The organism is Noviherbaspirillum autotrophicum, from assembly GCF_000818395.1.
Lineage (GTDB): Bacteria > Pseudomonadota > Gammaproteobacteria > Burkholderiales > Burkholderiaceae_D > Noviherbaspirillum > Noviherbaspirillum autotrophicum.
Map to the genome: position 1 here is coordinate 822,514 of NZ_JWJG01000028.1, position 54,684 is coordinate 877,197.

62 protein-coding genes, 2 tRNA genes and 1 rRNA gene (2 of these 65 cut by a window edge) are annotated in these 54,684 nt (G+C 58.9%); 46 read left to right on the forward strand and 19 right to left on the reverse strand.

Translation table 11 applies throughout. The features are described 5' to 3' along the window. The 24 genes from TSA66_RS05070 to tatC all read left to right on the forward strand — a co-directional run. On the forward strand, window positions 1-598 hold the 3' portion of the coding sequence (locus TSA66_RS05070; RefSeq protein ID WP_084199294.1) for an ABC transporter ATP-binding protein. Its footprint begins 206 nt before the window's first position; only the last 598 of its 804 coding nucleotides appear in the window; the start codon falls outside the window, past its left edge; the stop codon is at window positions 596-598. Continuing rightward, entirely contained in the window at window positions 598-1,374 is a 777-nt protein-coding gene (gene mlaE / locus TSA66_RS05075; RefSeq protein ID WP_408639500.1) for a lipid asymmetry maintenance ABC transporter permease subunit MlaE, read from the forward strand. Before TSA66_RS05070 ends, mlaE begins: the two co-directional genes overlap by 1 nt. A 104-nt stretch (window positions 1,375-1,478) precedes the next feature. Next, window positions 1,479-1,955, forward strand: coding sequence for an outer membrane lipid asymmetry maintenance protein MlaD (gene mlaD, locus TSA66_RS05080; protein ID WP_040039245.1), 477 nt, complete (start codon window positions 1,479-1,481; stop codon window positions 1,953-1,955). Next, entirely contained in the window at window positions 1,952-2,773 is an 822-nt protein-coding gene (locus TSA66_RS05085) for an MlaA family lipoprotein (protein ID WP_084199296.1), read from the forward strand. The genes mlaD and TSA66_RS05085 overlap by 4 nt, the downstream gene beginning before the upstream one ends. A 117-nt stretch (window positions 2,774-2,890) precedes the next feature. Then, a complete protein-coding gene (locus tag TSA66_RS05090) occupies window positions 2,891-3,541 on the forward strand; it encodes an MlaC/ttg2D family ABC transporter substrate-binding protein (protein WP_040039246.1) in 651 nt (216 codons plus the stop codon). 6 nt (window positions 3,542-3,547) lie between these two features. Continuing rightward, the gene (locus TSA66_RS05095) at window positions 3,548-3,829 is read left to right on the forward strand and encodes an STAS domain-containing protein (RefSeq protein WP_040039247.1); all 282 of its coding nucleotides are present in this window, start codon (window positions 3,548-3,550) and stop codon (window positions 3,827-3,829) included. Between the two features lie 122 nt (window positions 3,830-3,951). Next, entirely contained in the window at window positions 3,952-4,863 is a 912-nt protein-coding gene (locus TSA66_RS05100; RefSeq protein WP_040039248.1) for an ABC transporter ATP-binding protein, read from the forward strand. Next, window positions 4,860-5,615 (forward strand): ABC transporter permease, encoded by a 756-nt coding sequence (locus tag TSA66_RS05105; protein WP_040039249.1) that lies wholly within the window; start codon window positions 4,860-4,862, stop codon window positions 5,613-5,615. The genes TSA66_RS05100 and TSA66_RS05105 overlap by 4 nt, the downstream gene beginning before the upstream one ends. 37 nt (window positions 5,616-5,652) lie before the next feature. Next, window positions 5,653-5,889, forward strand: a complete 237-nt coding sequence (locus TSA66_RS05110) for a BolA family protein (protein ID WP_040039250.1) — start codon at window positions 5,653-5,655, stop codon at window positions 5,887-5,889. After that, a complete protein-coding gene (murA, locus tag TSA66_RS05115) occupies window positions 5,889-7,139 on the forward strand; it encodes a UDP-N-acetylglucosamine 1-carboxyvinyltransferase (protein WP_040039251.1) in 1,251 nt (416 codons plus the stop codon). Before TSA66_RS05110 ends, murA begins: the two co-directional genes overlap by 1 nt. After that, window positions 7,139-7,789: an ATP phosphoribosyltransferase gene (gene hisG / locus TSA66_RS05120; RefSeq protein ID WP_040039252.1), complete on the forward strand. Its 651-nt coding sequence runs from the start codon at window positions 7,139-7,141 to the stop codon at window positions 7,787-7,789. Before murA ends, hisG begins: the two co-directional genes overlap by 1 nt. A gap of 6 nt (window positions 7,790-7,795) precedes the next feature. Further along, window positions 7,796-9,106: a histidinol dehydrogenase gene (hisD, locus tag TSA66_RS05125; RefSeq protein WP_040039253.1), complete on the forward strand. Its 1,311-nt coding sequence runs from the start codon at window positions 7,796-7,798 to the stop codon at window positions 9,104-9,106. A 16-nt stretch (window positions 9,107-9,122) separates the two neighbouring features. Then, the gene (locus TSA66_RS05130; protein WP_040039254.1) at window positions 9,123-9,893 is read left to right on the forward strand and encodes a DNA-methyltransferase; all 771 of its coding nucleotides are present in this window, start codon (window positions 9,123-9,125) and stop codon (window positions 9,891-9,893) included. 7 nt (window positions 9,894-9,900) lie between these two features. Then, complete coding sequence (gene hisC, locus TSA66_RS05135) at window positions 9,901-10,989, forward strand: histidinol-phosphate transaminase (protein ID WP_040039255.1); 1,089 nt, start codon at window positions 9,901-9,903, stop codon at window positions 10,987-10,989. A gap of 19 nt (window positions 10,990-11,008) precedes the next feature. Next, entirely contained in the window at window positions 11,009-11,605 is a 597-nt protein-coding gene (hisB, locus tag TSA66_RS05140; RefSeq protein ID WP_040039256.1) for an imidazoleglycerol-phosphate dehydratase HisB, read from the forward strand. Between the two features lie 27 nt (window positions 11,606-11,632). Continuing rightward, window positions 11,633-12,271, forward strand: a complete 639-nt coding sequence (hisH, locus tag TSA66_RS05145; RefSeq protein ID WP_040039257.1) for an imidazole glycerol phosphate synthase subunit HisH — start codon at window positions 11,633-11,635, stop codon at window positions 12,269-12,271. A gap of 61 nt (window positions 12,272-12,332) precedes the next feature. Beyond that, window positions 12,333-13,124: a 1-(5-phosphoribosyl)-5-[(5-phosphoribosylamino)methylideneamino]imidazole-4-carboxamide isomerase gene (gene hisA / locus TSA66_RS05150; RefSeq protein WP_040039258.1), complete on the forward strand. Its 792-nt coding sequence runs from the start codon at window positions 12,333-12,335 to the stop codon at window positions 13,122-13,124. Then, window positions 13,121-13,885 carry an imidazole glycerol phosphate synthase subunit HisF gene (gene hisF / locus TSA66_RS05155; RefSeq protein WP_040039259.1) on the forward strand — a complete coding sequence of 255 codons (765 nt, stop codon included), beginning with the start codon at window positions 13,121-13,123 and terminating at the stop codon, window positions 13,883-13,885. Before hisA ends, hisF begins: the two co-directional genes overlap by 4 nt. After that, window positions 13,882-14,286: a phosphoribosyl-AMP cyclohydrolase gene (gene hisI, locus TSA66_RS05160; RefSeq protein ID WP_040039260.1), complete on the forward strand. Its 405-nt coding sequence runs from the start codon at window positions 13,882-13,884 to the stop codon at window positions 14,284-14,286. Before hisF ends, hisI begins: the two co-directional genes overlap by 4 nt. 7 nt (window positions 14,287-14,293) lie before the next feature. Beyond that, a complete protein-coding gene (locus TSA66_RS05165; RefSeq protein WP_040039261.1) occupies window positions 14,294-14,638 on the forward strand; it encodes a phosphoribosyl-ATP diphosphatase in 345 nt (114 codons plus the stop codon). A 38-nt stretch (window positions 14,639-14,676) separates the two neighbouring features. Then, window positions 14,677-15,048 carry a histidine triad nucleotide-binding protein gene (locus TSA66_RS05170; RefSeq protein WP_040039262.1) on the forward strand — a complete coding sequence of 124 codons (372 nt, stop codon included), beginning with the start codon at window positions 14,677-14,679 and terminating at the stop codon, window positions 15,046-15,048. Window positions 15,049-15,093: 45 nt separating this feature from the next. Then, window positions 15,094-15,294, forward strand: coding sequence for a Sec-independent protein translocase subunit TatA (gene tatA, locus TSA66_RS05175; protein ID WP_040039263.1), 201 nt, complete (start codon window positions 15,094-15,096; stop codon window positions 15,292-15,294). Between the two features lie 69 nt (window positions 15,295-15,363). After that, entirely contained in the window at window positions 15,364-15,849 is a 486-nt protein-coding gene (tatB, locus tag TSA66_RS05180) for a Sec-independent protein translocase protein TatB (protein ID WP_040039264.1), read from the forward strand. 6 nt (window positions 15,850-15,855) lie between these two features. Continuing rightward, a complete protein-coding gene (gene tatC / locus TSA66_RS05185) occupies window positions 15,856-16,629 on the forward strand; it encodes a twin-arginine translocase subunit TatC (protein ID WP_040039265.1) in 774 nt (257 codons plus the stop codon). Window positions 16,630-16,639: 10 nt separating this feature from the next. On the opposite strand, the gene TSA66_RS05190 is transcribed toward tatC, so the two are convergent. Together TSA66_RS05190 and TSA66_RS05195 are read right to left on the reverse strand one after the other, a co-directional pair. After that, a complete protein-coding gene (locus TSA66_RS05190) occupies window positions 16,640-17,311 on the reverse strand; it encodes a DUF2461 domain-containing protein (RefSeq protein WP_040039266.1) in 672 nt (223 codons plus the stop codon). Between the two features lie 16 nt (window positions 17,312-17,327). Then, complete coding sequence (locus TSA66_RS05195; RefSeq protein ID WP_040039267.1) at window positions 17,328-18,509, reverse strand: Do family serine endopeptidase; 1,182 nt, start codon at window positions 18,507-18,509, stop codon at window positions 17,328-17,330. A gap of 13 nt (window positions 18,510-18,522) precedes the next feature. Here TSA66_RS05195 and TSA66_RS05200 point away from each other — a divergent pair, with 13 nt between their 5' ends. From TSA66_RS05200 to TSA66_RS05235, 8 genes are all read left to right on the forward strand, one after another. Continuing rightward, window positions 18,523-19,290, forward strand: coding sequence for a Nif3-like dinuclear metal center hexameric protein (locus TSA66_RS05200; RefSeq protein ID WP_040039268.1), 768 nt, complete (start codon window positions 18,523-18,525; stop codon window positions 19,288-19,290). 72 nt (window positions 19,291-19,362) lie between these two features. Then, complete coding sequence (locus TSA66_RS05205; protein ID WP_040039269.1) at window positions 19,363-20,070, forward strand: response regulator; 708 nt, start codon at window positions 19,363-19,365, stop codon at window positions 20,068-20,070. Window positions 20,071-20,371: 301 nt separating this feature from the next. Next, on the forward strand, window positions 20,372-20,980 hold the full coding sequence (gene petA / locus TSA66_RS05210) for a ubiquinol-cytochrome c reductase iron-sulfur subunit (protein WP_040039270.1): 609 nt from the start codon (window positions 20,372-20,374) through the stop codon (window positions 20,978-20,980). A gap of 2 nt (window positions 20,981-20,982) precedes the next feature. Beyond that, window positions 20,983-22,389: a cytochrome b gene (locus TSA66_RS05215; RefSeq protein WP_040039271.1), complete on the forward strand. Its 1,407-nt coding sequence runs from the start codon at window positions 20,983-20,985 to the stop codon at window positions 22,387-22,389. Between the two features lie 23 nt (window positions 22,390-22,412). Further along, a complete protein-coding gene (locus TSA66_RS05220) occupies window positions 22,413-23,177 on the forward strand; it encodes a cytochrome c1 (protein WP_040039272.1) in 765 nt (254 codons plus the stop codon). A 93-nt stretch (window positions 23,178-23,270) separates the two neighbouring features. Then, window positions 23,271-23,882 (forward strand): glutathione S-transferase N-terminal domain-containing protein, encoded by a 612-nt coding sequence (locus TSA66_RS05225; RefSeq protein WP_040039273.1) that lies wholly within the window; start codon window positions 23,271-23,273, stop codon window positions 23,880-23,882. A gap of 81 nt (window positions 23,883-23,963) precedes the next feature. Next, window positions 23,964-24,446: a ClpXP protease specificity-enhancing factor gene (locus TSA66_RS05230; protein ID WP_040039274.1), complete on the forward strand. Its 483-nt coding sequence runs from the start codon at window positions 23,964-23,966 to the stop codon at window positions 24,444-24,446. A gap of 26 nt (window positions 24,447-24,472) precedes the next feature. After that, a tRNA-Thr gene (locus TSA66_RS05235) sits at window positions 24,473-24,548 on the forward strand. Window positions 24,549-24,631: 83 nt separating this feature from the next. On the opposite strand, the gene TSA66_RS05240 is transcribed toward TSA66_RS05235, so the two are convergent. The 8 genes from TSA66_RS05240 to TSA66_RS05275 form a co-directional block, all read right to left on the reverse strand. Continuing rightward, window positions 24,632-25,216 carry a UbiX family flavin prenyltransferase gene (locus TSA66_RS05240; protein WP_040039275.1) on the reverse strand — a complete coding sequence of 195 codons (585 nt, stop codon included), beginning with the start codon at window positions 25,214-25,216 and terminating at the stop codon, window positions 24,632-24,634. A gap of 35 nt (window positions 25,217-25,251) precedes the next feature. Further along, window positions 25,252-25,563 carry a Grx4 family monothiol glutaredoxin gene (gene grxD / locus TSA66_RS05245; protein WP_040039276.1) on the reverse strand — a complete coding sequence of 104 codons (312 nt, stop codon included), beginning with the start codon at window positions 25,561-25,563 and terminating at the stop codon, window positions 25,252-25,254. Between the two features lie 177 nt (window positions 25,564-25,740). Beyond that, window positions 25,741-28,086: a Tex family protein gene (locus TSA66_RS05250; protein WP_040039277.1), complete on the reverse strand. Its 2,346-nt coding sequence runs from the start codon at window positions 28,084-28,086 to the stop codon at window positions 25,741-25,743. A gap of 95 nt (window positions 28,087-28,181) precedes the next feature. Next, on the reverse strand, window positions 28,182-29,021 hold the full coding sequence (gene prmC, locus TSA66_RS05255) for a peptide chain release factor N(5)-glutamine methyltransferase (RefSeq protein WP_232429408.1): 840 nt from the start codon (window positions 29,019-29,021) through the stop codon (window positions 28,182-28,184). A gap of 26 nt (window positions 29,022-29,047) precedes the next feature. Further along, on the reverse strand, window positions 29,048-29,524 hold the full coding sequence (locus tag TSA66_RS05260; RefSeq protein ID WP_040039278.1) for a disulfide bond formation protein B: 477 nt from the start codon (window positions 29,522-29,524) through the stop codon (window positions 29,048-29,050). A gap of 77 nt (window positions 29,525-29,601) precedes the next feature. Then, the gene (gene prfA / locus TSA66_RS05265; protein WP_040039279.1) at window positions 29,602-30,684 is read right to left on the reverse strand and encodes a peptide chain release factor 1; all 1,083 of its coding nucleotides are present in this window, start codon (window positions 30,682-30,684) and stop codon (window positions 29,602-29,604) included. Between the two features lie 94 nt (window positions 30,685-30,778). Continuing rightward, window positions 30,779-32,068: a glutamyl-tRNA reductase gene (gene hemA / locus TSA66_RS05270; protein WP_040039280.1), complete on the reverse strand. Its 1,290-nt coding sequence runs from the start codon at window positions 32,066-32,068 to the stop codon at window positions 30,779-30,781. Window positions 32,069-32,214: 146 nt separating this feature from the next. Further along, a complete protein-coding gene (locus TSA66_RS05275; protein ID WP_040042216.1) occupies window positions 32,215-32,901 on the reverse strand; it encodes a response regulator transcription factor in 687 nt (228 codons plus the stop codon). A 105-nt stretch (window positions 32,902-33,006) separates the two neighbouring features. On the opposite strand from TSA66_RS05275, the gene TSA66_RS05280 reads away from it, so the two are divergent. After that, window positions 33,007-33,537, forward strand: coding sequence for a hypothetical protein (locus TSA66_RS05280; RefSeq protein WP_052452621.1), 531 nt, complete (start codon window positions 33,007-33,009; stop codon window positions 33,535-33,537). Between the two features lie 40 nt (window positions 33,538-33,577). Here TSA66_RS05280 and TSA66_RS05285 read toward each other — a convergent pair whose 3' ends face one another. Next, window positions 33,578-34,384, reverse strand: coding sequence for a hypothetical protein (locus TSA66_RS05285; protein WP_040039282.1), 807 nt, complete (start codon window positions 34,382-34,384; stop codon window positions 33,578-33,580). A 165-nt stretch (window positions 34,385-34,549) separates the two neighbouring features. Next, window positions 34,550-34,625: transfer RNA gene (locus tag TSA66_RS05290), tRNA-Phe, on the reverse strand. A 115-nt stretch (window positions 34,626-34,740) separates the two neighbouring features. Between TSA66_RS05290 and TSA66_RS05295 the strand changes: the two genes are divergently transcribed. The 9 genes from TSA66_RS05295 to TSA66_RS05335 all read left to right on the forward strand — a co-directional run bounded on the left by TSA66_RS05295 (window position 34,741) and on the right by TSA66_RS05335 (window position 44,821). Further along, window positions 34,741-35,928 carry a UbiH/UbiF family hydroxylase gene (locus TSA66_RS05295; RefSeq protein WP_040039283.1) on the forward strand — a complete coding sequence of 396 codons (1,188 nt, stop codon included), beginning with the start codon at window positions 34,741-34,743 and terminating at the stop codon, window positions 35,926-35,928. A gap of 23 nt (window positions 35,929-35,951) precedes the next feature. Further along, on the forward strand, window positions 35,952-36,674 hold the full coding sequence (locus tag TSA66_RS05300) for a DsbC family protein (RefSeq protein ID WP_040039284.1): 723 nt from the start codon (window positions 35,952-35,954) through the stop codon (window positions 36,672-36,674). A gap of 1,264 nt (window positions 36,675-37,938) precedes the next feature. Further along, a complete protein-coding gene (gene ltrA, locus TSA66_RS05305; protein ID WP_040039285.1) occupies window positions 37,939-39,642 on the forward strand; it encodes a group II intron reverse transcriptase/maturase in 1,704 nt (567 codons plus the stop codon). A gap of 109 nt (window positions 39,643-39,751) precedes the next feature. Continuing rightward, window positions 39,752-40,741, forward strand: a complete 990-nt coding sequence (acuI, locus tag TSA66_RS05310; RefSeq protein ID WP_040039286.1) for an acrylyl-CoA reductase (NADPH) — start codon at window positions 39,752-39,754, stop codon at window positions 40,739-40,741. 59 nt (window positions 40,742-40,800) lie between these two features. Then, window positions 40,801-41,259, forward strand: coding sequence for a (2Fe-2S)-binding protein (locus tag TSA66_RS05315; protein ID WP_040039287.1), 459 nt, complete (start codon window positions 40,801-40,803; stop codon window positions 41,257-41,259). Between the two features lie 26 nt (window positions 41,260-41,285). After that, on the forward strand, window positions 41,286-41,888 hold the full coding sequence (locus TSA66_RS05320) for a nucleotidyltransferase family protein (RefSeq protein ID WP_040039288.1): 603 nt from the start codon (window positions 41,286-41,288) through the stop codon (window positions 41,886-41,888). Between the two features lie 76 nt (window positions 41,889-41,964). Then, on the forward strand, window positions 41,965-42,423 hold the full coding sequence (locus tag TSA66_RS05325) for a DUF3429 domain-containing protein (RefSeq protein ID WP_040039289.1): 459 nt from the start codon (window positions 41,965-41,967) through the stop codon (window positions 42,421-42,423). Between the two features lie 21 nt (window positions 42,424-42,444). After that, a complete protein-coding gene (locus tag TSA66_RS05330) occupies window positions 42,445-44,250 on the forward strand; it encodes a M61 family metallopeptidase (RefSeq protein ID WP_040039290.1) in 1,806 nt (601 codons plus the stop codon). An 88-nt stretch (window positions 44,251-44,338) separates the two neighbouring features. Continuing rightward, window positions 44,339-44,821: a hypothetical protein gene (locus TSA66_RS05335; protein ID WP_232429409.1), complete on the forward strand. Its 483-nt coding sequence runs from the start codon at window positions 44,339-44,341 to the stop codon at window positions 44,819-44,821. Window position 44,822: 1 nt separating this feature from the next. On the opposite strand, the gene trpC is transcribed toward TSA66_RS05335, so the two are convergent. The 6 genes from trpC to rpe all read right to left on the reverse strand — a co-directional run bounded on the left by trpC (window position 44,823) and on the right by rpe (window position 50,293). Continuing rightward, window positions 44,823-45,623, reverse strand: coding sequence for an indole-3-glycerol phosphate synthase TrpC (trpC, locus tag TSA66_RS05340; RefSeq protein WP_040039291.1), 801 nt, complete (start codon window positions 45,621-45,623; stop codon window positions 44,823-44,825). Between the two features lie 6 nt (window positions 45,624-45,629). Then, the gene (trpD, locus tag TSA66_RS05345; RefSeq protein WP_040039292.1) at window positions 45,630-46,664 is read right to left on the reverse strand and encodes an anthranilate phosphoribosyltransferase; all 1,035 of its coding nucleotides are present in this window, start codon (window positions 46,662-46,664) and stop codon (window positions 45,630-45,632) included. A gap of 15 nt (window positions 46,665-46,679) precedes the next feature. Continuing rightward, window positions 46,680-47,243 carry an aminodeoxychorismate/anthranilate synthase component II gene (locus tag TSA66_RS05350; RefSeq protein WP_040039293.1) on the reverse strand — a complete coding sequence of 188 codons (564 nt, stop codon included), beginning with the start codon at window positions 47,241-47,243 and terminating at the stop codon, window positions 46,680-46,682. Window position 47,244: 1 nt separating this feature from the next. Further along, window positions 47,245-48,741 carry an anthranilate synthase component I gene (gene trpE / locus TSA66_RS05355; protein WP_040039294.1) on the reverse strand — a complete coding sequence of 499 codons (1,497 nt, stop codon included), beginning with the start codon at window positions 48,739-48,741 and terminating at the stop codon, window positions 47,245-47,247. A gap of 197 nt (window positions 48,742-48,938) precedes the next feature. Further along, window positions 48,939-49,631: a phosphoglycolate phosphatase gene (locus TSA66_RS05360; RefSeq protein ID WP_040039295.1), complete on the reverse strand. Its 693-nt coding sequence runs from the start codon at window positions 49,629-49,631 to the stop codon at window positions 48,939-48,941. After that, a complete protein-coding gene (gene rpe / locus TSA66_RS05365) occupies window positions 49,628-50,293 on the reverse strand; it encodes a ribulose-phosphate 3-epimerase (protein ID WP_040042218.1) in 666 nt (221 codons plus the stop codon). Before rpe ends, TSA66_RS05360 begins: the two co-directional genes overlap by 4 nt. A gap of 130 nt (window positions 50,294-50,423) precedes the next feature. Between rpe and apaG the strand changes: the two genes are divergently transcribed. Then, window positions 50,424-50,798: a Co2+/Mg2+ efflux protein ApaG gene (gene apaG / locus TSA66_RS05370; RefSeq protein ID WP_040042219.1), complete on the forward strand. Its 375-nt coding sequence runs from the start codon at window positions 50,424-50,426 to the stop codon at window positions 50,796-50,798. 203 nt (window positions 50,799-51,001) lie between these two features. After that, complete coding sequence (gene mltA / locus TSA66_RS05375) at window positions 51,002-52,129, forward strand: murein transglycosylase A (RefSeq protein WP_232429410.1); 1,128 nt, start codon at window positions 51,002-51,004, stop codon at window positions 52,127-52,129. Between the two features lie 6 nt (window positions 52,130-52,135). Here mltA and TSA66_RS05380 read toward each other — a convergent pair whose 3' ends face one another. Further along, the gene (locus TSA66_RS05380; RefSeq protein WP_084199302.1) at window positions 52,136-52,576 is read right to left on the reverse strand and encodes a bacteriohemerythrin; all 441 of its coding nucleotides are present in this window, start codon (window positions 52,574-52,576) and stop codon (window positions 52,136-52,138) included. 243 nt (window positions 52,577-52,819) lie between these two features. Here TSA66_RS05380 and TSA66_RS05385 point away from each other — a divergent pair, with 243 nt between their 5' ends. Next, the gene (locus TSA66_RS05385) at window positions 52,820-53,596 is read left to right on the forward strand and encodes an enoyl-CoA hydratase (RefSeq protein ID WP_040039296.1); all 777 of its coding nucleotides are present in this window, start codon (window positions 52,820-52,822) and stop codon (window positions 53,594-53,596) included. A 490-nt stretch (window positions 53,597-54,086) separates the two neighbouring features. After that, window positions 54,087-54,684, forward strand: a 16S ribosomal RNA gene (locus TSA66_RS05390); it runs 933 nt beyond the window's last position.

The window sequence follows — 54,684 nt, forward strand, 5'->3', positions numbered from 1 at the left end:
TGCCCGCGATATTCCGGCCATGTACGCCATGCGCCGCAAGATGGGGATGCTGTTTCAGCATGGCGCGCTGTTTACCGATTTGACGGTATTCGAGAACGTCGCCTTCCCGCTGCGCGAGCACACCCGGCTGCCGGAGGAATTGATACGCGATCTGGTATTGATGAAGCTGCATGCGGTCGGTTTGCGCAATGCCGCGCAATTGAAGCCTTCCGAAATCTCCGGCGGCATGGCGCGCCGCGTGGCGCTGGCGCGTGCCATTGCGTTGGATCCGCAGCTCATCATGTATGACGAACCCTTTGCCGGGCTCGATCCGATTTCCATGGGCGTGACGGCGAACCTGATCCGGCGCTTGAATGACGCGCTTGGTTCGACCTCCATCCTCGTGTCGCACGATGTGCATGAGTCGTTTGCCATCGCCGATTACGTGTACTTCCTGTCGCAAGGGAAGATCGTCGCGCACGGGACGCCACAGCAAATGCTCGCCTCCGAGGACCCGTACGTGAAGCAATTCGTGCAAGCCGAGCCGGACGGTCCGGTGCCGTTCCATTATCCGGGCCGCTCGCTTGCGCAGGACTTGCATCTGGAGGTGTTACGATGATGCTCGATGCCGTCTCGTCGCTCGGACGCTGGGTGCGCGAATACATTGCCAACGTGGGATTTGCGACGCGCATGTTTTTCGCACTCCTCGGCGCGTCCGGACGCGCGCTGCGTCGGCCGCGGCTGGTGACCGATCAAATTCACTTCATCGGCAATTATTCGCTGGTCATCATTGCGGTATCCGGTCTGTTCGTCGGGTTCGTGCTCGGCCTGCAAGGGTATTACACGCTGAATAAGTACGGTTCGGAGCAGGCGCTCGGCTTGCTGGTGGCGTTGTCTTTGACGCGCGAACTGGGTCCGGTAGTGTCCGCCTTGTTGTTTGCCGGACGTGCCGGTACTTCGCTGACGGCCGAGATCGGCTTGATGAAAGCCGGGGAGCAGTTGTCGGCAATGGAAATGATGGCGGTCAATCCGCTCGAACGCGTGGTGGCACCGCGCTTTTGGGCCGGCGTGATCGCGATGCCGGTTCTGGCGACGATTTTCAGCGCGGTCGGCGTCATCGGAGGCTATATCGTCGGCGTGAAGCTGATTGGCGTCGACGAGGGCGCGTTCTGGTCCCAGATGCAGGATGGTGTCGACGTCTGGAAAGACATCGCCAATGGCGTGCTCAAGAGCGTGGTGTTCGGATTTGCGGTAACGTTTATCGCGCTGTTCCAGGGGTACGAGGCGCAGCCGACGCCCGAAGGCGTGGCGCGGGCCACTACCCGCACCGTCGTGATTGCTTCGCTTACCGTGCTATGGCTGGACTTTTTGCTTACGGCCCTCATGTTCGATTGACACGGGAACGCCTTGTGTGGCGCTCTGTCTCCGCATTACTGAAACAAATTTTTACAAATTGCGCCTGAGAAAGGCCCTGTATCCCATTATTAGGGGATCTGATTATGCAAAGAAAATCATTAGACTTATGGGTTGGCATGTTCGTGCTGCTGGGTGCGGCGGCATTGTTTTTCCTGGCGCTCAAGGCAGGGAACATGAGTTCGCTGTCGTTGCAGGCGACTTATCCCGTTGTCACCAAATTTGACAATATCGGCGGCCTGAAGCCGCGCGCACCGGTAAAAAGTGCCGGCGTGGTCGTCGGTCGGGTCGGCGACATCAAGTTCGACGACAAGACGTTTCAGGCGGTCGTGACGCTTAACCTGGACAGCAGCTATAAGTTCCCGAAAGATTCCTCGGCCAAGATCTTAACGTCAGGACTGCTCGGCGAACAATACATCGGTCTGGAAGCGGGCGGCGATACCAACAACCTGGCCGCTGGCGACCGCATTACCATGACTCAGTCGGCCATCGTATTGGAGAACTTGATTAGTCAATTCCTCTTCAGTAAGGCGGCCGAGGGAAAGGAAGGCAATAAGCAATGAATTCTGCAACACGCATCGTCGTGCTGTCACTGACGTGCGCTCTTGGCGGATGTGCCAGCACGGCCAACCCCAAGGATCCGTTCGAGCGCTTCAATCGCGCCATGTTCAACTTCAACGACGCGCTCGATCAGCATGCAGTCAAACCCGTTGCGGAGAAATATAGCAAGTTCGTGCCAAACTTTGTGCAAATTGGCGTCGGTAATTTCTTTGGCAATCTCGGCGATGTCTGGACGACAGTTAACAACTTTTTGCAAGGCAAGGTCGCGGATGGATTTTCGGACGTGATGCGTGTCGCGGTCAACAGTACGCTGGGTTTAGGTGGCGTGCTGGATATCGGCACGGAAGCAGGCCTGGTCAAGCACAAGGAAGACTTTGGTCAGACGCTCGGCAAGTGGGGGGTGCGCCCCGGGCCATATGTCGTGTTGCCGGTACTTGGTTCGTCCACCTTGCGCGATACGGTGGCAACTCCGCTGGATCTGACGGCAGATTTGTGGCAGCACAAGTATCCGGTCCGCTGGCGTAACACGGGCACTATCGTCCGCCTGGTTGACCAGCGCGCGGCATTGTTGGGTGCCTCCAACCTGCTCGAAGATGCAGCGCTGGACCGCTACGAATTTGTTCGCGATGCATATATGCAGCGACGCGAGAGCAAGGTGCACGATGGTGAAACGCCGCGATCCTTCTACGAAGATGATGTTGGTCCAACAGATTTCACTGAAGAAAATATAGCGGAACCGGAAATGAAGGCCGCCGTCAAACAGGAGCCGAACAACGGGAAGGCTGTTGATTCCTCTCCTATTGTTGAAAAGAAAAAATAATGGGCGCGGCCAAGCCTTGTTTCGGTTCGCTCCGCCGTTGTCATCCAAAGCGGATGCTGGCCAGTTAAATGATTACCTGGTGCCAATATCGGCACTGTTTTGTTGATCCAGGAAAATATGAATATAGTGAAAAAAATCTTTGCAGTTGCTGCTCTGGCCTTGGGCTTGGTTTCTGTCCAAACGGCGTTCGCGCAGGAAGCGCCCGATGTCCTGATCAAACGCATCAGCCAGGAAGTGCTCGATGCTGCTAAAAGCGACAAGGAGATCCAGAGCGGTAACCAAAAGCATATCTTGGACTTGGTGGAAGCCAAGGTATTGCCGCACGTTGATTTCCAGCGCATGACGGCGCTGGCTGCCGGACGCTTCTGGCGGCAGGCGACACCGGAGCAGCAAAAGCAGCTGACCGATGAATTCCGTGCCTTGCTGGTGTATACCTATTCCGGTGCCATTGCGCAGATTCGTGACCAAAAGCTCGAATTCAAGCCGTTTCGCGCCGACCCCAGCGATACCGAAGTGGAGGTGCGTTCCCAGGTATTGCAGCCGCGCGGCGGCGACCCGATCCAGTTGAATTATCGTCTGGAAAAGACGCCGGCGGGCTGGAAGATTTTTGACATGAATGTGCTGGGTGCTTGGCTGGTGGAAACCTATAAGGGAAATTTCGCCTCTGAAATCAGCAAGGGTGGCATCGACGGCTTGATCAAGACTTTGGCCGAACGCAACAAGCGTCTCGCCACCGGCACCGCCAAGGGCGTAAAAAGCGCCTCTTGATTCGCCATGACATTTCGTCCCGCATCGACGCTCACTTTCCATAACGCGCAAACCGTGCTGGATGACGGATTGCGCGCGATTGCCGATGGCCAGGCGCAAATCGATTTGTCGGATTTAACGGCAGTCGATTCGGCTGCCGTGGCAACTCTGCTTGCGTGGCAGCGCGCTGCGCAGCAGGCTGGCAAGCCACTGAGTTTCAAGAATCTTCCTACCAATCTGCAAAGCATCGTCGCGCTGTACGGCGTTGGCGACCTGCTGCACGTGCACGCCGACGCTTCTCATCATTGACCATTCGGTCACTCCTCGCGCGTTGTTCCGGTTTCCCTGCCGGAAATCCAATATAATCAAGGGTTTCGCCAAAGGTTTTGTCCAGCCGGAGGCCATTTCCACGCTAAATTGGTCAAGCCACCATGGCTGCTCTGCAAATCGTCAATGTCGAAAAACGCTACAAGTCGCTGCAGGCGCTTGGCGGCGTGACGCTGTCGGTCGAAGAAGGTGAATTCTTCGGCTTGCTTGGCCCCAATGGCGCTGGCAAGACGACGCTGATTTCCATCATCGCCGGCTTGAATCGCGCCGATTCCGGCAGCGTGGCAATCCTCGGGCATGATGTCGTACGCAATTACCGTGAGGCGCGTCAGCGGCTCGGGGTGGTGCCGCAGGAACTGGTGTTCGATCCGTTCTTTACCGTGCGCGAAACCTTGCGCATGCAGTCCGGCTACTTTGGCCTGAAGAACAATGACAAGTGGATCGACGAGGTGATGGCCAACCTGGACCTCACCAACAAGGCCGACACCAATATGCGCGCGCTGTCTGGCGGCATGAAGCGCCGCGTGCTGGTGGCGCAGGCACTGGTGCACAAGCCGCCGGTGATCGTGCTGGACGAGCCTACCGCTGGCGTCGACGTCGAATTACGCCAGACGCTATGGAAGTTCATCGCCCGTCTTAATCGCGAAGGGCATACGATTGTGCTGACCACGCACTACCTGGAAGAGGCGCAGGCGCTGTGCAACCGCATCGCCATGCTCAAGACTGGCAAGGTAGTCGCCCTCGACTCCACGTCGGCGCTGATCAAGCGTATCTCGGGCTCGCAATTGGTCGTGCGTCTTGCCAACGGCGACTTGCCCGATGCGTTGAAGCCATTGGTGTCGCATCCGGATGAACTGGTTGCCGGCCGCAAGTACACATTGCGCGTGAATGAATACACCGATGTCGAACCGATCCTCGCAACTCTGCGGCAGGCCGGCGCGACGATCGAAGACATGCAGTTGCAGCAGGCCGACCTGGAAGACGTGTTCATCCAGATCATGGAGGGCGAAAAATGACCGGCTTCCAAACCTTGTTTTATAAGGAAATCCTGCGTTTCTGGAAAGTCGCGATGCAAACCATTACCGCGCCGATCCTGACTGCGATGCTGTATCTGCTGATTTTCGGCCATGTGCTGGAAGACCATGTCCATGTCTATCCGCAGGTGCGCTATACCGCGTTCCTGATCCCGGGCCTGGTAATGATGAGCGTGCTGCAAAATGCGTTTGCCAATAGTTCATCCTCGCTGATCCAGTCCAAGATCACCGGCAACCTGGTGTTCGTGCTGTTGCCGCCGCTGTCGCACTGGGATTTATTCGGCGCCTATGTGCTCGCTGCGGTGGTGCGTGGCTTGGCAGTCGGCACCGGCGTTTTTGCGATTACTGCATGGTTCGCCAAGCTGAGCTTTGTTGCCCCCGGGTGGATCGTTGTCTTTGCGCTGCTCGGCGCCGCCATGCTCGGCACCATGGGGGTGATCGCCGGGATCTGGGCGGAAAAGTTCGACCAGCTCGCCGCATTCCAGAATTTCCTGATCATGCCGGCAACCTTTTTGTCCGGTGTGTTTTATTCGATCCACTCATTGCCGCCATTCTGGCAGTCCATATCGCGTTTCAACCCGTTTTTTTATATGATTGATGGCTTCCGCTACGGCTTTTTCGGCCAGTCCGACGTCAATCCATTGACCAGTTTTACTATTGTTTCCGTGTTTTTCCTGGCGCTCGCCGCCTTTGCCGTTCGTCTGTTAAAAGTAGGCTACAAGCTGCGCCACTAAGCGCTGCATCATCACGGATTTTTAAAAGAACTTCATCATGCTACCTACCCCAGAGCTCGTAAAAAGCTATATCGCCGCCGGCCTCGACTGCACCCATCTGGAAGTCGAAGGCGACGGCCAGCACTTCAGCGCAGTCATCGTATCGCCCACCTTTGCCGGCAAGCGCATGGTCCAGCGGCATCAGCTGGTGTATGCCGCCCTCGGCGAGCGCATGCGTCAGGAAATTCACGCGCTGTCGATGAAAACTCTCACCCCGGAAGAATTCCAGAGCTAATGGATAAATTACTCATTACCGGCGGCAGCCGCCTGTCCGGTGACATCACTATTTCCGGCGCCAAGAATGCGGCACTGCCGATCCTGTGCGCCGGCCTCCTGACGGCCGATACGGTCCAATTGTCGAACGTGCCGCATTTGCAGGATGTGTCGACCATGACCAAGCTACTGCGGCAGATGGGATTGCGCATCGAGCAGGACGGCGAGCGCATGTCGCTCAACGGCGCCGCCATCGACAAGTGCGAAGCACCTTACGAGCTGGTGAAAACCATGCGCGCTGCGATCCTGGTGTTGGGGCCCCTAGTTGCACGCTTCGGCGAAGCGAAGGTGTCGCTGCCGGGCGGCTGCGCGATCGGTTCGCGCCCGGTCGACCAGCACATCAAGGGCTTGCAGGCGATGGGCGCCGAGATCACGATCGAAGCCGGTTATATCCATGCCAAGGCCAAGCGCCTCAAGGGCACCCGCATCGTCACCGACATGATCACGGTGACCGGTACCGAAAACCTGCTGATGGCCGCCGCGCTGGCCGAAGGTGAAACAGTGCTGGAGAACGCCGCGCGCGAGCCCGAGGTCACCGACCTGGCCAACCTGCTGGTTGCCATGGGCGCCAACATCAGCGGTATCGGCACCGACCGCCTGGTGGTGCAGGGCGTCGACAAGCTGCATGGCGCGTCGCACACTGTCATCGCCGACCGCATCGAAACCGGCACCTTCCTGTGCGCGGTGGCTGCTGCCGGCGGCGACGTCACGCTCAAGAATACCCGTAGCGATTTCCTCGATGTGGCGCTGGACAAGCTGCGCGAAGCCGGTGCGATCCTGACTTCCGGCGCTGACTGGATCCGGGTGCAGATGGCGGCGCGCCCGAAGGCGGTGAGCTTTCGTACCACCGAATATCCGGGCTTCCCGACCGACATGCAGGCGCAGTTCATGGCCATGAACTGCATCGCCGACGGCAGCAGCCATGTGACGGAAACCATTTTCGAAAACCGCTTCATGCACGTGCAGGAACTGAACCGCCTGGGCGCGTCGATCGATATCGATGGCCACACGGCGATCGTGCGTGGCGTCGAGAAGCTGGTCGGCGCGCCCGTGATGGCAACCGACTTGCGCGCGTCCGCGTCGCTGGTGATCGCCGCACTGGCTGCGCAAGGCGAAACCCTGATCGATCGCATCTACCACCTGGACCGCGGATACGACCGCATGGAAGCCAAACTGTCCGCTGTCGGCGCCAACATCCAGCGAATCAAATAATGAGCCAGCAACTGACCCTCGCGCTGTCCAAGGGACGCATATTCGAAGAAACGATGCCGCTGCTGCAGGCGGCCGGCATCACCGTGTCGGAAGACCCAGAGAAGTCGCGCAAGCTGATCCTGCCGACCAATGACCCGAACGTGCGCGTGATCATCGTGCGCGCCTCAGACGTGCCGACGTATGTCCAATATGGCGCGGCCGACTTCGGCGTGGCCGGCAAGGACGTGCTGCTCGAGCACGGCGGCGAGGGGTTGTACCAGCCGATCGATCTGAATATCGCGAAATGCCGCCTGTCGGTGGCTGTGCCGGCCGGCTTCGACTACGCCAGCGCCGTGCGTCAGGGCGCGCGTCTGCGCGTCGTGACCAAGTACGTGCAATGCGCGCGCGAGCACTTCGCGGCAAAAGGCGTGCACGTCGACTTGATCAAGCTGTACGGCTCGATGGAGCTGGGGCCGCTGGTTGGCCTGTCGGACGCGATCGTCGACCTGGTTTCGACCGGCAGCACCTTGCGCGCCAACAACCTGGTCGAAGTCGAGCACATCATGGATATCTCGTCGCGCCTGGTCGTCAACCAGGCCGCCCTGAAACTGAAGCGCGAACGCTTGCAGCCGATTCTGGAAGCATTCGAAAAAGCGTCGAAAGCCGGATAAGACAACATGATCCAGATTCGCAAACTCGATTCCACCGCAGAAAACTTCAAGGCACAGCTGGCGGCGGTGCTCGCATTCGAAGCGAGCGAAGACGAAGCCATCGACCGTGCCGCAGCGCAGATACTGGCCGACGTGAAGATCCGCGGCGACGCCGCCGTGCTCGACTATACGAACCGCTTCGATAAGCTTGATGCGCAAAGCGTTGCTGGTCTGGAGATTGCACAGGACGAGCTTCGTGCTGCACTGGATAGCCTCGCGCCGGCGCGACGGGCGGCGTTGCAAACGGCGGCCGATCGCGTGCGCGCCTATCACGAGCGGCAAAAGAAGGAATGCGGATCTGACGGTTTTACCTATGCCGAAGCGGACGGTACCGTGCTGGGCCAAAAGGTCACGCCGCTCGATCGTGTCGGCATTTATGTCCCTGGAGGCAAGGCCGCCTACCCGTCGTCGGTGCTGATGAATGCGATTCCGGCCAAGGTCGCCGGCGTGCAGGAAGTCGTCATGGTGGTGCCGACGCCGGCCGGCGTGAAAAATGAACTGGTGCTGGCTGCCGCCGCCATCGCCGGCGTCGACCGCGTGTTCACCATCGGCGGTGCGCAAGCCGTCGGCGCGCTCGCCTTCGGCACGGCCACTATTCCGCAGGTCGACAAGATCGTCGGCCCGGGCAACGCGTACGTGGCCGCTGCCAAGCGCCGAGTGTTCGGCATCGTCGGCATCGACATGATCGCCGGCCCGTCCGAAATTCTGGTCATTTGCGACGGCACGACCGACCCGGACTGGGTGGCGATGGACCTGTTTTCGCAGGCCGAGCATGACGAGCTGGCGCAATCGATTCTGGTGTGTCCGGACGCCGGCTACATCGCCCGCGTCGAAGCAAGCATCAACAAGCAGCTCGATGCGATGCCGCGCAAGGAAGTGATCCGCACCTCGCTCACCAACCGCGGCGCCATGGTCAAGGTGCGCGACATGGACGAGGCCTGCGAGATCGCAAACCTGATCGCCGCCGAACACCTCGAAATTTCGGCCGAAAATCCGCAGCAGTGGGCCGACAAGGTGCGCCACGCCGGCGCCATGTTCCTTGGCCACTTTTCGTCCGAATCGCTGGGCGACTATTGCGCTGGCCCCAATCACGTGCTGCCGACGTCACGCACCGCGCGCTTCTCCTCGCCCCTGGGTGTGTACGATTTCCAGAAGCGCTCCAGCATCATCCATGTCAGCCAAGCGGGTGCGCAAACCCTCGGCAAGGTTGCAGCGGAGCTCGCCTACGGCGAAGGCCTGCAGGCGCATGCCGGATCGGCCGAGTATCGATTGAAATGAAAGCCGGCGCCGCCCAATGACCAGCTGGCTCAATCGCATTTATTGCGAGGATGCGCTGCAGGGATTTGCGCGTATTCCCGACGCCAGCATCGACCTGCTGGTGGCGGATCCGCCCTACGGTTTGGGCAAGGATTACGGCAACAATTCAGACAAGCTCGATACCGACGCCTATCTGCACTGGATGGAGCAGTGGATCGATGCGGCGCTGCCGAAGCTGAAGGCCTGCGGCAGCCTGTACGTTTTCCTGACCTGGCGCTATTCGCCGGAAATCTTCGTGTTGCTGAAAAAGCGCATGACGATGATTAACGAGATCATCTGGGACCGGCGCGTGCCGTCGATGGGCGGCAGCACGCGCAAGTTTTCGTCGGTGCACGACACCATCGGATTTTTCGTCAAGGCGAAGGACTATTATTTCGACCTCGACGCTGTGCGCATCCCGTACGACGCCGAAACCAAGAAGGCCCGCTCGCGCTCGATCTTCGTCGGCGCCAAGTGGCTGGAAATCGGCTACAACCCCAAGGACGTGTGGAGCGTGTCGCGCCTGCACCGCGAGCATCGCGAGCGCGCCGACCATCCGACCCAAAAGCCCCTGGAGATCGTCGAGCGCATGATCAAGGCGTCCTGCCCGCCGGGCGGGATCGTGCTCGATCCATTCATGGGAAGCGGCACGACCGCCGTCGCGGCCAAGCGTTGCGGACGGCATTTCGTTGGATTTGAGTTAAATGCCGATTATTGCGAACTGATTGAAAACCGGCTGGCTGAATTGGAAAAGCCGGCCGCAGCCTGAGAAACCTATGCCCCTGATCGAAAATATCATCCGTCCCGACGTGCGCGCGCTGTCGGCCTATCACGTGCCGGACTCCGCTGGCTTCGTCAAGCTCGATGCCATGGAGAACCCGTACACGTTGCCGGAGCCATTGCGTGCGGAACTCGGACGCAGGCTTGCCGATGTGGCAATGAACCGTTATCCGGTACCGTCATACGCCGCGCTGAAAACAAAGATTTGCGACAAACTGGGTGTGCCGGCGGGATTCGATGTCGTGCTCGGCAACGGCTCGGATGAACTGATTTCGATCATCTCCATTGCCTGCGCCAAGCCGGGCGCCAAAGTGCTGGCGCCGATGCCAGGCTTTGTCATGTACGCCATGTCCGCCCGGTTTGCCGGCCTGGAATTTGTCGGCGTGCCACTCAAGCCGGATTTTTCGCTAGACAAGGAAGCAATGCTGGCGGCGATCGCGCAGCATAAGCCAGTGGTCACTTACCTCGCATACCCGAACAACCCGACCGGCAACCTGTTTAATGCCGACGACATGGTCGAGATCATCCGCGCCGTCGGCGATACCGGCATCGTGGTGATCGACGAAGCCTACCAGCCGTTTGCGCAGTCGAGCTTCATGCCGCGCCTGTCGGAGTTTAGCAACATCGTGGTCATGCGTACCGTGTCCAAGCTGGGCCTGGCCGGCATCCGCCTCGGCTACATGGCAGCGGACGCTGCGCTACTGGCGGAATTCGACAAGGTGCGCCCGCCGTACAACGTCAATGTATTGACTCAGGCGGCAGCAGAATTCGTGCTCGACCATGCCGATGTGCTCGATGCCCAAGCGGAAAACTTGCGTGCGGAACGTGCCAAGCTGGCAACTGCACTACAGGCGCTTCCTGGCATTGAAGTTTTCCCTTCGGCAGCAAATTTTCTGCTGATTCGCCTCGCTGCCGGAAAAAATAATGCAGATTCTGTGTTTTCCGCGTTGTTAGACCGTAAGGTTTTAATCAAAAATGTCGGTAAAATGCATCCATTATTGGAAAATTGCTTACGGGTGACCGTCAGCACTCCGGAAGAAAACCAGTTATTCCTCGATGCCCTGAAGGCGTCGCTCGCATCGTAAATTTTAGTATCCGCTTAACATGCCCACGCCACGCGTTGCAGAGGTCACCCGCAATACCAACGAGACGCAAATCCGCGTCGTGATCAACCTCGACGGTACCGGTCAGCAAAAGCTGAATACCGGCGTGCCGTTCCTCGACCACATGCTCGACCAGATTGCGCGGCATGGCTTGATCGATCTTGAGATCGAAGCACGCGGTGATCTGCACATCGATGCGCACCACACCGTGGAGGATGTCGGCATCACGCTCGGCCAAGCTTTCGCCAAGGCGATCGGCGACAAGAAGGGCATCCGTCGCTACGGGCATGCTTATGTCCCGCTGGATGAAGCGCTGTCGCGCGTGGTTGTCGACTTTTCCGGCCGCCCCGGCCTGGAATTTCATGTGCCGTTCAAGCGTGCCATGATCGGCGCCTTCGATGTCGACTTGACGCACGAATTTTTCCAGGGCTTCGTCAACCATGCGCTGGTGACGCTGCACATCGATAACCTGCGCGGCGAAAACGCGCACCATCAGTGCGAAACCGTGTTCAAGGCATTCGGCCGCGCACTGCGCATGGCCGCCGAACTGGATGCGCGTGCGGCAGGCACGATTCCTTCGACCAAGGGCAGTCTGTAAGCGTAGCCTCGCGACTCATTTTTTGACATGAATAAAATCGTTGTAGTGGATTACGGCATGGGCAACCTGCGCTCGGTGGCGCAGGCGCTGCGCCATGTCGCGCCGGAAGCGGACGTGCGCATTTCCGGTGAACTGTCGGATATCAAGTCGGCCGATCGCCTTGTGCTGCCGGGCCAGGGTGCCATTCCGGACTGTATGCGCTGTCTGCGCGAATCGGGATTGCAGGATGCAGTCATCGAATCGACGCGCAGCAAGCCGCTATTGGGAGTGTGCGTCGGCGAGCAGTTACTGTTCGACTGGAGCGAAGAGGGCGACACCCCCGGGCTCGGTTTGCTGCCCGGGAAGGTGGTGCGCTTTCGCCTCGAGGACAAGCTGCAGGCGGACGGATCACGCTTCAAGGTGCCCCAGATGGGCTGGAACCGCGTGAAACAAACGTTGTCCCATCCGCTGTGGAATGGCATTGCTGACAACAGCTACTTCTATTTTGTGCACAGCTACTACGCGATGCCGGACAAGCCGGAGCATATCGCAGGCGAGACCGATTACGGTGCACCGTTCGCTTGTGCCGTGGCAAAAGACAATATATTCGCGACCCAGTTTCATCCGGAGAAAAGCGCGACAGCCGGTTTGCAGCTGTATAAAAATTTCGTTCACTGGAATCCCTGATTTCGGGTGAGTAGTCGTTGCATATTAACTTTACCAACATCAATCCCTCTCTAATGTAGCCATGCTGCTCATACCTGCCATCGACCTCAAAGACGGTCATTGCGTGCGCCTGAAACAAGGCGATATGGACCAAGCCACCGTGTTTTCCGATGATCCCGCGCAGATGGCGCGACATTGGCTGGCACAAGGCGCGCGCCGATTGCATCTGGTCGATCTGAACGGCGCATTTGCTGGCAAGCCGAAGAATGAAGCTGCGGTCAAGGCGATCATTCAGGCAGTGCGCGACTTCGCCGTTGAAAACGGCGCCGATGAAATTCCGGTGCAGCTGGGTGGTGGCATCCGCGACCTCGACACCATCGAGCGCTATCTGGACGATGGTCTGTCGTACATCATCATCGGCACCGCGGCGGTGAAAAACCCGGGATTCCTGCACGACGCATGTAGCGCATTCCCTGGCCAGATCATCGTTGGCCTCGACGCCAAAGACGGCAAGGTCGCCACGGACGGCTGGAGCAAGCTGTCCGGCCACGAAGTGATCGACTTGGCGAAGAAATTCGAGGACTACGGCTGCGAAGCGATCGTGTATACCGACATCGGGCGCGACGGCATGATGGCCGGCGTGAATATCGACGCGACCGTCAAGCTGGCGCGCAGCATGACGATTCCTGTCATTGCCTCGGGCGGCGTGCACAACATCAAGGACGTGGAAGCGCTGTGCGCAGTGCAGGACGAAGGCATCGAAGGCGTGATCTGCGGCCGTTCGATCTACGAAGGCACACTCGATCTGCGCACGGCGCAGGATCGCGCCGATGAACTGAGCGGCCTGGAAGAGGCGGAAGAAGACGAAGCATGACCCTGGCAAAACGCATCATCCCTTGTCTGGACGTGACCGCTGGTCGCGTCGTCAAGGGCGTCAATTTTGTCGAGCTGCGCGATGCGGGAGACCCGGTCGAGATTGCGCGTCGCTATGACGATCAGGGTGCCGACGAATTGACTTTCCTCGACATCACGGCCACCTCCGACGAGCGCGACCTGATCCTGCACATCATCGAGGCAGTTGCGTCACAGGTCTTCATCCCGCTGACTGTCGGCGGCGGCGTGCGCACGGTCGACGATGTACGCCGCCTGTTGAATGCGGGCGCCGACAAGATCAGCATCAACAGCGCTGCAGTCGCCAATCCGCAGATGGTGGCCGACACCGCGCAAAAATACGGTTCGCAATGTATCGTGGTGGCGATTGACGCCAAGAAGTGCGGTGACGGCAAGTGGGAAGTTTTTACGCACGGCGGACGCAAGCCGACCGGGCTCGACGTGGTCGAGTGGGCAAAGAAGATGGAAAGCCTCGGTGTCGGCGAAGTGCTGCTGACCAGCATGGACCGAGACGGCACCAAGAGTGGCTTCGATCTGGCGCTTACGCGCGCCGTATCCGACGCGGTATCGATTCCGGTGATTGCATCCGGCGGCGTCGGCAGTCTGCAGGATCTGGCGGACGGCATCAAGATCGGCAAGGCCGATGCGGTGCTGGCTGCCAGCATTTTTCATTACGGCCAGCATACCGTGCAGGAAGCAAAGCGCTTCATGTCGGAGCAGGGTATTCCGATGAGGCTGGCATGAGCATCAAGGCCAAGTGGCTCAACAAGGTGAAGTGGGATGAAAACGGCCTGGTACCCGTCATCGCACAGGAAGTCGGCTCCAACGACGTGCTGATGTTCGCATGGATGAACCGCGAAGCATTGTCCAAAACGGTGGAGCTGGGCGAGGCGGTGTACTGGAGCCGTTCGCGCAAGAAGCTGTGGCACAAGGGCGAAGAGTCCGGCCATGTCCAGAAAGTGCACGAGATTCGCCTCGACTGCGACGAGGACGTGGTGCTGCTGAAAGTCGAGCAGGCTGACGGCATCGCCTGCCATACCGGGCGCCATTCCTGTTTCTTTCAGAAGTTCGAGGGCGACGCGAAAAACGGCGAATGGCATGCGGTCGAACCGGTGCTGAAAGACCCGGACGAAATTTACAAGTGAATCTACGATGAGTGATACATTAACGCGCCTGGCTCAGGTGATCGAATCGCGCAAGCCTGCCAACGGCGGCGACCCGGACAAGTCGTATGTCGCTCGCCTGTTTTTCAAGGGCGATGATGCAATTCTGAAAAAGATCGGCGAAGAAGCGACGGAAACGGTGATGGCGGCCAAGGATGCGCGCGTAGGTGGCGATAAGTCGAAAGTACTCTACGAGTGCGCCGACCTGTGGTTTCACTCGATGGTCATGCTTGCGCAATTCGACTTGACGCCACAGGATGTGTTGCAGGAACTGGCCCGTCGCGAGGGCATTTCCGGCATTGAGGAAAAGGCGAGCCGCGCCGACAAGGCGTGACTGCAGCGCCGGATGATGAATAACCGGATCGAAAAAACATGACGAACTGCATATTCTGCAAAATCGCTGCGAAGGAAATCCCGGCCAAAACCGTGTATGAAGACGACGATTTGATCGCCTTCCATGACATTAATCCGGCCGCACCGGTCCATTTTTTGATGGTTCCGAAGCAACATATCCCGACTGTTGCAGAATGCAATGAAAGTCACGCGGCGTTGTTGAGTAAAATGCTGCTCTTGGCACCGAAACTTGCTGAGGAACAAGGCTGCGGTTATGCGGTCAATAGCGATGGTGTGGGTAGCGGCGGTTTCAAGCTGCTTTTTAATACCGGTCCGAATGGCGGGCAAGAGGTGTACCATCTGCATTTGCACGTCATTGGCGGACCGCGCCCGTGGCGTCGTTCTGCCTGAAGGCAGGCTGTTTCAAGGACTTGATGTCCGTTTTAGGAGAAAGTAATGGGTTCGTTTAGCATTTGGCACTGGTTGATCGTGCTGGTGATCGTGATGCTGGTGTTTGGCACTAAAAAGCTGGGCAACATCGGTTCCGATTTGGGCAAGGCCGTCAAAGGCTTCAAGGATGGCGTGAAGGGCGAAGAGGAAAAAGCCGCTGCCGACAAGGCGGCGATTGACGTCGAAGCCAGAGAAAAAAAGAGCTGATGCTCTTTCCCCGCTGTTCGTGCGTGACACCGCTCCAGTCGTGTCACGCTCCACTTTTGCATCTCCTTCATGATTGATCTTGGTCTTTCCAAACTTGCACTGATCGGCGTTGTTGCGCTGGTCGTGGTCGGCCCTGAGCGCCTGCCGAAGGTCGCCCGCATGGCCGGCACCTTGTTCGGGCGGGCGCAGCGGTACATCAACGACGTCAAGTCGGAAGTCAGCCGTGAAATCGAGCTTGAAGAATTGCGCAAGGTGCAAAAGGAAATGCAGGAAGCCGCCAGCAATGTCGAACAGACGATAGCGCAGAACATGTCGGAGGTCGAGAAAGAGGTGGGCGGCGCATTTACCAATCCCTTGCTCGATACGCCGACGCCCGACCTCCAGGTGGTCAAGGCAAAGGACTTTCGCAAGAAAAAGCTCGCTCGCACTTCCGCCGTCCCGTCCTGGTTCAAGAAGCAAACCGGCCGCAAGACGCACGTGCTTTCCGGCGCCGCGCGCGTTGCCAAGTATCGCCCGGCCAGTGCAGCCCGCAAAACTACCGTATCCTTTCATTAACATTTCATGAGCGACGAACAACAAACCACGAGTGAAGGCGACACCTTCATCTCGCACCTGGTAGAGCTGCGCAATCGCATCATGAAGGCGTCGGTTGCCGTCATCGTGGTGTTCCTGGGCCTGATGCCATGGGCCGGCAAGATCTACGACTTTATGGCGCAGCCGATGATGGCGGCGCTCCCGGTCGGGAGCAAGATGATTGCCACCGGCGTGATCACGCCGTTCCTGATCCCGGTGAAGGTAACGCTGCTGGTCGCCTTCCTGATCGCGCTGCCGATGGTGCTGTACCAGGCCTGGGCCTTCATCGCGCCCGGTTTGTACGAGCATGAAAAGAAGCTGATCGCACCGCTGGTAGTGTCTTCGTCCATCCTGTTTATCACCGGCGTGGCGTTCTGCTACTTCTTCGTGTTTGGCGTGATTTTCAAGTTCATCAATGAATTTGCGCCCAAGTCGATTGCCGTTGCGCCGGATATCGAAAGTTATTTCGGCTTCGTGATGACCTTGTTCATCGCATTCGGCGTCACGTTCGAAGTGCCGATCGTGGTCATTGTGCTGGTGCGCCTCGGGCTCATCACGGTGGAGAAACTCAAGGCGATCCGGCCTTACGTGATCGTCGGCGCGTTCGTGATCGCGGCGGTCGTCACGCCACCCGACGTCATGAGTCAACTGCTATTGGCTGTCCCGATCTGCCTGCTGTACGAAGCCGGATTGCTGGTGGCCCCCTTGTTCGCGCGTGCGACGCAGGCGCCTGAAGAGACGGTATCCGAAGAAACGACCTGATGACTGCCTGTTACTTTGCTTGACGTAGCCAGGCGATCAGCGGATAGGCGTTTTTGAATTCGGCCGCCAACTCCTTGTCCAGATCGGCGGGAAACTTTTTCTTCAGGCTTGTCTCCTTCCACACGATGAAGCTCTTGTGCTTGATGTACTCGATGTGTGGCGCGTCGGGAGCAAAACCCTTGGGCGGGCGGCTGAGCTTGCCCTCATCCTGCAAGTCGCCGAAAGCGTCTTTCAATTTCTTGTTCTTCAGCATCTTGCCGAAGCCGGCGGCATCATCGATCACGTGCTGGCGAATCGTGCGCAAGCGGTCCGGCGGGGGCATGTACTCGCCGCCGGCAACCAGAAGCGTTCCGCTGGCGTCAATGTGGAAGTAATAGGCGGGGCCGCCGCCCTGACTGGGTTTTTTCAATCCACTTGCCGTAATGGACGCAGAAAATGCAGTCTTGTACGGGCTCTTGTCGTGCGAGAAGCGTATGTCGCGATTAATGCGAAACAGCGCTTTCTTGGGATTGCATCCGGCGACCTCAGGATCGAACTTGCCGATCTCCGCAATCAGTCTTCCCACCAATTCGAGAAATTCTGCGCGCAGGATGTCATAACGCGGCTTGTTCATCACGAACCAGGCGCGGTTATTGTTCTCCGATAGCTCGCCGAGGAATTGGATCAGATCGCGGATATGCATGAGGGTTTGTTGTTATTTAGCGTTCGTCGTCTTCTTCCCGGTCTTCGCGGCGCGGTTTCGGGCGCTTGCCGACGACGACGTCCAGCGTCGACTCCTGGCTTCTGCGCAGCACGGTCATCCTTGCCTTGTTGCCGGGCTTGAGTTGCGCGATCAGGTTGAGCATGTCGGTCGTATCGGTTACGGGCTTGCCTTCGACGGCCACCAGGATGTCGCCCGGCCGCATGCCGGCCTTGTCTGCGGGCCCGCCCTTCAGGACGCCCGCAATGATGGCGCCCGATTTTTTCGCCAGGCCGAAGCTCTCGGCCAGTTCCGGCGTGATGTCTTGCGGTTCGACGCCGATCCAGCCGCGGATGACCTGGCCGTTTGCGATGATCGCTTCCATCACCGTCTTTACGGTTGTTACCGGTATCGCAAAGCCAATGCCGAGCGAGCCGCCGCTGCGGGAGTAAATGGCGGTGTTGATACCGAGCAGATTGCCATTGGTATCGATCAGCGCGCCGCCGGAGTTGCCTGGGTTGATGGCGGCATCGGTCTGGATAAAGTTTTCAAATGTATTGATTCCAAGGTGGTTGCGCCCGAGAGCCGATACGATGCCCATGGTCACGGTCTGTCCCACGCCAAACGGATTGCCGATGGCGAGCACCACGTCGCCTACCCTGGACTGCTCGGCATGGCCCAGAGTGATGGAGGGCAGGTTCGGTATGTCGACCTTGATGACTGCAAGGTCCGTCTCCGGGTCGGCGCCGACTAGCTTGCCTGACGCTTTGCGGCCGTCGGCCAGTGCCACTTCAATTTCGTCGGCTGTTTCGATCACATGGTTGTTGGTCAATACATAGCCTTGCGGACTCACAACGACGCCGGAACCCAGACTGAACTGCTTTTCCTCCTGCTGCTCCCCGAAGAAACGGCGAAACAGCGGATCGTCCATGAACGGGCTTTGCGGCTGGCGCGTGCCCTTGGTCGTGAAAATGTTGACGACGGCAGGCATCGCGCGCCGGGCCGCATCGCGATAGGAATTCTGGATCGGGCCGGAATTTGCCGGCGCTTCCATCACGGGAACTGATGAGGGCGCAACGCGGGTCATGCGTGCGCCGCTGGCCAGCTCCCTGGCCCATTCCGGCTTAAGGCTCGCTACAATGAACCAAACGGCTAAACCGACGGTGACGGTTTGGGCAAACAATAGCCAGAGACGTCGCATAAAGGGTGAAAAAATGAATCGAAAATCAGTAAATAGGGACGATTTCGCAAAATACCTAGAGCAGGCGCTCGATATTAACCGCTTTCGCGATTATTGCCCAAATGGTATGCAGGTCGAAGGCAGGGTCGAAATTAAAACTATTGTAACGGGAGTGACTGCAAGTCTGGCGTTGATCGAAGCGGCCATTGATGTAAATGCGGATGCGATCCTCGTCCATCACGGCTACTTCTGGCGCGGAGAGGATGCGCGCGTGGTAGGCCCTAAGCAAAAGCGCCTGAAATTGCTCTTGAGCCGAGATATCAGCCTCTTTGCATATCATCTGCCGCTCGACATGCATCCCGATCTGGGAAATAACGCGCAACTGGGTCTGCGGCTGGGGCTTGTGCCGGGCGGGCGCTTCGGCGAGGATAATTTGGGGTGGCTTGGCGTGCCGGCAGACCCGGCAGCAAAAACTGTTGGCGACCTTGCGCGCATCGTCGAACGGCAGCTGGGGCGGGTTCCACTTCTCATCGGCGACGCGGAGCAACCACTGGGCGCGGTTGGATGGTGCACTGGTGCTGCACAGAATTTACTGAGCGACGCAATCGCCGCCGGGGCGACGGTTTATCTGAGCGGAGAGATATCCGAGCCGACGGTTCATCTAGCCAGGGAGTCTGGTGTCGCATATCTGGCCTGTGGTCATCACGCGACGGAGCGTTACGGCGTTCAAGCGCTCGGCCAGCACCTTGCTGAGGCTTTTGGCATCGAACACCATTTCATCGATGTAACCAATCCAGTCTGAAGAAATGTACTAAAAGTGAACATTATCCCTATATTATGATGGGAGGATTATTCTTGCAGGCGAGGAATTGACATGGTGTTGGCTGAAACATCGCACAAGCCAGTTGGTGTTTTGATAGTTGAAGACGATGCGGTAACGCGCAAATCCCTGTGCCTCGCAATTGAGGCAGATCCGGGGCTGAGCCTGTTAGCCGCATTCGATAGCGTCAAGCCGGCGCTGGCCTGGCTCGAGGAAGAGAACGCCGACGTGCTCATGACGGACCTCGGGCTGCCTGACGGATCGGGCATCGAAATCATTCATGCCTGTGCAAAGCACCATCCACAGACCGACATTATGGTGGTCACGATGTCAAGCGACGAAGCCAATGTGCTGGCATGTATCGAGGCGGGGGCGTCGGGATATGTCCTTAAGGATGCCGGCAGGATGGATATTGCGCGCGCGGTGCTCGACTTGCGCGACGGCGGCGCTCCCATGAGTCCCGCCATTGCGCGCATGGTGCTGGCCAAGGTGCGCGATGGGAAAAATGAGCCGCTCGCGACAGCTGGGCAGGACGCTGCCATAACTAGTCTGACCAAGCGTGAAGCGGCAATCCTTGACCTGATCGCACAGGGTGACAGCTACGGTGAAGTGGCCAAAATGCTTTCCGTATCTGTCGGAACGGTGCAAACGCACATCAAGAACATTTATGGCAAGCTGTCCGTGCATTCGCGCGGGGAAGCCGTCTTTGAGGCACATCGGCGTGGCCTGCTTCAATTGGGGCGCCTAAGGGCCCGTCAGTAACGTCGCATCGGCCCGGGATTATCCGGGCCTTTTTATATCGATGCGGTATCGGTCGCGCCCTTCAGTCATTCTGCAAAAATCATTGTCAGCCCATTCGCTCTTCGCATATCAATTTGTTATCTGGGTGATAATTTCCTGCTGCTGTCACCTCGCTGGGCGGCGCCATGAGTGCTTCAAAAAGTTCCCGGAATTTGCGCAACGCATCAGGTATACGCTTTAAATCAAATGCGCCCCACGCTATAATCGAATGTTGCTGGTGGTTTCGACATATTCCGAATTTTGTTGACTGATTGGGGTTGGTATGAGTAACGAAAAGCAGGTCGATTCCGGTCGACGCGGCTTGCTCGCCGCTACATGCGCGGTGGGCGGTGTGGCCGGATTGGCTACGGCGGGGGCCTTTGTGTCCACCTTCCAGCCGTCCGAGCGAGCAAAGGCTGCAGGCGCGCCGGTAGAGGTGGATATCGCCGGCATGGCGCCGGGGGAAATGAAAACCGTGGAATGGCGCGGCAAGCCCGTGTGGATCCTGAAGCGCTCCCCGGAAATGGTCGAGTCGCTCAAGAAGACCGACGCCCAAGTGGCCGATCCCAAGTCCGAACGTAATAAAGATGACCTGACGCCCGAATACGCGCGCAACGAATACCGTTCCATCAAGCCGGAAATTCTGGTTGCAGTCGGTATCTGCTCGCATCTTGGCTGCTCGCCGTCTTCCAAATTCCAGGCAGGCGCACAGCCGTCACTGCCAGACGACTGGCAAGGCGGTTTCCTGTGCCCGTGCCATGGCTCGACCTTCGACTTGGCCGGTCGCGTGTTCAAGAACAAACCGGCTCCGGACAACCTGCAAGTGCCGCGCCATATGTACCTTAGCGAAACCAAGCTGGTCATCGGTAAAGACGAGAAAGGCGAGGCATAATCATTATGGCATTTCAAGAGAAACAGCTTCCCGCTGACGCGCCGGTTTCTGCCAAGGCGCTGAACTGGATCGATGCGCGCTTCCCGCTGACCTCGACCTGGAAGGCGCATCTGTCTGAATACTATGCGCCGAAAAACTTCAATTACTGGTACGCGTTCGGTTCGCTCGCGCTGCTGGTGCTGGTGATTCAGATCGTCAGCGGCATCTTCCTCGTGATGCATTACAAGCCGGATGCCAGCCTCGCGTTCAATTCAGTTGAATACATCATGCGCGATGTGCCATGGGGATGGCTGGTGCGCTACATGCATTCCACCGGCGCTTCTTCATTCTTCATCGTGGTCTACCTGCACATGCTGCGCGGCCTCTTGTACGGTTCCTACCGCAAGCCGCGCGAGCTGGTCTGGCTGTTTGGTGTCGCGATTTTCCTGTGCTTGATGGCGGAAGCCTTCATGGGCTATCTGCTGCCATGGGGCCAGATGTCGTACTGGGGCGCGCAGGTGATCGTGAACCTGTTCGGCGCGATCCCGTTCATCGGCCCGGACCTGTCGCTGTGGATTCGTGGTGACTACGTGGTGTCCGACGCAACGCTGAACCGCTTCTTCTCGTTCCACGTGATCGCCGTTCCGCTGGTGCTGATTGGCCTCGTCGTGGCGCACATCGTCGCGCTGCACGAAACCGGTTCCAATAACCCGGACGGCGTCGAGATCAAGGCAAAGACCGACGCTAACGGCATCCCGCTCGACGGTATCCCGTTCCATCCGTACTACTCGGTGCACGACGTATTCTGCGCGGCGGTGTTCCTGATCGTGTTTTTTGCAATTGTCTTCTTCGCACCGGAAATGGGTGGTTACTTCCTCGAAGCGAACAACTTCATCCCGGCAGATCCACTGAAGACCCCGCCGCATATCGCTCCGGTCTGGTATTTCACGCCGTTCTACTCGATCCTGCGCGCGACCACTTCGCAGTTCATGTATGCGCTGGAAATCGGTGTAGTGGCTTATCTGGCGCTGTTGCTGGTGAAGTCCAAGCTGAGCGGCAAGGTGAAACTGGGCGCGACGATTGTCGCGGCTGTTGCACTGGTTGGCATGTTCATTTTCGATGCCAAGTTCTGGGGTGTGGTGTTGATGGGTGTTTCCGTGATGATCCTCGGTGGTCTGCCATGGCTCGATCATTCCCCGGTCAAGTCGATTCGCTACCGTCCGAGCTGGCACAAGTATGTGTACCTCGTGTTCGGCATCGCGTTCGTGATCCTCGGTTATCTGGGCGTGTTGCCGCCGACCGAAGGTCGCACCCTGGTATCGCAGATTTGCACCTTCATCTACTTCGGCTTCTTCCTGCTGATGCCGTGGTGGAGCAAGATGGGCTCCTTCAAGCCAGTGCCTGACCGCGTCAACTATCATCCGCACTAAGCCGCAAAAGGGATAAGAGAATCATGACATTTCTGAAAAAACTGATTGCGGCTCTGGCGCTGGTGCCGGCGCTGGTGTTGGCGAGTGAGGGAGGCCCTTCGCTCGATCACGCACCGGACCGCACCAAGGATCTGGCAGCGCTGCAAAATGGCGCCAAGCTTTTCGTGAACTACTGCTTGAACTGCCATTCCGCCTCTGCGATGCGTTACAACCGGCTGAAGGATATCGGCCTGACCGAAGAGCAGATCAGGAACAACCTGCTCTTCGCTTCGGATAAGGTTGGTGATCTGATGAAGGTGGCGATGCAACCCAAAGACGCCAAGGTATGGTTTGGCGCGGCACCACCCGATCTGTCGGTCATCGCTCGTGCAAAGTCATCCGAAGCAGGGAGCGGCGCGGACTGGCTGTACACCTACCTGCGTACCTTCTACAAGGATGACTCCCGCCCGACCGGCTGGAACAACTTAGTGTTCCCGAACGTCGGCATGCCGCACGTGATGTGGGAATTGCAGGGCATCAATAGCGCCAAATTCGTCGAGGAAAAAGATCCGCACGAGGCAGGTAAAACCATTCACAAGTTCGAAGGATTCGAACAAGTGAAGCCGGGAAAGATGACAAAGACCGAGTACGACAATGCTGTTGCCGATCTGGTCGGTTATCTTGAATGGATGGGCGAGCCTGCGCAAAATACGCGCAAGCGGTTGGGTGTTTGGGTACTGTTGTACCTTGGCATCTTTGCTGTGCTCGCATGGCGCTTGAACGCTTCCTATTGGAAAGACGTTAAATAAAAAAGTATTGCTCGTCGTTCTCTTGAATGGCGGGCGTTTGTTTCGGGGTGAGCCGTATGACGTCTCACCCCCTTTGTTTCTAAGGAACTGCATATGATGGTTCTCTATTCGGGCACCACTTGCCCATTTTCGCAACGCTGCCGCTTAGTCCTGTTTGAAAAAGGCATGGACTTCGAGATCCGCGATGTTGATCTGTTCAACAAGCCGGAAGACATTTCGGTAATGAATCCGTATGGACAAGTACCGATCCTAGTCGAGCGCGACTTGATTCTGTATGAATCCAATATCATCAATGAATATATTGATGAGCGTTTTCCGCATCCGCAGTTGATGCCGGCTGATCCGCTCATGCGCGCCCGTGCGCGACTGATGCTCTTTAACTTCGAGAAAGAATTGTTTATCCATGTTCATACACTGGAAAACGATAAATCGAAGGGGGCAGAAAAGCTGCATGAAAAAGCTCGTGCAGAAATTCGTGATCGCCTGACGACATTGGCGCCCTTGTTCATGAAGAACAAGTACATGCTGGGCGACGAATTTTCGATGCTCGACGTGGCGATTGCCCCGCTGTTATGGCGCCTGGATCATTATGGAATCGAACTATCCAAGACTGCCGCGCCTCTGATGAAATATGCTGAGCGCATTTTCTCGCGTCCGGCGTATATTGAAGCGCTGACGCCGTCCGAAAAGGTTATGCGCCGATAATCGGCAGACTGTGTCCTGTATCCCCGCGTTGTCACGCAATGCATGGATACAGTGACGTCAACTCCATTCCGGCCAGAAATTATGTCTGAAATCTCGACCAAACCTTATTTGCTGCGCGCCATTTATGAATGGTGTACGGATAATGGGTACACACCTTATCTTGCAGCAATGGTGGATACCAATACGCGTGTGCCGCGCGAATTTGTAAAGAATGGGGAGATTGTTCTTAACATCAGCTTCACCGCCACAAGCGGCTTGAAGATGGAGAACGATTACATTAATTTCCATGCCCGCTTTGGTGGTGTCGCACGCGATATTTCGATCCCAGTAGAAAATGTGGTTGCCATCTACGCGCGCGAGAATGGCCAGGGAATGGCGTTTGAAGTTTCGCCGTTACCTGCAGGCGATGAATCCGAGGGGGGGAGTGGCGATGCGGCAAAAGGAGCTGCACTAGCCGCAGCTCCCTCCTCAGAGCAGGAAACGGCCTCATCAACGACCGACCCCGACGACCATGGCGGCCCGTCAAAAAAAGGCGGGCGACCAACGCTAACCCGGATCAAATAAAGTACAATACGGGTCGTTCAAGTTTTGCCGGCTTAGCTCATCTGGTAGAGCAGTTGATTTGTAATCATCAGGTGGCGGGTTCGAGTCCTGCAGCCGGCACCAATAAAAAAACCCGCGGTCTGATGATCGCGGGTTTTTTCTTTCTGATGCCGTAAAAGCGGCGCGTTAGCGGCAACAGCGCGGAATTAGTCTCCCGTCTTCATCCCGCTCCAGCGCGACGCCAGCACATGCGGGATATCGAACAGGTCCAGCACGCGCCCGACTGTGTGGTCGACCATTTCGGCAATGGTTTGCGGGCGCTGGTAGAAAGCGGGCAGCGGAGGAAAGACGATGCCGCCCATTTCAGTCACCGCTGTCATGTTGCGCAGGTGCGCCAAGTTCAGCGGCGTTTCGCGCACCATCAACACCAGGCGCCGTCGCTCCTTCAGAACGACATCCGCCGCGCGTGCGATCAGGTTGTCCGATAAGCCGTGCGCTACTGAAGCGAGCGTTTTCATCGAGCATGGCGCGATCACCATGCCTGCCGATTGAAACGAGCCGCTCGCTATCGCGGCGCCAATGTCGCGCACATTGTGCACCACCTCGGCCAGCGCTTCGACCTCTTTGCGGCCCATGTCCAGCTCTTGATGCAGGTTGAGCACGCCGGCGTCGGAGACCATCAGATGCGTTTCGACCTGACCCAGCTCGCGCAATACCTGCAGCAGGCGCACGCCGTACACCGAGCCGGTGGCGCCGGTAATGGCAACGATCAGCCGTTTCGCCGCGGGCATGGGATGCAAGAGGGCGGTGGCGAAATCGGGCTTGCTCAGGACTTCAGCAAGTTTTGCAGTTCGCCGGATTCGAACATCTCGCTCATGATGTCGGCGCCGCCGATGAATTCACCCTTCACATACAGCTGCGGAATGGTCGGCCAGTTGGAGAATTCCTTGATGCCCTGGCGGACTTCCGCGTCTTCCAGCACATTGACCGTGATGATGTTCTGTATGCCGCAGGCATTCAGAATCTGCACTGCGCGGCCGGAAAAACCGCATTGCGGAAACTGAGCCGTGCCTTTCATGAACAGCACCACCGGGTTCTGGCTTACGGTTTCTTTGATCCAATTTTGTACGTCGCTCATGGCGTTACCTCTAAAAGTTCACAACGCGTTCATTATAGGGAAAAGCGGGCAGGGGTGCCGCCCTCTGCTGCCAAATATTGCAGCCGAATGCATGTTAAAAAGGAAAGCGAAAGTCCATGAGGGGAAAGGTGCGGTCACCGGCACCGTTCCTCTCGAATGGCAAAAAACAAGTCCGCGCTAGCCCTTGAGTTTCGCAAACGCTGCTGCCATCGCGTTGTTCGCCGCCGGTTGGCGCGCTTGCTGCTGATGCTGCGTCATCCGGCGCGCATCGTTGCGATCAGCGCGCTGTTCGGGGCGAGCGCCTGCCGGCGGCGGCGTATCGGACAGGCGCATCGTGAGCGCGATGCGGCGACGCTTTTCATCGACTTCCAGCACCTTGACCTTGACCACCTGTCCGGCCTTGACGACGCTATGCGGGTCGCGCACGAAAGTGTTGGACAGCGCGGAAATATGCACCAGCCCATCCTGGTGCACCCCGATGTCGACAAACGCGCCGAAGGCGGCGACATTGGTGACCACGCCTTCCAGGATCATGTCCGGGCGCAGGTCCTTGATGTCTTCCACGCCTTCCTTGAAGGTCGCGGTCGTGAACTCCGGACGCGGATCGCGGCCCGGTTTTTCCAGTTCCTTGATGATGTCGGTGATGGTCGGCACGCCGAACCGGTCGTCAGCATATTTCGCCGGATTGAGCGACTTCAATGCCTTGCCGTCGCCAATCACGCTCTTCACATCCTTCTTGATGTCGGCCAGGATTTTTTCGACGACCGGATACGACTCCGGGTGCACGGCGGACGCATCGAGCGGATTGTCGCCATTCATGATGCGCAAAAAGCCGGCGGCCTGTTCGAACGTCTTGTCACCTAGGCGCGGCACCGCACGCAGCTCGGCGCGCGACTTGAACATGCCTTTCATGTCACGGTAGTTGATGATGCTTTGCGCCACGCTCGAACTCAGGCCCGACACGCGCGCCAGCAGCGGTGCGGAAGCGGTATTGACGTCGACGCCGACGGCATTCACGCAATCCTCGACCACCGCGTCGAGCGAGCGCGCCAGCTGCGTCTGGCCCACGTCGTGCTGGTACTGGCCGACGCCGATCGACTTCGGATCGATCTTCACCAGTTCGGCCAGCGGATCCTGCAGGCGTCGTGCGATCGATACCGCGCCGCGCAGCGACACGTCCAGCTCCGGCAGCTCGCGCGAGGCGTATTCGGAGGCGGAATAGACCGAGGCCCCGGCTTCCGACACGACGATCTTGGTGAGCTTGAGTTCCGGATGCTGCTTGATCAGGTCCTGCGCCAGCTTGTCCGTTTCGCGCGACGCTGTGCCGTTGCCAATCGAGATGAGGGCAACGTTATGCTTGGCCGCCAGCAGCGCCAGCGTATGGATCGATCCATGCCAGTCGTTGCGCGGCTGGTGCGGGTAGATCGTCGCGGTATCGACCACCTTGCCGGTTGCGTCCACCACCGCCACCTTGACGCCGGTACGCAGGCCAGGATCGAGGCCCATGGTGGCGCGCGGACCGGCGGGAGCCGCAAGCAGCAGGTCCTTCAAATTGCGCGCAAAGACATTGATCGCTTCGGCCTCGGCGCGCTCGCGCAGGCTTGTCATCAGCTCGGTTTCGAGGTGCATGAACACCTTCACGCGCCACGCCCAGCGCACCGTATCCGCCAGCCATTTGTCCGCCGGGCGGCCCCGATTGGCGATGCCGAAGCGCGCGGCGATGCGGCCTTCGCACGGATTGTGCGGCGCATCCCATTTCGGCTTTTCTTCTTCGCTGTCCAGGCGCAGCGATACCGTCAGCACTTCCTCGCGGCGGCCGCGGAACAGAGCGAGCGCGCGATGCGACGGAATGGTGCCGATAGTTTCCGAGTAATCGAAGTAGTCGGCGAACTTCGCGCCCGCATCTTCCTTGCCTTCCACGACCTTCGACTCGACCACGCCGTGCTCGGTCAGGAATTCGCGCAGGGCTTGCAGCAGCGTGGCGTCTTCGGCGAAGCGTTCCATCAGGATCTGGCGCGCGCCATCGAGCGCGGCCTTGGCGTCGGGTACGCCCGGATTGTCGCCGTTGGTGGTGGTGAAGGCTGGCTTCAGGTATTTGGCCGCTTCTTCCTCGGGATTGAGCGACGGGTTCGCCAGCAGCGCGTCGGCCAGCTCGGTAAGTCCTGCTTCGGCCGCGATCTGCGCCTTGGTGCGGCGCTTCGGCTTGTAAGGCAGATACAGGTCTTCCAGCCGGGTCTTGTCCTCGGCATGCACGATCGTATCGAGCAGTTCCGGCGTCATCTTGCCTTGTTCCTCGATCGACGCAATGATCGCGGCGCGCCGGTCTTCCAGCTCGCGCAGATAGCGCAGCCGCTCTTCCAGCAGGCGCAACTGGATATCGTCCAGTCCACCGGTGGCTTCCTTGCGGTAGCGCGCAATAAACGGCACCGTGGCGCCTTCATCCAGCAGGGCGACGGCGGCGGCGACTTGCGCCGGCTTGGCGGCAAGTTCAACGGCAAGGCGTTGTTCGATTGATGGCAGCATGAGAAATCGGAATGAAGAAAATCAAGCGGATGATGATACGCAATTTATGCGAAAGCGTCAGTCTTGACAGGGCTGAAAACGGTTGTGCGCGGGTGTTACCGGCGGCCGCCGCTGACGCGGTCGATTCCTGCCAGGTCTTTCCAGCTTTGTACTTCCTGAAAGCCTTGCGCCGCGAGCAGGTCGCGCACCGCAGGCGCCTGGTCGTAGCCATGCTCCATCAGCAGCCAGCCGCCGGGAGCCAGGTGATGCGGCGCGCCGCCAACGATTTGGCGCAGCGCCGACAACCCGTCCGCATGATCCGTGAGCGCGCCCACCGGCTCGAAACGCAAATCGCCTTGCGACAAATGCGGATCGCCCGCGACGATGTAGGGGGGATTGGAGACGATGATGTCGAACTGTCGGCTACTGACGGCGCCGTACCAATCGCTTTGCAGGAATTCGACATTCACGCCATGGCGTGCCGCGTTGCGCCGGGCGACGGCAAGCGCCGCGGCGCTGCTGTCGATCGCGCTGACTGCAGCGCCCGGCAGAGAATTGGCGATGGCGATGGCAATCGCGCCAGATCCGGTGCCCAGGTCGAGTACGCGTGCGCCGTTGGCGGCATTTTCAAGCGCCAACTCCACCAGCAATTCGGTCTCCGGGCGCGGGATCAGCACGTCCGGTGTGGTGTAGAGCATCAGACCGTAGAACTCGCGCTCGCCCACGATGTAGGCGATCGGCTCGCCGTCGAGCCGGCGCTGAAACAGCGCCGATGCCAGCGTGCATTCATCGGCGCCAAGCACGCGCTGCGATTGCGTAATGAGCTGCACGCGCGTCAGTCGCAGCGCGTGGCCCAGCAGGATGCGCGCGTCGAGTGCGGCAAGCGGCGCGCTGCGCAGCGCGTCGGCAATCGTGCTGCCGGGCGCAAGCATGAAGGAGCGGGACGGATGGGGCATCGTGTCCGTCATGATAAGGGGGCGATTCAGCGGCTTTGCCGCAGCGCTGCCCAGATCAGGACCAGCGCGAAGATTGAGAACCAGATCAGCGACCAGTTCGGCGTCTGCAGGCCGAGAATGGGGGCGTACTCGGTGCTGCACAGGCCGTCGGCCTTGAACACGTACGGCAGCAGCTCGGCGGTAGGAATCTTGTTCAGCGAGGTTTCCAGTGGATCGATGCCGCAGGAGACGCTGGGATGCGCTTTTACCCACAGGTGCCAGCTTGCCACGCCCACGCCGGACAGGGCGACCAGCGCGCCCAGCGCCGCGCCGAGGCGGGTCAAGGCGCGTGGCAGCGCCGCGAAAATGAAACACACCAGCGCCAGGCCGACAAAGATATAGCGCTGAATCACGCACAGCGGGCAGGGCAGCATGTTTTTGACATGCTGCAGGTAGAGCGCAAAGCCGACCAGCGAAAGCGCAATGATGCCGGCAGCCAGTAACACGGGTTTGGAGGTTTTCATTTTTTCCTGGTGGTGATGGAGCATGGCCTTGGAGTCAGTCCCGCAAGAAATAGTTCCCTTTTTGCAATGGCCGCAGCTTACGCCTCTTCGCCCAGCTGCGCCAGCAACTCGGCCTGGTGTTCCGCCACCAGCGCGCTGGTCAGTTCTTCCAGGTCGCCGTCCATGATGAAATCGAGCTTATACAACGTTAAATTGATGCGGTGATCGGTCATGCGCCCCTGCGGATAATTATAGGTGCGGATGCGTTCGCTGCGGTCGCCCGAGCCGATCAGCGACTTGCGTGTCGCCGCTTCCTTGGCCTGTTGCTCGCGCAGCTGCATGTCCTTGATGCGCGCGGCCAGCACTTTCAGGGCGGACGCCTTGTTCTTGTGCTGGCTGCGGTCGTCCTGGCATTCGACTACGAGGCCGGTCGGGATGTGGGTGATGCGCACTGCCGAGTCAGTCTTGTTGATGTGTTGGCCGCCCGCGCCGGAGGCGCGGAAGGTATCGATGCGGATATCGGCCGGATTGATGTCGACATCTTCGACTTCGTCTGCTTCGGGCATCACCGCCACCGTGCAGGCCGAGGTATGGATGCGGCCCTGGGTTTCGGTGGCCGGCACGCGTTGCACGCGGTGGCCGCCGGATTCGAACTTCAGTTTCGAATAGGCGCCGAAGCCGATGATGCGCACGATGACTTCCTTGTAGCCGCCGATTTCCGACGGCGACTCCGACACCATCTCGACCTGCCAGCGGTTGCGTTCGGCATAGCGGGTGTACATGCGCAACAGGTCGCCGGCGAACAGCGCCGCTTCGTCGCCGCCGGTGCCGGCGCGGATTTCGAGGTAGATGTTGCGCTCGTCGTTCGGGTCTTTTGGCAGCAGCATCTTTTGCAGGTCGAGTTCAAGCTGCTCGATGCGCGCCTTGGCATTCGTGATTTCTTCCTGCGCCAGTTCCTTCATGTCCGGGTCGTACAGCATGTCCTGCGCTGCCTTGATGTCTTCGCCGGCCTTCACGTAGTCCTGGTACAGGGCGACGAGCGGGCCGAGTTCCGCGTGTTCGCGCGTGAGCTTGCGATACTGCTCCATGTCGGCGGTAATGCCCTCCTGCATCAGCAGGTTATTCACTTCTTCCAGCCGTTCGGTAAGCTGGTCGAGTTTTGCAAGCATTGAAGGTTTCATATCGTTCCGAGGGGTGAGATCGTGGCGGGGTGAAGCGCGGCGTGGAACCGCCGCAACTGCCAGTGCCTCCGCTACGGGAAGCGTGAGAAGGGCGCTAGCGCTTGGTGCGGAACAGTTGCGGCAACAAGGCCGCGAGGCGCGCGCGTTCATCGCCTTGCGCATTGTGCAGGGCTTGTTGCGGACCGTGCAGGAACTTGGCGGTAAGGCCTTTCGACAGGGCGTCCAGCACGACGTCGATGTCTTCGCCTTTGGCGAGCAGTTTCTTTGCGCGTTCCAGTTCGGCCATGCGGATGGCCTCGCTGGTTTCGCGCAAGTCCTGGATCACCGGCACCACGGCGCGGCTGTCGATCCAGTGCATGAAGGATTGCACGCGTGTTTCGATGATCGCTTCGGCTTGCGCGACTGCCGCCTGGCGGTTTTCCAGGCCGGTCTGCACCGCCGCGCCCAAGTCGTCAACGGTGTACAAGAAGACGTCGTCAAGCCGGCCGACTTCCGATTCGATATCGCGCGGTACGGCGATGTCGACCATGAACATGGGCTTGTGGCGGCGCGCCTTGATGGCACGCTCGACCATGCCCAGGCCGATAATCGGCAGAGAAGATGCCGTGCAGGAGACCACGATGTCGTATTTCGCCAGCTGGTCCGGCAGCTCCGCCAGCCGGATTGCCTGGCCGTTGAAGCGATGGGCCAGCGCCTCGCCGCGCTCGAGCGTGCGGTTGGCGATGGTCAGTGTCTTCGGATTTTGCGCCGCGAAGTGGGTGGCGCACAGCTCGATCATTTCGCCCGCGCCGATGAACAGCACGTTCTGCTGCGAGATCTTGTCGAAAATGCGTTGCGACAGTCGCACGGCTGCCGCCGCCATCGACACGCTGTGCGCGCCGATTTCGGTCGTGGTGCGCACCTCTTTCGCGACGGCGAAGGTGCGCTGGAACATCTGGTGCAGATAAGTGCCCAGCCCGCCGGCGGCTTCCGCGTGACGCACCGCATCCTTCATCTGGCCGAGGATCTGTGGCTCGCCCAGCACCATGGAATCGAGGCCGGACGCGACGCGGAATGCGTGGCGCACCGCGTTTTCCTGCGGCAGCGTGTACAAATAAGGGCGCAGTTCTGCGTACGGCAGACTGTGATATTGCGCGAGGAAGTGCGCAGTGGAGTCGATTGCCGCCTCGACGCCGCCGGGAATATGGTTGGCGGCATACAATTCGGTGCGGTTGCAGGTCGATAGAATCGCAGCTTCATCGCTGGAGGCGCTGGAGGCGCCGCGGCTGAACCAGGCACGGGCCGACGCCACCGCTTGACCAATCTGGTCTGCGGGGAAGGCCACCTTTTCGCGCAGCGAAACAGGCGCAGTGGTGTGGTTGAGGCCAACGGCTAGGAGCTGCATTCGGATATCGATTTATTCCCGGATTTCAGCGCAATATTATACGCTTGTTGCTGAAAGGCATAAGCAGGGTGTTGCCATTGCCAAAACAGCATGACACGCATTTCCGCCTGCGTGCGAATGCTTCGAGTGTGTTCCGCGCAACAGGTTCACCTGGCCAATTGTTCCAGCCGATATCCGAAGCTGTAGACGGGGGCCAGCCGGAAGCCGTTTTCCGGACGCAAACCCAGCTTGTTGCGGATGCGGGATACATGCGTGTCCATGGTGCGTGATGGTACGTCGGCTTCGCGTGACCAGACGTTTTCCTGAATATAGGCGCGCGACAGCGGGCGTCCCAGATTGCGGAAAAACAGCAGTGCAAGTGCGAATTCTTTCTGCGTCACATCGAGCGGTACGTCGTTGAGCGCCAGGCGGCATGTGTTTGCATCGAATGCGAAGTTGCCGAAACGGACAGTCACATCAGCTTGCCGCTGCGGGTAGGCGCGCTTGAGCAATGTCTGCACGCGCATGACCAGTTCGCCGCGGCGCAGCGGCTTTACCTGATAATCGGTGGCGCCGGCGGCCAGCGCGGCGAGCAGACCGTCTTCATCGGCTCGCCCGACGAGCAGCAAGATCGGCAGGGCGGGGCGGCTGCCGTGTATTGCACGTACCACATCCGGCGTCGAGGAAGGATGCGCTTGCCAGTCGATGATCAGCAGATCTGCGTCCTCAGGCAGCACCGGGGCGAGCCCTTTCACGCCGCTGGCATGCAACGTACAGGCATGCCCTCCCGACGCCAGTGCCTGGTGTACCAGTTCTGCTTGCTCGGGGGTATTGTCAATGACAGCAATTCTCATGGTGCATTTCAATCCATAGGCGTGGCCGATTTTCGGCATATTATCGCCGCGCCGGCGCTACAATCGGTATTGTCTGAACAGTCACACTGCCTGGTGGCCATGAACATGAATCCGTTTAGTGCGTTTGGCAAGCGACCCCGAGATGACTGGACGTTGGTGCCGTCGACCGAGAAGGACATCGAGGCCGTGCGCACGAAGTGCCGGCGTCTCGTAACGCGGCGCGCAGCCGTGTCGGCCGGAGTGTCCGTGGTGCCGATTCCAGGGCTCGATCTCGCGACCGACCTCGGCCTGCTGGTTAACCTGATCGAGGAAATCAACGTCGAATTTGGACTCACGCCGGAGCAGATCGGGCGCCTGCAGCCGAAAAGCAGGGTGCTCGTGTACGAAGTTGTCGCCGGCATGGGGAGCGTACTGGTCGGAAAGTTGGTCACGCGCGAACTGGTCACGCACTTGCTCAAGCGCGCCGGCATGAAGGCGATGTTGAAGTACACCGCGAAGATCGTCCCGGTCGCCGGGCAGATCGCATCGGCCACGCTCGGTTTTGCCGCATTCCGTGTGATCGGCTATCAGCATGTGGATGCCTGCGTCAAGGTGGCGCGGGAACTGATGACGCTTGGCGTCAAGCAGTCTCATTGAACGGGCGAGAACGCTGGCCGGATGGCGGCCCGTTGCAGTGTCAGTTGAATTCCCGGTTGTCGCTTGCGTATGACGGGCAGCCGTCCTTTCCCCATTTGCCGTTGCAGGCTTGCCACTTGCACTGTTCGCGCCGGAAGAAGTTGCCCATTTCCTGGCATTGCGCATAGCGGTCCGGTGCGCCGGTTGACTGGCTTAGTGCCACGCTGTTTTGCGCGAGGAGCGGCTGCTCTTCAAGCGACTTCTTCTGGGACTTTGCGAGAGTGGTCGCCGGTTTTTTCTTTGCGCCGTCCGCCATCAGTTGCCGCGTATGCACCTGAGCTAGCTTCTTGTCCATCGCCGGCTTGCTCGCCGTAGTGTCGGCGTGATTCGAGTGTTTGGCGGCGATCTTCGTTTTGCGTGGTGGCGCATTTTTTTCGACTGCGGCGCTGCTCGCGCCGGACTCCGGCATGGCGGCAAGCAATGGGACAGCTGCCGCAGCCTGCCCCACTTGCACGGCATGCCGATTGGACTTGAGCGCGCCGAGCGAGAGAACGACAACCGCAGTCAGGCAAATGCTGATGAGAACGGCCTTGGCGGCGCTGGGGAGGCCATGTTTCGTCGCCTGAGCCGTTTTTGTCGCGCTGGGTCGCGCGATGAGTGTCAAGGCGCTTGACTGGCCACTGTCCTGCTCGGCCGAGTTTTCCTGCCTGCCGGCGACGACTGCGGGCAGGTGGCAAGCAACTGCGTCGTGCGCATCGCTGGCCTGCGCCTCCGGCGCATGTTCCTCGTGATGCGGCTGCGCCGCATTCCGGGAATGCTCCGACGGATGCCGTCGCTCCTGTTTCCTTGCTCTTTTGGATTGCGCCATGATGCTTCCTTGACAGTGCACTTGCCTATAACAAGGCTATGACGTGACGCAAGGCAACTTAGTTCCACGCAGGAAATAATGCAGGCCAGAAGTGGGATGGCTGCGGCGCAAGGAAGGAGTGATTCGAAAAGAAAAAGGGCCTAGCCGAAGCTAAGCCCTTAATTCTGGTGGCCTGGGGCGGAATCGAACCACCGACACAAGGATTTTCAATCCTCTGCTCTACCAACTGAGCTACCGGGCCAAGACGCGCAAGTATAGCAAGCCTGTTGAAATATGCAAGTCCTGCATGCAATCAAATAAACCATAACCGCTATAATGGCCTGAACCGTCCGCTTTCCCCACAGGGTTTCCGCTTTATGCAATTTCAAAGCAATATTTGCGTTATTGGCAATGGCGCCGTCGGCAAGGCCGCCGCGCTGGCTTTTGCTCAGGCAGGACTGAGCGTTACCTTGCTCAGCCCCGCCGCTGCACCGTCTGATGCGCAGGCATCATGGGACGTGCGTGTCTATGCACTCAACCACACCGCGCACGATTTGCTCACGTCGCTCAGGGTCTGGGATGCGCTCGATGCCGCCCGGGTGGCACCGGTCGATGCCATGGACATCAAGGGTGACGGCGCACAAGCCGGGCAGCTGGGATTCGATGCCTACGGCGCGCGTACCGGGGCGTTGGCGTGGATCGTGGAAGACCGGAACTTGAATGCCGCCATGGACGCGGCGCTCAAGTTCGCGCCCAACATGCGCGTGGTCGCCGGTCGCGCGGTGGGCCTTGAGGCCGATGCGCAGATGGCCAGGGTCCGGCTCGACAACGGCGATGTGATCGAAGCATCGCTTGTCGTGGGCGCCGATGGCGCGCAGTCTTGGGTGCGTGGCCAGTGCGATATCGGCATCGATTACCGCTCCTACGGGCAGCGCGGCGTCGTCAGCAATTTCGAATGCGACAAGCCGCATCACGGCGTCGCTTATCAATGGTTCACGTCTTCCGATGGCATCATTGCGCTGCTGCCATTGCCAGGGCAGCGGGTTTCCCTGGTCTGGTCGGCGCCGGAGCCGCTGGCCGACACGCTGCTGCGCGAGCCGCTCGCGCATTTGGCGCAGCGTCTGTCGGATTTGCCGGGGCATCAGCTGGGCCAGCTGCGCCCGCTGCAGCCGGAGCTGGTCAAGGCTTTTCCGCTGACGCTGCTGCGCACGCATTCGCTGATCGCGCCGCGCGTGGCGCTGGTGGGCGATGCCGCCCATGTGGTGCATCCGCTGGCCGGGCATGGGATGAACCTCGGTTTTGGCGACGTGGCGGGATTGGTCAAGGCCGTGACCGAGCGCGAGGCGCATCGCGATTGCGGTGACGAACGGGTGCTGGGGCGTTATGCGCGTGCGCGCAAGGAAGACATCCTGCTGATGCAATTGGCAACGGACGGCCTGGAGCGCTTGTTCTCCATCGATTTCGAGCCATTGCGCGTTGCGCGTAATATAGGCTTGAACTTGGTAAATAAATTACCGGTCATAAAGCGGCACTTGATTTCCCAGGCACTGGGACGCCGGCTATAACACTCCAGGAAAGAATGACAGACATGAATAAACCGATCAGATTTTTGGCATCCGCGCTGCTGGCGATGGTTGCGGCAACAGCCCTGGCCGACACGGCACAGGACGCGGCGATCAAGAAAGCGATCGAGCCGCGCCTGGGCGAGGACGTCAAGATTGATTCCATTACCAAGACCCCGTATGCCGGCTTGTATGAGCTGCGCATCGGCGGCGACATCCTGTACACCGACGCCAAGGGCGAGTACCTGTTCGTCGGCCGCGTGATCGATACCAGGACCATGGCCGACCAGACCAAGGCCCGCCTTGACGAAATCAACAAGATCAAGTTTTCCGACCTGCCGCTCGACTCGGCCATCAAGACCGTGAAAGGCAATGGCAAGCGCGTCATTGCGGTATTCGAAGATCCCAACTGTGGCTATTGCAAGCGTTTCCGCCATACGCTTGCCGATATGGACAACGTGACGGTCTACACTTTCATGTACAACATCCTGTCCCCGGATTCGGCAGTCAAGTCGCGCGATATCTGGTGTTCGTCCGACCGGTCGAAGGCGTGGGATGAATGGATGTTGAAAGGCAAGGCATCCGCCAGCGCGCCAGCCAATTGCACCGCGCCCAACGACAAGATTCTGGCACTCGGCCAGAAATTGAAGGTGACTGGCACGCCGACCATTTTCTTTACGGACGGCACGCGCATCCCTGGCGCAATCGATGCCAAGGCGCTCGAAGCGAAGTTCGCATCGGTCAAGTAAGCCGTTCCTTTCACGCATGCAATGACGCGCCCTCTGCAAAGGCGGCGCGTCATTTTCATATCAAGACGTCATGTTTCGCCGCGAACTATAATCGAAGCTCCTGTGCGACATCGTGTCGCGCTCAATCGGGTGACATCGAGTCACCCGGAGAGGACGCCTGCTCCCCTCTCTAAAAACTAGGCCTTTCGAGAGTGACTAACTCCTTGAATTTTAAGGGGATAGTCACTGGCTGGCCAAGCTTGTCCTGTACTGCCAGCCAAAGAAGGTATGACCTTCATGGGTCCAAGTGAAGGTTGTGCATCCCGTAAGGTGGCAGCAATGCCACCGGGATGATAGGGGTGTCCGCTTGGGATTTGGTTTCAAAAAGGGCGGAAAATGTAGCGCAAAGGCGACTGGGCGTTTTTCTCATACCTGAGGAAAATCAACCTTTCGTCAGATTCCATCTTACCGGATGGGAAGACGCTTTCGCCGTGAACCCGCACGGCAAAGTACTCTTGGATCTTACCTGCAATTGAGCGCAAAGCTCTGCCATACCTTGTCGTGTCCGAGTTATCTCGAAGTTGGGATATCAGGTGCCACGACCAAATGTACGACCATTCGTAGCCTACCCAAGCATGCGTCGCTGGTAACAGCGGGGTGTGAAGCCTTGGGGACAATGTACTCACGCGAAAGCGTTATCGATTTCATGTGAATGATTCGATAGACACTGCCAGCAGCAAGGTGGTCGAGAGGCTAGGCTAATGCCGCATGGGTAACGTAACGTGAACTGATGTGTGAACCCTCGTAACGATTGACAGGCCCAAGCTGCTGCCGGCCTGAACCAAAAGGTGTGTGGTTGGTTATTCCCGTAGGAGTTGGGAATACGTCGTCATTAAACCACCGGGGGAAAGTCAGACCCTAAACGGTTAGTCGCGTCGCAGTTGGGCGCGTCGGTATAGCAGGGAACGTGGTAAGCCCGATAGTTCGCCCCACCTCGCCAGTCGATGGCGAGAGGGCAAGCAACCCGCAAGGGAAGCTGTCGATCTAGCGGGTAGAGGATGATGGAAAAAGCAAATGCCGGTCTGTAATGGCCCGGATAGGGATTTGCAGGTTTGTCCTGACCTGAAAGGGTGCCCACTTCCATCTGGTGTAACAGTCGTAAGCAGCTGCATCGACTCAGTACTTTGAAGTAGCAGTCCTTAGTTCAACCGCCCCGAAGGGACGCTGTTTCTCCCTTCGGGGGGAGCATGCGTCCTCGGCGGGCATCAACTATCCGAGGTTCAGCATGAGAGTAACTGATCGAAGTGAGGTCGGTTCTGCGTCCTCGCGCGCTCCGGAAGACTGGATGTCCATCAACTGGCGCCTAGTCCAAAAGAACGTGAGAGTCTTGCAGCACCGTCTAGCGAAGGCGACACAGGAAGGCAACTGGCGCCGGGTGAAAGCCCTGCAACGGATGCTGACCCGCTCGTTTAGCGCGAAAGCACTGGCTGTCAAACGAGTGACCGAGAATCAAGGCAAACGGACGGCGGGAGTCGACCGCGAGCTGTGGGACACACCGCAGCAGAAGTTCGCTGCGATTGCCCGGTTGAAGAAGCATCGGTACCGTCCCCTGCCATTACGGAGGGTGCGGATTCCAAAATCGAATGGCAAGGAACGCCCTTTGGGCATTCCGACCATGCGTGACAGAGCCATGCAAGCGCTGCATCTGCTGGCACTCGATCCGGTACTGGAATCGGTGAGCGATCCGAACTCGTACGGGTTCAGGAAAAACCGCTGCACTGCCGATGCGATGGCCCAGATATTCGTGAAGATGTCCCGGAAAGTTTCGGCAGTATGGGTATTGGATGCGGATATCGAAGGTTTTTTCGACAATCTGAACCATCAATGGCTGGTCCACCATGTATGCATGGACAAATCGATCCTCCGGAAATGGCTGAAGTCCGGTGTGGTAGACCGGGGGCAGTTGGTAGCTACCACGGCAGGAACGCCTCAAGGCGGGATCGCAAGTCCCGCTCTGGCGAATTGGGCGCTGAATGGCTTGGAAACGGGACTCATCAAGCATCTTGATGCAAAGTGGGGGCCGACCAATGCCAAGAAACTGAAAGTGGGTGTGATACGGTATGCAGATGATTTCGTTGTAACCGGCGCTTCACAAGAGCTGCTGGAAACCGAGATCAGGTCATGGGTAGATGCTTTTCTCGCCGAGCGGGGATTACGTCTATCGGCTGCCAAGACGCGGATCGTGCACATTGACCAAGGCTTCGATTTTCTGGGGTGGCATTTCCGGAAGTATTCGGAGAAGCTGCTGATCAAACCGAGTCAGAAAAACGTGCGAACGTTTTATGATAAGGTCAAGAAAGTCATCGGTGACCATTTGATGGTAAAGCAGGAGGATCTGATTCGCCTGCTGAACCCGATGCTACGGGGTTGGGCGCACTATCACAGCCCGGTAGTTGCCAAGGAGACGTTCTCGCGCTTGGAGTGGCTGATTCAATGGCGACTCTGGCGCTGGGCGAAACGCAGGCATCCAAAGAAGAGTGCTGACTGGATTCGCAGGAAATATTGGCAGCCAGTTGGGGATCGGAAATGGGTGTTTGCAGCGACCGTGAAAATAGCGGATGGCAGTAAAAGCACGGTGGAGTTGTACTCGCTATCGAGCACACCCATCGAGCGACACAGGAAGGTCAAAGGGGATTACCACCCTTACGATCAGCAATGGGAAATGTACGGTGAAACTCTCCGGCAGGAACGTATGCTTAACAAGATGCGCTACCGGACGGAATGGGCAAAACTGTACGTCGACCAACGCGGCTTGTGTGCCTTATGTGGGCACGAGATGGACATGGACACAGGTTGGCATGACCACCATATTGAATATCGTATGGAGGGCGGCTCCGATGCTCTTGGAAATCGCGTACTTCTGCATCCGACTTGTCACGTGCGGGTCCACAACCTTGATTTGAAAGTTGTTAAACCGGCTTTTGTATAAGAGCTTTTGTTATGCCTGAGCCGTGTGCGGTGAAAGTCGCACGCACGGTTCTAAGGGGGGAGGGGTTCCGGTAACGGGCCCTTCCTACCCAACTTTCTGGAGGTCTTCCATGTTCACTGCGATTCTGCTCAATAAAAAAGACGACGGCACGACCGATGCAAGACTGGCCCAGCTCGACGACGCGCAGCTGCCGCCGGAAGGCGACGTCACCGTCCGCATCGACTATTCCACCATCAATTACAAGGATGCGCTGGCCATTACGGGCAAGTCGCCGGTGGTGCGCAAGTGGCCGATGGTGCCGGGCATCGACGGCGCGGGCGCGGTGATCGCATCGTCGCATCCCGACTGGAAGGCCGGCGACACATTCGTGCTCAATGGCTGGGGTGTCGGCGAAGCGCACATGGGCTGCCTCGGACAGCGTGCGCGCCTGAAGGGGGATTGGCTGATTCCACTGCCGCAAGGCATGTCGCCCCGAAGCGCGATGGCCATCGGCACCGCCGGGTACACCGCGATGCTGTGCGCGATGGCACTGCAGGAGCAGGGCGTAACGCGAGAGGCAGGCGACATTCTCGTGACCGGCGCATCGGGTGGCGTGGGCAGCATTGCGATCGCCATTCTGGCGCGCCGCGGCTACCGCGTCGTGGCGTCCACCGGCAAGCCGGAAGAAGTGGATTATCTGAAGGCGCTCGGCGCCGCCGACGTGATCGACCGGGCCGAGCTGTCCTCGCCCGGCAAGCCGCTGCAAAAGGAGCGCTGGGCCGGCGCGGTCGACGCGGTCGGCTCGCATACGCTGGCCAATGCGCTGGCGCAGACCCGGTATGGCGGCACGGTGGCCGCATGCGGGCTGGCGCAGGGCATGGACCTGCCGGCCTCGGTCGCGCCGTTCATCCTGCGCGGCGTGAAGCTGATCGGCATCGACAGCGTAATGGCACCGAAGCAAAGGCGGCTGGCCGCATGGCAGAACCTGGCGGCCGAACTCGATGCTGTTGCGTTGGACAAGATCACCCAGGAAATCGCGCTCACCGACGCCGTCGCCAAGGCGCAAGATCTGTTGGCCGGACGGGTGCGCGGGCGACTGGTCGTCGACGTCAATCGCTGATTTAAAATCGTGAACAAAAAGGCGCAGATGACGCCCCAACCCGACAGGAGGAGACAGACATGGTGACACTTCACATCAATGGCAAGGACGTGCAGGTCGACGTCGATCCGGCCACGCCGCTGCTATGGGCGCTGCGCGACAACCTGAACATGACGGGCACCAAGTTCGGCTGCGGCGCGACATTGTGCGGCGCCTGCACCGTGCACATCAACGGCGAGCCCGTCCGCTCGTGCACTACGCCGATATCTGCCGCCGCCGGGCAAAAGATCACCACCATCGAGGCGATCGAGGACGACAAGGTGGGCAAGGCGGTGCAGCAGGCCTGGATCAGGCACGATGTGCCGCAGTGCGGTTATTGCCAGAGCGGACAGGTGATGAGCGCCACCGCGCTGCTCAAGGCCCGGAAAAACCCGACCGATGCCGACATCGACGCCGCCATGAGCGGCAATCTCTGCCGCTGCGGGACGTACCAACGCATCCGCGCAGCGATCAAGGACGCAGCGCAAAGCCTGGCCTGATAGACAGTCTTTCATCCGGCGGCGTCATGCACAACACTTGTCCTTCCTCGGTAACTGGCATCCTGCTCGCTGCCGGTTGCGGTTCCCGCTTCGATGCCAGCGGCCGGCAAGACAAGCTGTTGCAGATGCTTCCAACGGGCGATTCGGTGGTCGCCGCAAGCGCGAAAAATTTGCTAGCGGTGCTGCCCAGGGTGGTCGCCGTGGTGCGGCCGCAGGCGGAAGACGTCGCGACCTGCCTGCGCGCGCTCGGCTGCGAGGTCACGGTATGCGCGGCGGCCGGGCAGGGCATGGGGGCGTCGCTGGCGCATGCGCTGGCGCACGCCGCCGACGCTGCAGGCTGGCTGATCGCGCTGGGCGACATGCCATTCGTGCAACCGGAAACGCTGCAGAGACTGGCGGCATGTCTGGCGCAGGACGGCGGCATCGTCGCGCCGGTCTATCGCGGCCGGCGCGGCCATCCGGTCGGATTTGGGCGCCGCTATTTGCCGCATTTGCTCGACTTAGGCGGCGATCAGGGCGCACGCCGCCTGCTGCAGACATTTCCTGTCCACGAAATGGCAGTCGACGATGCCGGTGTGGTGCTGGATATCGATACGCCGGCGGACATCCCGGCGCAATGCCAGGCGTGACGGCGCAATCCGCTACACTATGGCTTTTGCAATCCGGCAAGTTTTCGGATGAAACTGGCCCCGCAGGCACCTGCCCATGAATAAACATTTCCTGAACAAACGTCTCTCCCATCTGCTCGGCTTTCTCGGCCTGATTCCTTTCGTGCTGCTCATGTTCGCTTGCTGGCTGGTGCACCCGAGCTGGTTGGGGGACTTCATCAAGGGGCAGTTGGCCTACGGTATTGCCATTCTTTCTTTTCTGGGGGGCATACATTGGGGCGCGGTCATGGTGTCCGGCGGCTTGACGATCGAACAAACCAAGCGGGCGCTGGTCTGGAGTGTGATGCCGGCGCTCATTGCGTGGTTCTCGACCATGCTTGGCGGCTTCGGCTTTGCGGTGCTCATGGTCGGCTTCATCGCTGCCTATCAGGTCGACAAGCGCCTGTTCGCGTGGTACGGCATGCCGGAGTGGTTGATCGGCTTGCGCTTCAACTTGACCTGCGTTGTGGTCGGCACATTGGCGCTGACAGTGATTGCCGCGAACGTCAGGGGATGACATTTTTTGGACGGACCGAGAATGAAAAACGCGATTCACTACACCATCGTCCCCAAGGACCCTGCCGCCCACCTGTTCGAGGTCACGCTCACTGTGGATGCGCCCGACCCGGACGGTCAGGTGTTCGCCCTGCCGGCCTGGATTCCAGGCAGCTACATGATCCGCGAATTCGCCCGCAACATTGTGCGTCTTGACGCGCAATCGGAAGGCGGGAAGGTGGCGCTCAAGAAGCTCGACAAGCATCGCTGGCAAGCCGCGCGGTGTCGGCGCCGTCTGGTGCTCACCTACGAAGTCTATGCATGGGACTTGTCGGTGCGCGCCGCCCACCTCGACCAGACGCACGGATTTTTCAACGGCACCAGCGTCTTTCTGCGGGTGCAGGGGCAGGATCACCTGCCGCACGTGGTTGATATTGAACGCCCCGACGGCGATGTCTACAAGGGATGGCGCGTAGCGACCGCGCTGCCGGAACTGAAGGCCAGGCGCTACGGCTTTGGTTCCTATGTCGCCACCAACTATGACGAACTGATCGACCATCCGGTCGAAATGGGCGCGTTCGAGCTGGCTACCTTCAAGGCGCACGGCGTGCCGCACGATATCGTCATCAGCGGGCGCGTGCCGAATTTCGACATGGCGCGCCTTTGTACCGACCTGAAAAAGGTGTGCGAAGCGCAGATCGCGTTGTTTGAACCGAAGACGAAGCGCGCGCCGATGGAGCGCTACGTGTTCATGACGATGGTGGTGGGCGACGGATACGGAGGGCTCGAGCATCGCGCCTCGACCGCGCTGATATGCTCGCGCGCCGACCTGCCGGTGCAGGGGCAGAAGGAGATGAGTGACGGCTACCGTGGCTATCTCGGGTTGTGCAGCCACGAATACTTCCACACTTGGAACGTCAAGCGCATCAAGCCGGCCACATTCGCGCCGTATGACTTGCAGCTGGAAGGCTACACCTCGCTGCTGTGGCTGTTCGAGGGCTTCACCAGCTACTACGACGACCTGATGCTGGTGCGCAGCGGCGTGATCGACGAGGCGGCGTATTTCAAACTGGTCGCGAAGACCATCAATGGCGTGCTGCGCGGCAGCGGGCGCACCAAGCAGAGCGTGGCCGAGTCGAGCTTCGACGCCTGGGTGAAGTATTACCGCCAGGACGAGAATGCGCCCAACGCTATCGTCAGCTACTACACCAAGGGTTCGCTGATCGGCCTGGCGCTTGACCTGACCATCCGCGCGCAGACCAATGGTAAAAAATCGCTCGACGACGTGATGCGCGCGCTGTGGCAGCGCTATGGCCGCGACTTCTATACCGGACCCGAGCATGGCGCGGGCGTGTCGGAGTCGGACGTGGAAGCGATCTTCGACGAGGTCAGCGGCTTGAAGCTCAAGCGTTTCTTCGACCGCTACGTGCGCGGCACCGACGATCCGCCCTTCGACAAGCTGCTGGCCGACTTCGGCATTGCCTTCAGCGACAAGCGCAAGGAAGCCAAGCCCGGCCTCGGCATTCGCGCCACACGCGATGGTAACGACTGCAAGATTGCCAATGTGTACGAAGGCGGCGCCGCCCATCAGGCCGGGATGTCGGCGGGCGACGTGCTCATTGCATTGGATGGGCTGCGCGTTTCCGCGAGCAATCTCGACACGCTGCTGGCGCGCTACCGCGCAGGCGATAAGGTGGCCCTGCACGCATTTCGCCGTGATGAATTGATGATGTTTTCCGCAACCTTGACGCAGGGAGATGCGCCGCAGATAACGCTCGCGGCGGAAGCCAAGCCGGCTGCCGCTGTCCGCAAGCGCGGCAATTGGCTGGCACTCAAGAAAGGCGGATGACCCGTTTCATGGCATAGGTCTTGCACACTCCATTGCCAGCAAGCCGGCCTCGTACCAAGGCCGGTGTAATGATGACTGCTACGGAGGGATGATGATGCGAGTTGGAGACAGTCTGATCGGGAAAATGCTGAGTTCCGGGGCCATCGCGGGCTTCACCACGGCGCTTGCTGCCAGCCTGGCTGGAAAACGTGAAGCGGGTTCTTATGCGGCGCCGCTGAATGCGACCAGTCATGTGTTCTGGGGCGACGAAGCGGCCCAGCATGACGAGGCATCGGCAAAATATACATTGACCGGCGTGGCGACCAACGTGGCCTCGGCCACATTTTGGGCGGCGATCTATGAAAAACTGTTTGGCCAGCAATCCGGCACGGAGCAATCGCTGCTCAAGCCCGTGCTGGGCGCGCTTGCCGTGACGGCCGGTGCTTATGTCACCGATTACTACTTGGTGCCAAAACGGTTGACCCCCGGTTATGAATTGCGTCTTTCCGGAAAATCGCTGGCGGCGATTTACGGCGCGCTTGCGGTGGGCTTGGCTGCGGGCGGCTTGATGAGCCGCCGCAGCCTGCCTTAATTCAGCCGAACAGGCGCTGCAGTTCGACGCCCGGTTCGGGCGCGCGCATGAAGGCTTCGCCGACCAGGAAGGCGTGCACGTCTGCATCGCGCATTGTCTTCACATCGTCCGGCGTCAAGATGCCGGATTCGGTGACGACCAGCTTGTCTGCAGGAATACGCGGCAGCAGGCCGATGGTGGTTTGCAGGGATGTCTCGAAGGTGCGCAGGTTGCGGTTGTTAATGCCCAGCAGCGGCGTTTTCAGTTTCAACGCTGCAGCCAGCTCATCGGCATCATGCACTTCGACCAGTACGTCCATGCCGAGCGCGTGGGCACACGCTTCCATTTCCGCCATCAAGCCATGGTCAAGCGCAGCGACGATCAGCAGGATACAGTCCGCGCCCCATGAACGCGCCTCGTAGACCTGGTACAGGTCGACCAGAAAATCCTTGCGCAACACGGGGATGTCACAGGCAGCGCGTGCCTGCTTCAGGTAGTCGGGGGCGCCCTGAAAGAATTGCACATCGGTCAGCACCGACAGGCAAGCCGCACCATGCTTTGCATAACTTTCGGCAATCTGCGCGGGCTGGAAGTCGTCGCGCAGGATGCCTTTGGACGGTGACGCCTTCTTGACTTCCGCAATCACGCCGGCCTGGCCTGCTGCGATCTTGCCGCGCAGGCTCGCTTCGAAGCCGCGCAGGTTCGTACGCAATTCTTTGTCGTTTTCGACATCGCGTCGCAGGCTGGCCAAATCGCGCACCTTCTTTGCTGCGGCGACTTCATTGGCCTTAACGTCGAGGATTTTTTTCAGAATATCGGACATGGTGAATCAGGCAGCGCCCAGTTGTTGCGTCACTTGCACGAATTGATCGAGCTTGGCGCGAGCAGCGCCGGAAGCGATCGATTCACGCGCCTTGGTCAGGCCATCGGCGATCGAGCCGACTGCGCCGGCCGCATACAATGCCGTGCCGGCATTAAGGACCACGATATCGCGCACCGGCCCCGGCTTGTTGCCGAGCGCTTCGAAGATTTTCTCTTTCGACTCCGCCGCGCCGGCCACCTTCAGGTTGCGGGTGGCAACCATTTGCAAGCCGAAATCTTCCGGATGGATTTCGTATTCACGCACCTCGCCGTTCACCAGTTCGCCCACCATGGTCGCGGCGCCCAGCGACACCTCATCCAGATTGTCGCGGCCCCAGACGACGACGGCACGCTGCGCGCCCAGGCGCTGCAACACGCGTACCTGGATGCCGACCAGATCCGGATGGAACACGCCCATCAGGATGTTCGGTGCGCCGGCCGGGTTGGTGAGCGGCCCGAGGATGTTGAAAATCGTACGCACGCCGAGTTCCTTGCGCACCGCCGCGGCATGCTTCATCGCCGCGTGGTGGTTCGGCGCGAACATGAAGCCGATGCCGGTTTCCTTGATCGATTGCGCGACCAGTTCAGGCTTGAGATTGATATTGGCACCCAGCGCTTCGAGCACATCGGCGCTGCCGGACGACGATGACACGCTGCGCCCGCCATGCTTCGCAACACGTGCCCCGGCAGCAGCGGCAACGAACATCGACGCCGTCGAGATATTGAAAGTATGCGCGCCGTCGCCGCCGGTGCCAACGATATCGAGCAAGCCGGAGGCATCCTTGAGCGGCACCTTGGTCGCGAACTCCCGCATCACCTGCGCTGCCGCCGCGATCTCGCCGATGGTTTCCTTCTTGACGCGCAAGCCCATCGTCAGCGCCGCGATCATCACCGGCGACATCTCGCCGCCCATGATCCTGCGAAACAGCGACAGCATCTCGTCGTGAAAAATTTCGCGGTGTTCGATGCAGCGTAACAGGGCTTCTTGCGGGGTAATCGGCATATCGGGTTCTCCGGATCAGGCGGTCAGGAAGTTATTCAGCAGCGCATGGCCATGCTCGGACAGGATCGATTCAGGGTGGAATTGCACGCCTTCGATCTGGAACTCCTTGTGGCGCACGCCCATGATTTCGCCGTCATCGGTCCAGGCAGTGATTTCCAGGCAGTCCGGCAGCGACTCGCGCTCGATCGCCAGCGAGTGATAGCGGATCACGGTGTACGGGCTCGGCAAATCCTTGAACACGCCAACGCCGGTATGCGTGATAACGGACGTCTTGCCATGCATGACTTGCTTGGCGCGGATCACCTTGCCGCCGAACGCCGCACCGATGCTCTGATGGCCGAGGCATACGCCAAGGATCGGCATCTTCCCGGCGAATTCCTTCAATACCGGCACCGACACGCCCGCTTCATGCGGTGTGCAAGGACCTGGCGAAATGCAGATGCGATCCGGTTTCATCGCCGCGATCTGCTCCAGCGTGATTTCGTCATTGCGGAACGTGCGCACCTCTTCACCAAGCTCGCCAAAGTACTGGACCAGGTTATAGGTGAAGGAGTCGTAGTTATCGATCATCAGCAACATGTCAGAGCTCCCCATCCAGTCCGTCTTGCACCTGCTCGGCCGCGCGCAGCACGGCGCGCGCCTTGTTTTCCGTTTCCTGCCATTCCATCTCGGGCACCGAATCGGCGACCACGCCGGCAGCAGCCTGCACATACAGCATGCCATCCTTGATCACGCCGGTACGAATCGCAATCGCCAGATCCATTTCGCCGCCGAACGACAGATAGCCGCAGGCGCCGCCGTAAATGCCGCGCTTGATCGGCTCCAGCTCGTCGATCAGTTCCATTGCGCGCACCTTCGGCGCACCGGACAGCGTGCCGGCCGGGAAGGTCGCCTTCAGCACGTCGAGGTTCGTCAGTTCCGGCTTCAGGATGCCTTCGACGTTCGACACGATGTGCTGCACATGCGAGTACTTTTCAATCACCAGCTTGTCGGTCACCTTCACGCTGCCGGTCTCGGCGATGCGTCCGATGTCGTTGCGCGCCAGGTCGATCAGCATCACGTGTTCGGCGATTTCCTTCGGATCGGCCAGCAATTCCTTGGCCAGCTGCGCATCCTTTTCCGGCGTGGCACCGCGCGGACGGGTGCCGGCCAGCGGACGGATCGTGACCTTCTTCTTGCCGTCGCCGGCCTGCTCGTTGCGCACCAAAATCTCCGGCGAAGCGCCGACGATCTGCATGTCGCCGAAGTTGTAGAAGTACATGTACGGCGACGGATTCAGGGAACGCAGCGCGCGGTAAAGCGACAAGGGCGAGTCGACATACGACTTCTTCAGGCGCTGGCCGACCTGCACCTGCATCAGGTCGCCGGCCATGATGTATTCCTTCGCCTTCTCGACCGCCTTCAGATAGTCTTCCTTTGCGAATTCGCGCACGGTCTCGGTGCGCACCGTCGCCGAGGTGACGGGCACGTCGACTGCGCGTCGCAGCATCGCGCGCAGATCCTTCAGTCGCTGGCGCGCTTTCGGATAGGCTTCCGGCTGGGTCGGATCGGCATACACGATCAGGTACAGCTTGCCGGACAAGTTGTCGATGACTGCCAGTTCTTCCGTGACCAGCAACTGAATTTCCGGCAGGCCGAGATCGTCCTTGGGCGCGGTGTGCGCCAGGCGCTTCTCGATATGGCGCACCGTGTCGTAACCGAAGTAGCCGGCAAGTCCGCCGCAGAAGCGCGGCATGCCTGGGCGTACCGCCGCCTTGTAGCGCGACTGGAATTGCGCGATGAATTCGAGCGGATTGCCTTCGTGCGTTTCGACGATGGTGCCATTCCTGACCACTTCGGTCTTGGTGCCGTAGCTGCGCATCAGGGTCGACGCCGGCAGGCCGATGAAGGAGTAGCGGCCGAAGCGCTCGCCGCCGACCACCGACTCAAGCAGGAAGGAGTTTTTTCCGCCGTTCTGGGTTTGCGCCAGTTTCAGGTAAAGCGTCAACGGCGTTTCGAGATCCGCAAATGCTTCGGCGATCAGCGGAATACGGTTGTAGCCTTGCGCGGCCAGCGATTTGAATTCGAGTTCAGTCATGTTTCTCTCCGGGCGCTATTGTAGAACGAGCGGGCAATAGCGGGGGGCATTGCACAAAAAACGTTGCCAACCTAATAAGGGTGGTCGGCGGCGATCAGGGGTTATTCAGCCCAGGATTGCCAGCGTCGCCACAGCCAGGCCTCAAACAGGCCCGGTGCGCACACTTTACGTTTTTTGCCGAGAAACATGCGTTTGTTTTATGCAGAAATAAGATGGGCTGCGTCAAGCAGCGTGGAAACTATACCATCCGAATCGACGTTATGTATAGGTTCGCCATGGTTGTACCCGTAAGGCACGTTCAGCACCTTGCAGCCGGCCGCGCGTGCCGCCTGCGCGTCATTGGATGAGTCGCCGATGGCAACTACCTGCGCTGGCTGCAGGCCGAAATCCTGGCACACTTTCAAGAGCGGATACGGGTCCGGCTTTTTCTTTGGCAGCGAATCGCCGCCGTACACGAGGTCGAAATACGGGCGCAGGCCCGCCTTGTCCAGCAGCGGAACGGCGAAGGAAATCGGCTTGTTCGTTACGCAGGCCAGGCGCAATCCCTTGCTTTTCAATGCTTCCAGCCCCTCGCGCACGCCCGGATACACGCTCGAATAATCGCCGTTAATCGCATGGTAGTGTTTTTCATACGACGCGAGCGCGGCCGGGAAATGCCGCTCCACCTCTTCCGGGCCATAGTCGACGCCCAATACGCGCCGCATCAGGTTTTCCGTCCCCTTGCCGACAAAATGCGTGATGGTGCCGATATCGAGCGGGTCGAGTGTCAGATCGGCGCGCATGCGATTGACTGCGACATGGAAATCCGGCGCAGTGTGCAACATCGTTCCATCCAGGTCGATGATCGCTGCGCGGATGCCGGAGAGAGTGAGTCGTTCGGGCGCGTTCATGCTTGCGCCAGCTGGCCGCGCATGGCGTCGATCACGGCCTTGTAATCAGGTTTGCCGAAAATCGCCGAGCCGGCGACGAACGTGTCCGCCCCGGCACGTGCTGCTGCCGCAATGTTCTCGACCTTGATGCCGCCGTCCACTTCCAGCATGATGTCTCGCCCGGAAGCGTCAATGCGCTGGCGCACTGCGGCAATCTTGTTTAATGCTTCGGGAATGAACGACTGCCCGCCAAAGCCGGGGTTGACCGACATGATGAGAATGATGTCGAGCTTGTCCATCACATGGTCGAGGTAATGCAGTGGCGTTGCCGGATTGAAGACGAGGCCTGCCTTGCAGCCGTGATCGCGGATCAGCTGCAGCGAGCGGTCGACGTGCTCGGATGCCTCGGGGTGGAAGGTAATGATATTGGCGCCGGCCTTGGCGAAGTCCGGAATGATGCGGTCCACTGGCTTGACCATCAGATGCACGTCGATCGGCACCTGCACATGGGGGCGGATTGCCTCGCACACCATCGGGCCAATGGTCAGGTTCGGGACATAATGATTGTCCATGACGTCGAAATGGATGATGTCGGCACCGGCGGCAACGACGTTGCGGACTTCTTCGCCCAGGCGGGCAAAATCGGCGGACAGGATGCTGGGAGCGATGCGGTAATTGGGCATGACAAGCAAAATGAATAAGGATGCGCTATTTTACCCGCTCGCCGGCCGGCCACGTGTTGCGCTACACCAGTAATCCCTGTGCCACGAGCCGCTAAAATCCGCCATATCAAAAGAGAAACAAGGAATGCCGATGGCTACCTATGAATTCACGGTTTCGGTCAAGACCCGTTATCTGGAAGAGCAATCCGAGCCAGAGCGTGCGCATTATGTATTTGCGTATACGATCACGATCAAAAATACCGGCAGCACCGCAGCCCAGTTGATTTCGCGCCATTGGGTCATCGTCGACGCCGTCAATCGCGTGCAGGAAGTGCACGGATTGGGCGTGGTCGGCCATCAGCCGCTCTTGCAGCCGGGCGAGCAGTTCGAATACACCAGCGGCACAACGCTCAACACGCCGCACGGCTCAATGTCGGGCAAATATTTTTGTGTGGCTGAGGATGGCGAGCAGTTCGAAGCAAAAATTCCGGAATTCATCTTGTCTCAGCCACGTACCTTGCATTAATGTTGCACATCATCCTTCGGCGGCACAGGTTTCTGTTGCGCCGGAGGCGAGGGTTTCCTCCCTGAGAACATCGTCCACCATACGATAAACACCAGCAAGAACAGTGCGACACCTGCTTCAAGCATCAACAGCCACATAGCTTTCCCTCAATGCCATTCATTCGCCCAAGTTTACTCGTATCGGCGGCCGCAGTCTTATTCGGCATGACCGCGTGCACCACCGTTCCGCCGGGACAGCCATGCAAGTGTCCGCCTGCAGCCCCGGCCATCACGCAGCCGGAGGGGCCGAAAGAGTTGCTGAAGCCAACCACATTCGCTGCGCTGCCCGGCTGGGGGAAAGATGACTTGCGCGATGCATGGGCTCCCTTCCTGGCTTCCTGCGCCGCGCTGGCCAAGAAGCCAGAATGGCGCGAACCGTGTGCGGTTGCGCGCGACGTCGATGCCGGCAAGGACAAGGCGATTCGCGCTTTCTTCGAAGCGTTTCTGGTGCCGCACCAAGTCATCAATCCGGATGGTAGCGATACCGGTCTCGTGACCGGCTACTATGAGCCTCTCTTGCGCGGCGCGCGCAAACGCGGCGGCCCTTACCAGATCCCGCTGCATCGCGCCCCCGAGGACATGCTGACCATCGATCTGACCGCGCTCTATCCCGAGTTGAAAAGCATGCGCCTGCGCGGACGCGTGGTTGGCAACAAGGTCGTGCCGTATCTGTCGCGCGCCGAGTTGACGCAGTCCGGCGTCTTGGCTGGCAAGGAGTTGCTGTGGGTGGACGACGCGATTGAAGCATTTTTCCTGCAAGTCCAGGGTTCCGGGCGCGTTCAGCTGGCCGACGCGAAGGAAACGGTACGCGTCGCCTATGCCGACCAGAACGGCTATCCTTACAAGTCGATCGGCCGTTATCTGGTTGATAAGGGCGAGATGTCGTTGGAGCAGGCATCCGCCCAAAACATCAAGACATGGTTTGTCGCCCACCCGGAACGTCGGCAAGAACTGTTGAATGCCAATCCGAGTTATGTGTTTTTCAAGGAAGAAAAAGTCATCGATCCGAGCAAGGGGCCGAAAGGCGCGCTCGGTATACCATTGACGCCCGAGCGCTCTATCGCGGTGGATGCGCAATTCATCCCGCTTGGTGCGCCTGTGTTTCTGGCGACAACCCAGCCTGGCACGGATACGCCATTGCAACGATTGACCATGGCGCAAGATACCGGCGGTGCGATTCGCAATGCCGTTCGCGCCGATTACTTCTGGGGCTTCGGTGCCGAGGCCGGTGAAAGAGCCGGCAAGATGAAGCAGCGCGCCACGATGTGGGTGCTGCTGCCGAAACTGCGCTGATCAGCGCTACCCAAGCGTTTCCCCTGCGGCGGCAGGATGGGGAATTCTTGCCGCTTGAGCCGCGAATGTTTGCATGCTGCGCGCCAGCGTCGCATCCATGGTCGAAATGTGGAAGGCAAACCATTGCGGCAGCAGTTCCCTGACCACCTCTCGACCCAAACCGAGTTCGCCATTCATCACGCGGCAATGCACGTTATGCAGCGCGCCGAGCACCCGCGCATGCTGTTCACGGTGGACTTTCAATGACTGGAAGTTGATTTCCTCCATCCATTGCTCTTCCGTTTCAAAAGCCTGTTCCATTTGTCGTACAAGAGCGCGAAATCCGTTATCGAATTCATGATCGTGCGCGCTTGCCAGCGTGTCGATCGTCACAAACAAGTCGTAGTGCAATTGATCCAACATGGGCATGCCGAGGCACTCGTCGGGTGGCCAAGTACTATGTAACATCGTCGACCCTCCGGTAGATGAATATGGCAGGAAATGGGATTGCAGCCTTTTGATACAGAGTGAAAAGAGCGGGACGGCGCGTTGGTTGTTTGATCAAATCATGCTACTTGTTCAGCTTAGGGCACGTTTGAGATGGCTCAAGCGCCGACTGGCATTACGTTTTGACACTCAAGCTCGGCATGTCAGCCTCATATTTTCGAGGCGGTACAATGCATGCTTACCTTTTTGTCTAGGAGCGTAAAAATGGCGTATGAAAATATCTTGGTCGAAACTCATGAAAAGGTAGGGGTCATTCAATTGAACCGCCCCAAGGCATTGAATGCGTTGAACGATCAGTTGATGGACGAATTGGGTGACGCATTGTTGAAGTTCGACTCGGACGACAATATTGGTTGCATTGTCATTACCGGGAGCGAAAAAGCATTTGCTGCCGGCGCGGATATTGGCGCCATGGCTAACTATACGTTCATGGATGTCTACAAGAGCGGCTACATTACGCGCAACTGGGAACAGATCAGGCAGGTGCGTAAGCCTGTCATTGCGGCCGTGGCGGGATATGCGCTTGGTGGCGGATGCGAGTTGGCGATGATGTGCGATTTCATCATCGCTGCCGACACCGCGAAGTTCGGCCAGCCGGAGGTTAAGTTGGGGACCATGCCAGGTGCCGGCGGCACACAGCGACTTCCGCGAGCAGTTTCCAAGTCGAAGGCAATGGATCTTTGCCTAACCGCACGAATGATGGATGCCGCAGAAGCTGAGCGGGCAGGGTTAGTCTCGCGCATTGTTGCTGCCGACAAACTGATAGAAGAAGCAATGAGGGCTGCCAAGACCATCGCCAGCATGTCATTGCCTGTGATTATGATGATCAAGGAATCGGTCAATCGGGCGTATGAAACAACATTGGCGGAAGGCATTCAGTACGAACGACGTTTGTTCCATAGCACATTTGCTACCGAGGATCAGAAAGAGGGCATGGCTGCGTTCATCGAAAAGCGCTTGCCAAGCTTCCGCAACAACTGAGAGGAAATGAGCGAGAGCGATCAACGTCAACGGTCTCCGGGTTTTTAGCAGGGTCGTTGACGGAATCGAGAAAGGCGGTCATAATCTCGCCTCTTTGCTGCCGACGGACAAAACGATTCGTTAGCAAATTGCGAAACTGAAAAGTCTTGCAAAAAGAAGCGGTTAGCAATAACTGCTCGCAAACAAGGCAAAGAAAAAGCGCTTGACGCAAACGATAAAACGCTTCATAATCTCGTTTCTCTGCTGCTGACAAACAAAACGCTATGTCAGCGAGTCGCAAAAGCGACGGCAATATAAGTTCTTTAACAAATAACAGCCGATAAGTGTGGGCGCTTGGTGGCAGTGCGGCGGCGACGGAAGTTGCCGAAGCTCAAAGCATATCAAGTGCTCACAAAGAAATACAGGTAAGTTCGCAAGAACGGACCTAGTCAGTATTTTGAGTGAGCGACGGTTCTACGGAACCTGCCAGAGATGGCACAAAACAGGAATTAAACTGAAGAGTTTGATCCTGGCTCAGATTGAACGCTGGCGGCATGCCTTACACATGCAAGTCGAACGGCAGCGCGGGAGCAATCCTGGCGGCGAGTGGCGAACGGGTGAGTAATATATCGGAACGTGCCTTAGAGTGGGGGATAACTAGTCGAAAGACTAGCTAATACCGCATACGACCTACGGGTGAAAGTGGGGGATCGCAAGACCTCATGCTCTTAGAGCGGCCGATATCTGATTAGCTAGTTGGTGGGGTAAAAGCCTACCAAGGCGACGATCAGTAGCTGGTCTGAGAGGACGACCAGCCACACTGGGACTGAGACACGGCCCAGACTCCTACGGGAGGCAGCAGTGGGGAATTTTGGACAATGGGGGCAACCCTGATCCAGCAATGCCGCGTGTGTGAAGAAGGCCTTCGGGTTGTAAAGCACTTTTGTTCGGGAAGAAATCCCTTGGGCTAATACCCCGGGGGGATGACGGTACCGGAAGAATAAGCACCGGCTAACTACGTGCCAGCAGCCGCGGTAATACGTAGGGTGCAAGCGTTAATCGGAATTACTGGGCGTAAAGCGTGCGCAGGCGGTTGTGCAAGACAGATG

Excerpts from the sequence above, each read along its gene's own strand:
- TSA66_RS05100 (WP_040039248.1), top strand. The coding sequence starts at position 3,952 with ATGGCTGCTCTGCAAATCGTCAATGTCGAAAAACGCTACAAGTCGCTG.
- TSA66_RS05205 (WP_040039269.1), top strand. The coding sequence starts at position 19,363 with ATGGTGTTGGCTGAAACATCGCACAAGCCAGTTGGTGTTTTGATAGTT.
- TSA66_RS05095 (WP_040039247.1), top strand. The coding sequence starts at position 3,548 with ATGACATTTCGTCCCGCATCGACGCTCACTTTCCATAACGCGCAAACC.
- TSA66_RS05380 (WP_084199302.1), bottom strand. The coding sequence starts at position 52,576 with ATGTTACATAGTACTTGGCCACCCGACGAGTGCCTCGGCATGCCCATG.
- TSA66_RS05230 (WP_040039274.1), top strand. The coding sequence starts at position 23,964 with ATGTCTGAAATCTCGACCAAACCTTATTTGCTGCGCGCCATTTATGAA.
- TSA66_RS05300 (WP_040039284.1), top strand. The coding sequence starts at position 35,952 with ATGAATAAACCGATCAGATTTTTGGCATCCGCGCTGCTGGCGATGGTT.
- TSA66_RS05295 (WP_040039283.1), top strand. The coding sequence starts at position 34,741 with ATGCAATTTCAAAGCAATATTTGCGTTATTGGCAATGGCGCCGTCGGC.
- TSA66_RS05200 (WP_040039268.1), top strand. The coding sequence starts at position 18,523 with ATGAATCGAAAATCAGTAAATAGGGACGATTTCGCAAAATACCTAGAG.
- mlaD (WP_040039245.1), top strand. The coding sequence starts at position 1,479 with ATGCAAAGAAAATCATTAGACTTATGGGTTGGCATGTTCGTGCTGCTG.
- TSA66_RS05190 (WP_040039266.1), bottom strand. The coding sequence starts at position 17,311 with ATGCATATCCGCGATCTGATCCAATTCCTCGGCGAGCTATCGGAGAAC.
- hisD (WP_040039253.1), top strand. The coding sequence starts at position 7,796 with ATGATCCAGATTCGCAAACTCGATTCCACCGCAGAAAACTTCAAGGCA.
- TSA66_RS05260 (WP_040039278.1), bottom strand. The coding sequence starts at position 29,524 with ATGAAAACCTCCAAACCCGTGTTACTGGCTGCCGGCATCATTGCGCTT.
- TSA66_RS05240 (WP_040039275.1), bottom strand. The coding sequence starts at position 25,216 with ATGCCCGCGGCGAAACGGCTGATCGTTGCCATTACCGGCGCCACCGGC.
- TSA66_RS05275 (WP_040042216.1), bottom strand. The coding sequence starts at position 32,901 with ATGAGAATTGCTGTCATTGACAATACCCCCGAGCAAGCAGAACTGGTA.
- grxD (WP_040039276.1), bottom strand. The coding sequence starts at position 25,563 with ATGAGCGACGTACAAAATTGGATCAAAGAAACCGTAAGCCAGAACCCG.
- TSA66_RS05225 (WP_040039273.1), top strand. The coding sequence starts at position 23,271 with ATGATGGTTCTCTATTCGGGCACCACTTGCCCATTTTCGCAACGCTGC.
- TSA66_RS05130 (WP_040039254.1), top strand. The coding sequence starts at position 9,123 with ATGACCAGCTGGCTCAATCGCATTTATTGCGAGGATGCGCTGCAGGGA.
- murA (WP_040039251.1), top strand. The coding sequence starts at position 5,889 with ATGGATAAATTACTCATTACCGGCGGCAGCCGCCTGTCCGGTGACATC.
- TSA66_RS05220 (WP_040039272.1), top strand. The coding sequence starts at position 22,413 with ATGACATTTCTGAAAAAACTGATTGCGGCTCTGGCGCTGGTGCCGGCG.
- apaG (WP_040042219.1), top strand. The coding sequence starts at position 50,424 with ATGGCTACCTATGAATTCACGGTTTCGGTCAAGACCCGTTATCTGGAA.
- prfA (WP_040039279.1), bottom strand. The coding sequence starts at position 30,684 with ATGAAACCTTCAATGCTTGCAAAACTCGACCAGCTTACCGAACGGCTG.
- TSA66_RS05165 (WP_040039261.1), top strand. The coding sequence starts at position 14,294 with ATGAGTGATACATTAACGCGCCTGGCTCAGGTGATCGAATCGCGCAAG.
- hisI (WP_040039260.1), top strand. The coding sequence starts at position 13,882 with ATGAGCATCAAGGCCAAGTGGCTCAACAAGGTGAAGTGGGATGAAAAC.
- rpe (WP_040042218.1), bottom strand. The coding sequence starts at position 50,293 with ATGCCCAATTACCGCATCGCTCCCAGCATCCTGTCCGCCGATTTTGCC.
- TSA66_RS05110 (WP_040039250.1), top strand. The coding sequence starts at position 5,653 with ATGCTACCTACCCCAGAGCTCGTAAAAAGCTATATCGCCGCCGGCCTC.
- TSA66_RS05325 (WP_040039289.1), top strand. The coding sequence starts at position 41,965 with ATGAATAAACATTTCCTGAACAAACGTCTCTCCCATCTGCTCGGCTTT.
- trpE (WP_040039294.1), bottom strand. The coding sequence starts at position 48,741 with ATGACTGAACTCGAATTCAAATCGCTGGCCGCGCAAGGCTACAACCGT.
- hisC (WP_040039255.1), top strand. The coding sequence starts at position 9,901 with ATGCCCCTGATCGAAAATATCATCCGTCCCGACGTGCGCGCGCTGTCG.
- TSA66_RS05315 (WP_040039287.1), top strand. The coding sequence starts at position 40,801 with ATGGTGACACTTCACATCAATGGCAAGGACGTGCAGGTCGACGTCGAT.
- TSA66_RS05280 (WP_052452621.1), top strand. The coding sequence starts at position 33,007 with ATGAATCCGTTTAGTGCGTTTGGCAAGCGACCCCGAGATGACTGGACG.
- hisB (WP_040039256.1), top strand. The coding sequence starts at position 11,009 with ATGCCCACGCCACGCGTTGCAGAGGTCACCCGCAATACCAACGAGACG.
- trpD (WP_040039292.1), bottom strand. The coding sequence starts at position 46,664 with ATGCCGATTACCCCGCAAGAAGCCCTGTTACGCTGCATCGAACACCGC.
- TSA66_RS05335 (WP_232429409.1), top strand. The coding sequence starts at position 44,339 with ATGATGATGCGAGTTGGAGACAGTCTGATCGGGAAAATGCTGAGTTCC.
- hisG (WP_040039252.1), top strand. The coding sequence starts at position 7,139 with ATGAGCCAGCAACTGACCCTCGCGCTGTCCAAGGGACGCATATTCGAA.
- tatA (WP_040039263.1), top strand. The coding sequence starts at position 15,094 with ATGGGTTCGTTTAGCATTTGGCACTGGTTGATCGTGCTGGTGATCGTG.
- TSA66_RS05320 (WP_040039288.1), top strand. The coding sequence starts at position 41,286 with ATGCACAACACTTGTCCTTCCTCGGTAACTGGCATCCTGCTCGCTGCC.
- petA (WP_040039270.1), top strand. The coding sequence starts at position 20,372 with ATGAGTAACGAAAAGCAGGTCGATTCCGGTCGACGCGGCTTGCTCGCC.
- tatC (WP_040039265.1), top strand. The coding sequence starts at position 15,856 with ATGAGCGACGAACAACAAACCACGAGTGAAGGCGACACCTTCATCTCG.
- tatB (WP_040039264.1), top strand. The coding sequence starts at position 15,364 with ATGATTGATCTTGGTCTTTCCAAACTTGCACTGATCGGCGTTGTTGCG.
- TSA66_RS05360 (WP_040039295.1), bottom strand. The coding sequence starts at position 49,631 with ATGAACGCGCCCGAACGACTCACTCTCTCCGGCATCCGCGCAGCGATC.
- TSA66_RS05350 (WP_040039293.1), bottom strand. The coding sequence starts at position 47,243 with ATGTTGCTGATGATCGATAACTACGACTCCTTCACCTATAACCTGGTC.
- prmC (WP_232429408.1), bottom strand. The coding sequence starts at position 29,021 with ATGCCCCATCCGTCCCGCTCCTTCATGCTTGCGCCCGGCAGCACGATT.
- TSA66_RS05090 (WP_040039246.1), top strand. The coding sequence starts at position 2,891 with ATGAATATAGTGAAAAAAATCTTTGCAGTTGCTGCTCTGGCCTTGGGC.
- mlaE (WP_408639500.1), top strand. The coding sequence starts at position 598 with ATGCTCGATGCCGTCTCGTCGCTCGGACGCTGGGTGCGCGAATACATT.
- trpC (WP_040039291.1), bottom strand. The coding sequence starts at position 45,623 with ATGTCCGATATTCTGAAAAAAATCCTCGACGTTAAGGCCAATGAAGTC.
- TSA66_RS05105 (WP_040039249.1), top strand. The coding sequence starts at position 4,860 with ATGACCGGCTTCCAAACCTTGTTTTATAAGGAAATCCTGCGTTTCTGG.
- acuI (WP_040039286.1), top strand. The coding sequence starts at position 39,752 with ATGTTCACTGCGATTCTGCTCAATAAAAAAGACGACGGCACGACCGAT.
- ltrA (WP_040039285.1), top strand. The coding sequence starts at position 37,939 with ATGAGAGTAACTGATCGAAGTGAGGTCGGTTCTGCGTCCTCGCGCGCT.
- hisA (WP_040039258.1), top strand. The coding sequence starts at position 12,333 with ATGCTGCTCATACCTGCCATCGACCTCAAAGACGGTCATTGCGTGCGC.
- hemA (WP_040039280.1), bottom strand. The coding sequence starts at position 32,068 with ATGCAGCTCCTAGCCGTTGGCCTCAACCACACCACTGCGCCTGTTTCG.
- hisH (WP_040039257.1), top strand. The coding sequence starts at position 11,633 with ATGAATAAAATCGTTGTAGTGGATTACGGCATGGGCAACCTGCGCTCG.
- TSA66_RS05170 (WP_040039262.1), top strand. The coding sequence starts at position 14,677 with ATGACGAACTGCATATTCTGCAAAATCGCTGCGAAGGAAATCCCGGCC.
- TSA66_RS05085 (WP_084199296.1), top strand. The coding sequence starts at position 1,952 with ATGAATTCTGCAACACGCATCGTCGTGCTGTCACTGACGTGCGCTCTT.
- TSA66_RS05195 (WP_040039267.1), bottom strand. The coding sequence starts at position 18,509 with ATGCGACGTCTCTGGCTATTGTTTGCCCAAACCGTCACCGTCGGTTTA.
- TSA66_RS05285 (WP_040039282.1), bottom strand. The coding sequence starts at position 34,384 with ATGGCGCAATCCAAAAGAGCAAGGAAACAGGAGCGACGGCATCCGTCG.
- TSA66_RS05330 (WP_040039290.1), top strand. The coding sequence starts at position 42,445 with ATGAAAAACGCGATTCACTACACCATCGTCCCCAAGGACCCTGCCGCC.
- hisF (WP_040039259.1), top strand. The coding sequence starts at position 13,121 with ATGACCCTGGCAAAACGCATCATCCCTTGTCTGGACGTGACCGCTGGT.
- mltA (WP_232429410.1), top strand. The coding sequence starts at position 51,002 with ATGACCGCGTGCACCACCGTTCCGCCGGGACAGCCATGCAAGTGTCCG.
- TSA66_RS05250 (WP_040039277.1), bottom strand. The coding sequence starts at position 28,086 with ATGCTGCCATCAATCGAACAACGCCTTGCCGTTGAACTTGCCGCCAAG.
- TSA66_RS05385 (WP_040039296.1), top strand. The coding sequence starts at position 52,820 with ATGGCGTATGAAAATATCTTGGTCGAAACTCATGAAAAGGTAGGGGTC.